Origin of the sequence: Catenuloplanes niger (assembly GCF_031458255.1) — a bacterium.
Lineage (GTDB): Bacteria > Actinomycetota > Actinomycetes > Mycobacteriales > Micromonosporaceae > Catenuloplanes > Catenuloplanes niger.
In genome coordinates this window covers 2237663-2294874 of record NZ_JAVDYC010000001.1, presented here as the reverse complement: position 1 = coordinate 2294874, position 57212 = coordinate 2237663, and the positions used below count along the sequence as shown (strand labels likewise).

General features: G+C 73.3%; 47 protein-coding genes and 1 pseudogene (2 of these 48 running past the window's edge). 26 read left to right on the top strand and 22 right to left on the bottom strand.

Annotated elements, in window-relative coordinates:
- Positions 1-557 carry the 5' portion of a helix-turn-helix transcriptional regulator gene (locus tag J2S44_RS09885; protein WP_310411010.1) on the bottom strand. 406 nt of this gene lie to the left of the window's left edge, so the window shows 557 of its 963 coding nt (coding positions 1-557); it begins with the start codon at positions 555-557; the stop codon falls past the left edge of the window.
- Positions 558-664: 107 nt separating this feature from the next.
- Between J2S44_RS09885 and J2S44_RS09880 the strand changes: the two genes are divergently transcribed.
- Entirely contained in the window at positions 665-1066 is a 402-nt protein-coding gene (locus tag J2S44_RS09880) for a RidA family protein (RefSeq protein ID WP_310411008.1), read from the top strand.
- Positions 1067-1185: 119 nt separating this feature from the next.
- Here J2S44_RS09880 and J2S44_RS09875 read toward each other — a convergent pair whose 3' ends face one another.
- Together J2S44_RS09875 and J2S44_RS09870 are read right to left on the bottom strand one after the other, a co-directional pair.
- A complete protein-coding gene (locus J2S44_RS09875; RefSeq protein ID WP_310411005.1) occupies positions 1186-2217 on the bottom strand; it encodes an ROK family protein in 1032 nt (343 codons plus the stop codon).
- 108 nt (positions 2218-2325) lie between these two features.
- Complete coding sequence (locus J2S44_RS09870; RefSeq protein ID WP_310411000.1) at positions 2326-2553, bottom strand: TM2 domain-containing protein; 228 nt, start codon at positions 2551-2553, stop codon at positions 2326-2328.
- Positions 2554-2686: 133 nt separating this feature from the next.
- Here J2S44_RS09870 and J2S44_RS09865 point away from each other — a divergent pair, with 133 nt between their 5' ends.
- The 4 genes from J2S44_RS09865 (at position 2687) to J2S44_RS09850 (ending at position 8846) form a co-directional block, all read left to right on the top strand.
- Positions 2687-4270, top strand: coding sequence for a Ycf46 family AAA ATPase (locus J2S44_RS09865; protein ID WP_310410997.1), 1584 nt, complete (start codon positions 2687-2689; stop codon positions 4268-4270).
- A 158-nt stretch (positions 4271-4428) separates the two neighbouring features.
- A complete protein-coding gene (locus J2S44_RS09860; protein WP_310410994.1) occupies positions 4429-4779 on the top strand; it encodes a ComEA family DNA-binding protein in 351 nt (116 codons plus the stop codon).
- 147 nt (positions 4780-4926) lie between these two features.
- Positions 4927-5301, top strand: a complete 375-nt coding sequence (locus tag J2S44_RS09855) for a hypothetical protein (protein ID WP_310410991.1) — start codon at positions 4927-4929, stop codon at positions 5299-5301.
- Complete coding sequence (locus tag J2S44_RS09850; RefSeq protein WP_310410988.1) at positions 5298-8846, top strand: AAA domain-containing protein; 3549 nt, start codon at positions 5298-5300, stop codon at positions 8844-8846. Before J2S44_RS09855 ends, J2S44_RS09850 begins: the two co-directional genes overlap by 4 nt.
- Positions 8847-8913: 67 nt before the next feature.
- Here the strand turns inward: J2S44_RS09850 and glnA are convergent, their stop codons facing one another.
- Complete coding sequence (gene glnA, locus J2S44_RS09845; protein ID WP_310410987.1) at positions 8914-10338, bottom strand: type I glutamate--ammonia ligase; 1425 nt, start codon at positions 10336-10338, stop codon at positions 8914-8916.
- 229 nt (positions 10339-10567) lie between these two features.
- Between glnA and J2S44_RS09840 the strand changes: the two genes are divergently transcribed.
- Positions 10568-10969: an RDD family protein gene (locus J2S44_RS09840; RefSeq protein WP_310429564.1), complete on the top strand. Its 402-nt coding sequence runs from the start codon at positions 10568-10570 to the stop codon at positions 10967-10969.
- Between the two features lie 126 nt (positions 10970-11095).
- Here J2S44_RS09840 and J2S44_RS09835 read toward each other — a convergent pair whose 3' ends face one another.
- A complete protein-coding gene (locus J2S44_RS09835; protein ID WP_310410984.1) occupies positions 11096-11785 on the bottom strand; it encodes a TetR/AcrR family transcriptional regulator in 690 nt (229 codons plus the stop codon).
- Between the two features lie 109 nt (positions 11786-11894).
- Here J2S44_RS09835 and J2S44_RS09830 point away from each other — a divergent pair, with 109 nt between their 5' ends.
- Entirely contained in the window at positions 11895-13220 is a 1326-nt protein-coding gene (locus J2S44_RS09830) for a DMT family transporter (protein WP_310410981.1), read from the top strand.
- 606 nt (positions 13221-13826) lie between these two features.
- On the opposite strand, the gene J2S44_RS09825 is transcribed toward J2S44_RS09830, so the two are convergent.
- The 3 genes and pseudogenes from J2S44_RS09825 to J2S44_RS09815 form a co-directional block, all read right to left on the bottom strand.
- On the bottom strand, positions 13827-14390 hold the full coding sequence (locus J2S44_RS09825) for an ATP-dependent Clp protease proteolytic subunit (protein WP_310429562.1): 564 nt from the start codon (positions 14388-14390) through the stop codon (positions 13827-13829).
- Positions 14391-14676: 286 nt separating this feature from the next.
- Positions 14677-14910 (bottom strand): annotated as a pseudogene (locus J2S44_RS09820) (helix-turn-helix domain-containing protein); the annotation flags it as partial.
- A gap of 35 nt (positions 14911-14945) precedes the next feature.
- Positions 14946-15638, bottom strand: a complete 693-nt coding sequence (locus J2S44_RS09815; RefSeq protein ID WP_310410978.1) for a DUF4191 domain-containing protein — start codon at positions 15636-15638, stop codon at positions 14946-14948.
- A gap of 220 nt (positions 15639-15858) precedes the next feature.
- On the opposite strand from J2S44_RS09815, the gene J2S44_RS09810 reads away from it, so the two are divergent.
- From J2S44_RS09810 to J2S44_RS09800, 3 genes are all read left to right on the top strand, one after another.
- Positions 15859-16014 carry a hypothetical protein gene (locus tag J2S44_RS09810; protein WP_310410977.1) on the top strand — a complete coding sequence of 52 codons (156 nt, stop codon included), beginning with the start codon at positions 15859-15861 and terminating at the stop codon, positions 16012-16014.
- Between the two features lie 118 nt (positions 16015-16132).
- Positions 16133-19552, top strand: coding sequence for a helix-turn-helix transcriptional regulator (locus tag J2S44_RS09805; protein WP_310410974.1), 3420 nt, complete (start codon positions 16133-16135; stop codon positions 19550-19552).
- 250 nt (positions 19553-19802) lie between these two features.
- Positions 19803-20588: a DnaJ domain-containing protein gene (locus tag J2S44_RS09800; protein ID WP_310410971.1), complete on the top strand. Its 786-nt coding sequence runs from the start codon at positions 19803-19805 to the stop codon at positions 20586-20588.
- Positions 20589-20705: 117 nt separating this feature from the next.
- Here the strand turns inward: J2S44_RS09800 and lipA are convergent, their stop codons facing one another.
- On the bottom strand, positions 20706-21692 hold the full coding sequence (gene lipA / locus J2S44_RS09795; protein ID WP_310410968.1) for a lipoyl synthase: 987 nt from the start codon (positions 21690-21692) through the stop codon (positions 20706-20708).
- Positions 21693-22219: 527 nt separating this feature from the next.
- Between lipA and aspS the strand changes: the two genes are divergently transcribed.
- The 4 genes from aspS to J2S44_RS09775 all read left to right on the top strand — a co-directional run bounded on the left by aspS (position 22220) and on the right by J2S44_RS09775 (position 25997).
- Positions 22220-23488, top strand: a complete 1269-nt coding sequence (aspS, locus tag J2S44_RS09790) for an aspartate--tRNA(Asn) ligase (RefSeq protein ID WP_310410966.1) — start codon at positions 22220-22222, stop codon at positions 23486-23488.
- A 124-nt stretch (positions 23489-23612) separates the two neighbouring features.
- Positions 23613-24584: an ATP-binding protein gene (locus J2S44_RS09785; protein ID WP_310410963.1), complete on the top strand. Its 972-nt coding sequence runs from the start codon at positions 23613-23615 to the stop codon at positions 24582-24584.
- 49 nt (positions 24585-24633) lie between these two features.
- On the top strand, positions 24634-25029 hold the full coding sequence (locus J2S44_RS09780) for an SCO5389 family protein (RefSeq protein WP_310410960.1): 396 nt from the start codon (positions 24634-24636) through the stop codon (positions 25027-25029).
- Entirely contained in the window at positions 25029-25997 is a 969-nt protein-coding gene (locus J2S44_RS09775; protein WP_310410957.1) for an LLM class flavin-dependent oxidoreductase, read from the top strand. The genes J2S44_RS09780 and J2S44_RS09775 overlap by 1 nt, the downstream gene beginning before the upstream one ends.
- Here J2S44_RS09775 and J2S44_RS09770 read toward each other — a convergent pair.
- The 3 genes from J2S44_RS09770 to lpdA form a co-directional block, all read right to left on the bottom strand.
- Positions 25981-26874, bottom strand: a complete 894-nt coding sequence (locus J2S44_RS09770) for a TIGR01777 family oxidoreductase (RefSeq protein ID WP_310410954.1) — start codon at positions 26872-26874, stop codon at positions 25981-25983. The two genes, J2S44_RS09775 and J2S44_RS09770, sit on opposite strands and share 17 nt — an antisense overlap.
- A 72-nt stretch (positions 26875-26946) precedes the next feature.
- Positions 26947-28800 carry a 2-oxoglutarate dehydrogenase, E2 component, dihydrolipoamide succinyltransferase gene (gene sucB, locus J2S44_RS09765; protein WP_310410951.1) on the bottom strand — a complete coding sequence of 618 codons (1854 nt, stop codon included), beginning with the start codon at positions 28798-28800 and terminating at the stop codon, positions 26947-26949.
- Between the two features lie 44 nt (positions 28801-28844).
- A complete protein-coding gene (lpdA, locus tag J2S44_RS09760; RefSeq protein ID WP_310410949.1) occupies positions 28845-30272 on the bottom strand; it encodes a dihydrolipoyl dehydrogenase in 1428 nt (475 codons plus the stop codon).
- A gap of 131 nt (positions 30273-30403) precedes the next feature.
- Here lpdA and J2S44_RS09755 point away from each other — a divergent pair, with 131 nt between their 5' ends.
- Positions 30404-30727 carry a hypothetical protein gene (locus tag J2S44_RS09755; RefSeq protein ID WP_310410945.1) on the top strand — a complete coding sequence of 108 codons (324 nt, stop codon included), beginning with the start codon at positions 30404-30406 and terminating at the stop codon, positions 30725-30727.
- Between the two features lie 60 nt (positions 30728-30787).
- On the opposite strand, the gene J2S44_RS09750 is transcribed toward J2S44_RS09755, so the two are convergent.
- Complete coding sequence (locus tag J2S44_RS09750; RefSeq protein WP_374727827.1) at positions 30788-32368, bottom strand: leucyl aminopeptidase; 1581 nt, start codon at positions 32366-32368, stop codon at positions 30788-30790.
- Between the two features lie 106 nt (positions 32369-32474).
- Between J2S44_RS09750 and gcvT the strand changes: the two genes are divergently transcribed.
- A complete protein-coding gene (gene gcvT, locus J2S44_RS09745; protein ID WP_374727826.1) occupies positions 32475-33563 on the top strand; it encodes a glycine cleavage system aminomethyltransferase GcvT in 1089 nt (362 codons plus the stop codon).
- A gap of 354 nt (positions 33564-33917) precedes the next feature.
- On the opposite strand, the gene J2S44_RS09740 is transcribed toward gcvT, so the two are convergent.
- Positions 33918-34673, bottom strand: coding sequence for an adenosylcobinamide-GDP ribazoletransferase (locus tag J2S44_RS09740; protein WP_310429560.1), 756 nt, complete (start codon positions 34671-34673; stop codon positions 33918-33920).
- A gap of 238 nt (positions 34674-34911) precedes the next feature.
- Positions 34912-37491: a bifunctional adenosylcobinamide kinase/adenosylcobinamide-phosphate guanylyltransferase gene (locus J2S44_RS09735; protein WP_374727825.1), complete on the bottom strand. Its 2580-nt coding sequence runs from the start codon at positions 37489-37491 to the stop codon at positions 34912-34914.
- 128 nt (positions 37492-37619) lie between these two features.
- Between J2S44_RS09735 and J2S44_RS09730 the strand changes: the two genes are divergently transcribed.
- Complete coding sequence (locus J2S44_RS09730) at positions 37620-37817, top strand: hypothetical protein (RefSeq protein WP_310410936.1); 198 nt, start codon at positions 37620-37622, stop codon at positions 37815-37817.
- Positions 37818-37846: 29 nt separating this feature from the next.
- Complete coding sequence (locus J2S44_RS09725) at positions 37847-38617, top strand: site-2 protease family protein (protein ID WP_310429558.1); 771 nt, start codon at positions 37847-37849, stop codon at positions 38615-38617.
- 61 nt (positions 38618-38678) lie between these two features.
- Here the strand turns inward: J2S44_RS09725 and J2S44_RS09720 are convergent, their stop codons facing one another.
- Together J2S44_RS09720 and J2S44_RS09715 are read right to left on the bottom strand one after the other, a co-directional pair.
- Positions 38679-39674, bottom strand: coding sequence for an aldo/keto reductase family protein (locus J2S44_RS09720; RefSeq protein ID WP_310410932.1), 996 nt, complete (start codon positions 39672-39674; stop codon positions 38679-38681).
- 103 nt (positions 39675-39777) lie between these two features.
- Complete coding sequence (locus J2S44_RS09715) at positions 39778-44967, bottom strand: WG repeat-containing protein (RefSeq protein WP_310410927.1); 5190 nt, start codon at positions 44965-44967, stop codon at positions 39778-39780.
- Positions 44968-44976: 9 nt separating this feature from the next.
- On the opposite strand from J2S44_RS09715, the gene J2S44_RS09710 reads away from it, so the two are divergent.
- From J2S44_RS09710 to J2S44_RS09695, 4 genes are all read left to right on the top strand, one after another.
- Entirely contained in the window at positions 44977-46599 is a 1623-nt protein-coding gene (locus J2S44_RS09710; protein ID WP_310410924.1) for a hypothetical protein, read from the top strand.
- A 288-nt stretch (positions 46600-46887) separates the two neighbouring features.
- Positions 46888-47676, top strand: a complete 789-nt coding sequence (locus J2S44_RS09705; protein WP_310410922.1) for an ABC transporter permease — start codon at positions 46888-46890, stop codon at positions 47674-47676.
- Positions 47669-48481: an ABC transporter permease gene (locus J2S44_RS09700; RefSeq protein WP_310410919.1), complete on the top strand. Its 813-nt coding sequence runs from the start codon at positions 47669-47671 to the stop codon at positions 48479-48481. The genes J2S44_RS09705 and J2S44_RS09700 overlap by 8 nt, the downstream gene beginning before the upstream one ends.
- Positions 48478-49434 (top strand): ABC transporter ATP-binding protein, encoded by a 957-nt coding sequence (locus J2S44_RS09695; protein WP_310410915.1) that lies wholly within the window; start codon positions 48478-48480, stop codon positions 49432-49434. The genes J2S44_RS09700 and J2S44_RS09695 overlap by 4 nt, the downstream gene beginning before the upstream one ends.
- Positions 49435-49779: 345 nt before the next feature.
- Here the strand turns inward: J2S44_RS09695 and J2S44_RS09690 are convergent, their stop codons facing one another.
- Positions 49780-50088: an AzlD domain-containing protein gene (locus J2S44_RS09690; RefSeq protein WP_310410911.1), complete on the bottom strand. Its 309-nt coding sequence runs from the start codon at positions 50086-50088 to the stop codon at positions 49780-49782.
- A complete protein-coding gene (locus tag J2S44_RS09685; RefSeq protein ID WP_310410908.1) occupies positions 50082-50924 on the bottom strand; it encodes an AzlC family ABC transporter permease in 843 nt (280 codons plus the stop codon). Before J2S44_RS09685 ends, J2S44_RS09690 begins: the two co-directional genes overlap by 7 nt.
- 53 nt (positions 50925-50977) lie before the next feature.
- On the opposite strand from J2S44_RS09685, the gene J2S44_RS09680 reads away from it, so the two are divergent.
- Positions 50978-51538, top strand: coding sequence for a helix-turn-helix domain-containing protein (locus J2S44_RS09680; RefSeq protein ID WP_310410904.1), 561 nt, complete (start codon positions 50978-50980; stop codon positions 51536-51538).
- On the opposite strand, the gene J2S44_RS09675 is transcribed toward J2S44_RS09680, so the two are convergent.
- From J2S44_RS09675 to nadA, 3 genes are all read right to left on the bottom strand, one after another.
- Positions 51539-52150 (bottom strand): DUF3043 domain-containing protein, encoded by a 612-nt coding sequence (locus J2S44_RS09675; protein ID WP_310410901.1) that lies wholly within the window; start codon positions 52148-52150, stop codon positions 51539-51541.
- Positions 52151-52271: 121 nt separating this feature from the next.
- Positions 52272-53627 (bottom strand): UDP-N-acetylglucosamine 1-carboxyvinyltransferase, encoded by a 1356-nt coding sequence (gene murA / locus J2S44_RS09670; RefSeq protein ID WP_310410898.1) that lies wholly within the window; start codon positions 53625-53627, stop codon positions 52272-52274.
- A 202-nt stretch (positions 53628-53829) separates the two neighbouring features.
- Entirely contained in the window at positions 53830-54999 is a 1170-nt protein-coding gene (gene nadA, locus J2S44_RS09665) for a quinolinate synthase NadA (protein WP_310410896.1), read from the bottom strand.
- Positions 55000-55093: 94 nt separating this feature from the next.
- On the opposite strand from nadA, the gene J2S44_RS09660 reads away from it, so the two are divergent.
- The 3 genes from J2S44_RS09660 to J2S44_RS09650 all read left to right on the top strand — a co-directional run.
- A complete protein-coding gene (locus tag J2S44_RS09660) occupies positions 55094-56212 on the top strand; it encodes a glycerate kinase family protein (protein WP_310410892.1) in 1119 nt (372 codons plus the stop codon).
- 228 nt (positions 56213-56440) lie between these two features.
- On the top strand, positions 56441-56752 hold the full coding sequence (locus tag J2S44_RS09655) for a HesB/IscA family protein (protein ID WP_310429556.1): 312 nt from the start codon (positions 56441-56443) through the stop codon (positions 56750-56752).
- Between the two features lie 254 nt (positions 56753-57006).
- A protein-coding gene (locus J2S44_RS09650) for a carbohydrate kinase family protein (RefSeq protein WP_310410890.1) crosses the window boundary here: on the top strand, positions 57007-57212 show its 5' end (the start). 772 nt of this gene lie beyond the right edge of the window; only the first 206 of its 978 coding nucleotides appear in the window; it begins with the start codon at positions 57007-57009; its stop codon lies beyond the right edge, outside the window.

Here is a 57212-nt window from a genome sequence, read left to right as displayed (position 1 = left end):
TCCCGCACGGTGACCAGGCCGACGGGGTCCACGGTGCGCCATCGGGGCGGCTCGCCGGTCGCCGCGTACAGCAGCCGCAACCGGCGCCCGGCCAGCACCGCGCGCCGGACCTCGGCCATCGTCGTGTCCGGCACGTCCTCGGTGACGGGGCGGCGGGAGAGCAGGTCGACCTCCGGTTCGACCAGGAAGCGCCGGGCGGCCTCGTCGGCGGTGGCCAGGTGGCCGTCGGGCAGCGCGTCGACGACCTTGCGGACGGCCGAGGCGAGTGCCGGGCCGAGGCCGAACGCCCGCTCACGGCGGCTCGATCCGGCGGCCAGCAGCGCGAGTGTCTCGTCGTGGTTCAGCCCGGTCAGTTCGGTACGGAAGCCGGGCAGCAGCGCGTACCCGCCGTACCGGCCGCGTTCGGCGTAGACCGGGACGCCGGCGGTGGAGAGCGCTTCGATGTCGCGCAGCACGGTGCGGGTGGACACCTCCAGCTCGCGGGCCAGCGCGTCGGCGGTCATCCGCCCGTGTCGGCGCAGCAGCAGGACCAGCGAGACCAGTCGATCGGCGCGCATCCGGCGACTCTACCGAGATATGTGACAGAGGATGGCGTGATTTACCGGCAGGCTGCATTCCGGACGGCGGCGGCAGAGGCCGCGCCGACGGGACGGACGGAGTCGATGTGGCAGTGGAACGCGTGGCGGTCAACCCGGTGACGTGGTCGGCGGAGCTGGGGTTCAACCAGGGCGAGATGGTCACCGGGCAGACCCGGACGCTGTACTGCTCCGGGCAGACCGCGATGGACGCCGACGGCCGGCCGCGGCACGACGGTGACATGGCGGCGCAGCTCGCGCTCAGCCTGGACAATCTGGAGGCGGTACTGGTCGGGGCCGGCATGTCGCTGGCGAACCTGGTCCGGCTCACCGTCTACACCACGGACGTCGATCTGCTGTTCCCGCACTACGGCGTGCTGGCGGCACGGCTGGCCGCCGCCGGGGTGGCACCGGCCACCACGATGCTCGGCGTGACCCGGCTGGCGATCCCGGGGCAGCTGGTCGAACTGGAGGGCACCGCCGTCGCCTGAGCGGCCCGCGGTTTTTCGGAACCAGCATCGGAACCGGCAGGGAGGAGCGCCGGCGACGACCGGTGCCCGCGGGAGCATGCGGGCCGCACCACGCCGGGAGCGGGAAAATCCGGAATGGTTTATTCGCCCGGCAGGTGGCGTTCCAGCGCCGCGATCGCGGCGCCCCGGGCCCCGGCCATGTCCAGGTCCGGGACCAACGCGAACGTCGCCACGGCGGCCTGTTCCGCGCGCAGCAGCGTGTGCTCGCGGACGGTCTTGATGAACCACTCGCGGAAGTGCGGCTGGGTCTCGACGACGCCGCCGCCGACGAAGTAGGCGTGCGGGTCGGTGAAGTTGGCGGCGACCGTGAAGAGGCGGCCGATCGCGGCGGCCTGCTGGGCGAAGACGCGCAACGCCATCTCGTCGCCGGCCTCGGCCATGCCGCGCAACTTCTTCGCGGCGGCCAGGACGGACGGTTCGGCGTGCAGCGGGTGGTCGGGGTAGCGGGACAGCCAGTAGGGAAGGAGGTTCTGGGCGATGCCGGTGAGCGACGCGATGCTCTCCGAGTCGCCGGTGAAGCCGCAGTTGCAGAGCGGGAGCGGCTGGTCGTCCTCGATCAGGCCGTGCAGCGGGATGGTGACGTGGCCGAGCTCGCCGGCCATGCCCGCGGCACCCTTGACGACCTGCCCGTTCTCGACCACGCCGCCGCCGAGGCCGGTGCCGACGATCGCGGCGATGGACGAGGTGTCCGCGGCGGCGCCGCCGAAGTAGACGTGGTGGGCGTAGAGCGCGGCCGCGTTGCCGTCGTTGTGGTAGACGACCGGCAAACCGAGCCGGGCCTCGAGCGCGCCGCGGATGTCGAAGCCGTGCCAGGCGGGCTCGGAGAAGTTCGTCGAGCCCTTCTGCGAGATCACGCCGTCCGCGGTGGCGGGGCCGGGCGTGTCCAGCCCGACCGCGACGACCGCCTCGCGCGGTACGCCGGTGACGGCCAGGATGTTGTCGAGCGCGTCGGCGAGCGCGGTGACGGCCGGCTCCGGGCCTTCCTTGACCCGGCTGGGGATCTCCACCATCCGGTCGACCAGGAACTCACCGGCCGCGGTCAGGATGGTCGCGTTGTTCGCGGTGCCGCCGTTGTCGAGCCCGACGACCACCGGTCCGTTCACCAACACCATCGTCGCCTCCGCCACGCGCCGGAACCCTGACCCGCATCGTACCGACGATCTTCGGTGGCGGAGACGGATCGGCCCCCGGGGAAAACCCCGGGGGCCGATCACGACGGCTCAGCGGGCGAGCGGGAGACCCTGCTTGTCGGAGAACTTGCCGACGATGATCATGATCAGGTCGATCAGGGTCCAGATGCCGAAGCCGCCGAGGGTGATCAGCATCAGGATGCCGGTGCCGATCTTGCCGACGTAGAAGCGGTGAACGCCCAGCGTGCCGAGGAAGAGGCAGAGCAGGATGGCGACGACCCAGGACTTCTGACCGGCGGCGACGGGGGTGGTGGACATGATTCTGGTATCTCCTAGCTGAAAGTTCCCTGGAAAATCGATGCACAATAACGGGACACGGTGCTGATCGGCAACAGGCTTTCGGTTGATTGCTAACCTTCTGCCGGTCCGATGTCCGCGGGGAGGTAAATCGATGGCATCCGTCGGATTTCGGGGTGACCTCTCGCAGGCATTCCGCGCCAGAATCCCGATTCTGTACGTCGAGTCCTACGAGGAGCATCGCGCGCTCGCCGAAATCGCCGCGGTCGCCCGGGACCCGGAACTGGTCCGTACCCCGCGTGCGCTGCTCACCTGGTCGCCGACGAGCGGACTGATCCAGCCGGACGGCAGCGCCCGGCGCGGCGCGGTCGACCCGGAGGACGCGCTCGTCGCCGCGCTGCGCACCGAGGAGCCGAGCGTCTTCGTCTTCTGCGACCTGCACGGCACGCTCGGCCCCGCGGTCGTCCGGCTGCTCCGCGACGTCGCGGTCGCGTTCCGGGCCGGCCCGGTCCCGCGCACGCTGATCATCCTCGCGCCCGCCCTGCACATCCCGCACGACCTGGAGCGGGAGGTCTCCATCCTGGACTTCCCGCTCCCGGCCGAGACCGAGATCCGGGCGCTGCTGGACCGCATGATCGACGACAACGTGGCGACCGGCCGGATCACGGTCACGCTCACCCCCGGCGACCGGGAGCGCTTCGCGAAGGCCGCGCTCGGGCTGACGCTGCACGAGGCGGAGAACGCGTTCGCCCGCGCCATGGTCGACGACGCGGTGCTGACCCCGGCCGACCTCGCGGTCGTCCACGAGGAGAAGCGCCAGGCGGTACGCAAGTCCGGCCTGCTGGAGTTCGTCGAGCCGCACACCGGCCTGGCCGACGTCGGCGGCCTGGAGAACCTGAAGCGCTGGCTGCTGCGCCGCGACGGCACCTGGCTCGACGAGGCCGCCGCCTGGGGCCTGCCCGCCCCGCGCGGCGTGCTGATCACCGGCGTGCCCGGCTGCGGCAAGTCGCTCACCGCGAAGGCGGTCGCGGCCGGCTGGGGCCTGCCGTTGCTCCGGCTCGACATGGGCCGCGTGTTCAGCGGGCTGGTCGGCTCGTCCGAGCAGAACATGCGCACCGCGATCCGCGCGGCCGAGGCCACGTCGCCCTGCGTGCTCTGGGTCGACGAGATCGAGAAAGGGCTCGCGGCGTCGGGCGCCGGCGCCGGCGACAACACCGGCACCGGCGCCCGGGTCTTCGGCACGTTCCTCACCTGGCTGCAGGAGAAGACCCGCCCGGTCTTCGTCATGGCCACCGCGAACGACATCGCCCGCCTCCCCGCCGAACTGCTCCGCAAGGGACGCTTCGACGAGATCTTCTTCGTCGACCTGCCCACCGGCCCGGAACGCACCGCGATCTGGACCGTCCACCTCACCCGCCGCCTCAGCCGTCCCGCCGTCGCCGGCCGGCTCGACCTCACGCCGTCGCTGCTGACCGAGCTCACCAAGCTCACCGACGGCTTCTCCGGCGCCGAGATCGAACAGGCCGTGGTCTCCGCGCTCTACGACGCGTTCGCGCAGCGCCGCCCGCTGGAGCGCGAGGACCTGGTGCGCGCCGTCACCAACACGGTGCCACTCAGCGTGACGCAGGCGGAACGGATAACCGCGATCCGCTCCTGGGCCGCCGACCGCGCGGTCGCCGCGACCGCGCCGGAGGACTGGGACATGGGCACCGGCAACGGCCGCGCCGTAGAGTTCTGATCTCTGGCCGGTCTGCGTCTCGGAGGGTCGTCGCGGTGAGTTGGTGGCAGCGTTTTACCGGTTCCGAAGCCCCACCGCCCCGTCACGACGAGTCACCGTCGTTCTGGCCGATGGCCGCGCCACGACCGGACCGCCCGGCCCCGCCCACACCCTCGGCCATGCCCGCGCTGCCGGCCGCGTCCTCGCCCGCCGCCGACGACCAGCTGGTGCTGCCGCCGATGCCGCCCGGCACCCGGCCGCCCACGTTCGTCGACCGGGTGGACGTCAACGCGGCGACCGCGGACGAGCTGACCGTCCTGCCCGGCCTCACCCCGGCCGGCGTCGCGCGCGCCGTCGACCTGCGCGAACTCGGCGGCCCGTTCACCGGCGTGGACGAGTTCTTCACCGCCGCCGGCGTCGACCCGGCCGACCAGCCCCGCCTGCTGAACCTGCTCGCCTGCCACCCACCGCACCGGCCGTACGACCGCAGTGCGCCGTACGTCCCGGCGACCCGCATCCTGGACGTCTGACTCCCGGCGTGGTCGGCCCGCGGGCCGACGAAAGAGTAATTCGGTCAATCGTCCATGCCGGTCGGAAAATTGACATGGACATTCTTCGCGCACTGACAATCCGTAGCCTGTCAGATGCATTTCGGCGTATGTCTATGGGAGGCATGGGTGTCGGAGGTTGTCGTTGACGTCAGCTTCACCGCTCTACCGGAAGATGATGACTTCGTCCTCGACCAACTGACGGACGAGCTCGCCGAGGACCTGAGCGGCATCGGCGAGGCGAGCCGGCTCGAGGCGCCGGTGGATCCGCAGAACAAGGGCGTCGGCGAGCTGGTGCTGTCCACCGTGGCCGCGGTGGCCGGGACGGACCCGGGCTACGCTCAGGCGCTGGTCGATCTCATCCTCGGTTTTCTCAACCGCAACCAGGGCCGCAGGGCGCATCTGAAGGTCGGCGACGTTGAGCTGACCATCGATCAGCCGACCAAGGCGGAGACCTCGGAGCTGATCGACATCGTCCGGGGCGCGATCGAGCGTTCCCGTTGACCGGCCGGTTCGCGTTGGTGCTCGGTACCGCGAGCTACCGCACCGACTCGGCACTCACCGCACTGCCCGGTGTCCGGCACGATGTCGCGCAGATGAAGGCCGTGCTGGACACGGACGGCGGCTTCGACAGCGTCGAGGCCCACGTGGACCTGCCCGCCACGCACATGAAGGAGATCGTCGAGCGGTTCTACGGCGCCCGGCGTACCGGCGATCTCGCGTTGTTCTACTACTCCGGGCACGGCGTCATGCATCCGGACAACCAGTCCCTGTTCCTCGCGGCCGTCGACACCGATACGGACGTCCTGCACCACTCCGCGCTGGATGTCGACGGTTTCCTCCGGCACATGATCAACACCGGCAAGGCCAGCCAGAAGGCGGTGTTCCTGGACTGCTGCTTCTCCGGTGCGTTCTCCGCGCGGCACCGTTTCACCGGGGCCGTACGGCAGGAGCCGCGTCGTCTGAAGCGTGAGCGCGGCACGTTCATGCTGCAGTCGAGCGACCACCGGAAGGCATCCAAGGCCCAGGGGCCCGACAAGCCGTCGGTCTTCACCGAGGTCCTGCTCGACGGCCTTCGCGGCGCCGCCCAGGGGACCGCCGACGACGGCTGGATCACCGCGTACGACCTGGCCCGCTACGCCATGTCCGAGATGTCACGGCGCCGTCAGGACAAGCCGGTCGAGTCCAGCGAGGGTGTCACCGAACCGATCAGGCTGGTGGCCGGGCCGGTCGGCGCCCCGGAGCGGCAGGCACCGGACTCCCCGGCCGGCGAGCCGGACGACGCGCCGTTCGACACCGACCGCTGGCGGCGGTTGCTCACCTACTACGCCGACTGCCTGCAGCGGTCGGCCGTCCTGCAGTACTTCGTGAATCCGGCGGACAGCAACTCGTACCTGCCGGCTCCGGCGGGCCGGGAGGCCGTCTTCTCGGCTACCGCCCCGATCCGCCTTCGCGACTCCGGCCGGCAGCTGGCGACGTTCGCCGAGAACGAGGGGCGTTCCCTGCGGTACGGCTACCCGGTGGTCGCCATGCGGCAGAAGGGCCAGCAGAACACCTCGCTGGCACCGCTTCTGGTCTGCGACCTGACCGTCGGCGAGGACGGGCTGGCGCATCCGGCGCCACCGCAGCCCAGCCCCGCGTTGATCGACTGCTTCCAGCTGGCACCCGTCGAGGCGGACGAGCTTCGGCAGGCGGTGGCCGAGCTGCTCGTACCCGGGGACCACGCGTCGCTCGCCGAGACCGTCCGCCGGGTAGCCGCCACCTTCGGACTGAAGCCGGTCACGGATCTCGACCCGGAGACCGTGGCCGGTACGGTGCGTCCGGGCCCGCTCAACCGGGTGCAGAACGCCGGAATGCTGTTCGCCACCGGCAGCGCGCAGTCACCGGAGGCCCGGCTGGTCGACGACCTGCGCGACATCGTCAAGAACGCGGGGAAGATCGAGTCGACCGCGCTGGGCGCACTGTCCGCACCGGTCGCAGACACGGCGGACGGCGACGTGCTGACGGTGGCGCTGAGCCCGGTCAACGAGACGCAGGAAGAGATCATCCGAGCGGCGATGAGCCGGCGGCTGACCGTCGCCCAGGGGCCGCCGGGTACCGGTAAGAGCCAGCTGGTCACCGCGCTGCTGGCCACCGCCACGACGGCCGGGCAGAGCGTGCTGATCGGCTCGACCAACAACCGGGCCGTCGACGAGGTCGTCGACCGGGTGACCGGCATGGTCGGCCCGGGACTGGTGCTGCGTACCGGGAACAAGGAGTACCTGCAACGGGAGCCGGAGTTCCTGACCGACGTGATGCGGGCCTGGCAGTCGCCGGTGCCGGACGCGCACGGTCCGTCGCAGGAGCTCCGGCTCGCCGCTACGGAGATGCGGCGGCTTCGCGACGACCTCGATCGGCACCGCCTGCTCGAACGGGATCTCGCGGACCTCGCCCTGGAGCGTGACGGGGCACTGGCGGACCTGGACGACGCCGCTCTGGCGACGCTCGGCGACCTCGTCGACCGCGCGTTGGGCAGCCGGTGGTTCGGCTGGTGGTACCGCCGCCGGTTGCGGTCCCGCGGAGTGCTCGACCGGGACGCGATCGCCGTGCTGGGCGAGCAGACGGCCGTCGAGCGGTCGTGGCGGGCACGACGTCGCGACCACGAGTCCATGCCGTCCACGGCGGAGGAGGCGTGGGCGCGGCTGCGGACGCTGCGCGACGACCTGCGGCCGAAACACAGCGATCAGCTGCTGCGCGCGCAGATCACGGCCCGGGTCACCGGCGGTGTCACCCTGCTGCGGAACCGGGCCGACGAGATGGCCAAGCCCGCGCCGAGGAGCTGGAGCTACATGCCCGAGCTTCTCCGCGTACTCCCCGGGTGGGCTGTCACCGCCATGTCGGCCCGCCGGTTGAAGCCGAGCGCCGGGCTGTTCGACCTGGTGATCATCGACGAGGCGGCGCAGTGCACGATTCCGGCGATCCTGCCGATGCTCTACCGTGCGAAACGCGCCCTGATCATCGGCGACCCCCGGCAGCTGTCGCCGGTCGCCGGACTCGAGCCCCGGGAGGACCGGCAGGAGCAGGCTCGGGCGGGCCTCGGACATCAGTGGCTGACCGACCGCCGCCTCACCTATGCCGAGCACACGGCGTACGAGGCGTTTGCCACCGCGGCCGGGAGCGCGAGCCTGCTCGACGAGCACTACCGCTGCCATCCGGAGATCATCGAGGCACCGAACCGGGTCGTCTACCAGAACCGGCTCACCGTCCTCACCGACCCGGCCCGGCTGACGGCCCCGGCCGACCCCGCCATCCGGTGGACCCACGTGCCCGGCCGGTTCTCCCGCGGCGACACCGGCGGATCCGGTCGCAACGACGCCGAGGTCCACGCGGTCGTCGCCGAGGTGCCGCAGCTGCGCAAGGACTATCCCAGCGCATCGATCGGCATCGTCACGCCGCTCGCCGCCCAGCAACGGCTCCTGGACCGGGCGCTGCGCGACGCCGGCATCGGTGGTGACTGGCTGTGCGCCACCATCCACAAGTTCCAGGGCAGCGAGAAGGACATCATGGTGGTCTCGCCGGTCGGGGCACAAGGCATCAACGACCGTACCCGTGGCTGGCTGGTCGACCAGACGAATCTGTGGAACGTCGCGATCACCCGCGCCCGCTCGCAGCTGATCGTCGTCGGTGACCGGTCGTGGTGGTCCGGGCAGCGAGGCCTGATCGCCGCGCTCGCCGGACCGCCGTCGCCGGTGTCCGCCGCCGGGCTCGACACCGGGCCGCGCCCGGTGGACCGCCTGGTACCGGTGCTCCGGTCCGCCGGGCTGACGGTCGAGTGGGGCACGCCGCTGCCCGGATACCCGGTCGACCTGACGCTGACCGGCAACAGCGATCTGGCAGTGGTGATCGACGACCCCGAGGGGGACCCGGACGGCCGCGCGCTGCGCCGTACCCTGGCCCGCCTCGACGTCATCGCCGGCACCGCGGAGGTGCGGCGCGTGCCGGCCTGGCGCTGCATCGCCGAACCGGATCAGGTCACGGCCGAGCTGCGGGAGGCCGTGCAGCGCGGCTGAACGGACGAAGGCCGGTCCCCGAGCGGGGACCGGCCTTCACCGTGTCGGCTGTTCAGGCGTGCCTGGATCAGCAGTCGTAGTACATCGCGAACTCGTGCGGGGTCGGGCGCAGGCGGACCGCGTCGACCTCGTTGGAGCGCTTGTAGTCGATCCAGGTCTCGATCAGGTCCTCGGTGAAGACGCCGCCCGCGGTGAGGTACTCGTGGTCGGACTCGAGGCGGTCGAGCACGGCGTCGAGGGAGCCCGGCACCTGCTTGACGTTCGCGACCTCCTCCGGCGGCAGGTCGTAGAGGTCCTTGTCGATCGGGGCCGGCGGCTCGATCTTGTTCTTGATGCCGTCCAGGCCGGCCAGCATCATGGCGGAGAACGCCAGGTACGGGTTGCTCGACGGGTCCGGCACGCGGAACTCGACGCGCTTGGCCTTCGGGTTGGTGCCGGTGACCGGGATGCGGGTGCAGGCGGACCGGTTACGCGCCGAGTAGACCAGGTTGACCGGCGCCTCGAAGCCCGGCACCAGGCGACGGTACGAGTTGACCGTCGGGTTGGTGAACGCGAGCAGCGACGGCGCGTGGGTCAGCAGACCGCCGATGTACCACCGGGCGGTGTCGGACAGGCCGCCGTAGCCGGTCTCGTCGTAGAACAGCGGCTCGCCGTTCGCCCACAGCGACTGGTGGGTGTGCATGCCCGAGCCGTTGTCGCCGAACAGCGGCTTCGGCATGAACGTGGCCGTCTTGCCCTCGGCCCACGCGGTGTTCTTGACGATGTACTTGAACAGCTGGACCTGGTCACCGGAGTGCAGCAGCGTCGAGAACTTGTAGTTGATCTCGGCCTGGCCGGCGGTGCCGACCTCGTGGTGCGCCCGCTCGATGGTGAAGCCCGAGCTGATCAGGTTGGTGACCATCTTGTCGCGCAGGTCGGCGTAGTGGTCGACCGGCGGGACGGGGAAGTAGCCGCCCTTGTACGCGGTCTTGTAACCGCGGTTGCCGCCCGGCTCCTCCTTGCCGGAGTTCCACCAGCCCTCGATCGAGTCGATGTGGTAGAACGCCTCGTTCGCCTGGGTGCTGTGGCGGATCGAGTCGAAGATGTAGAACTCCGCCTCGGCGCCGAAGTAGGCGGTGTCCGCGATGCCGGAGGAGGCGAGGTAGGCCTCGGCCTTCTTGGCGACGTTGCGCGGGTCACGCGAGTACGGCTCGCGCGTGAACGGGTCGTGGATGAAGAAGTTCAGCGCGACCGTCTTGGCGATCCGGAACGGATCGATGAAGGCGGAGGCGACGTCCGGCAGCAGCAGCATGTCGGACTCGTGGATGGCCTGGAACCCGCGGATCGAGGACCCGTCGAAGGCGAGGCCGTCGGCGAAGACGGAGTCGTCGAAGGACTCAACCGGCACCGTGAAGTGCTGCATCACGCCCGGCAGGTCGCAGAAACGAATATCGACGAACTTTACGTCCTCATCCTTGAGGTATCGCAGGAGCTCCTCGGAATTGGCGAACACACGTCCTCCTGGCACGTCCACTTTTGGCTAGGCTGGTCGCGACCGTATGGCTACCGGGTTGCCCGAGCATGTCTCGATTGTTTCTGCCATGTTACGACCGGGTGCTGCGGGATTATGGCCCGAACAGGTGCGCGGTCGCGGCCTGAACGGACCATACAGGTCACCCGCCGCCCGGTGTCGCGGCTCCCGAATACTGACGGTTAACCTCGGTTCCGTGGCCGCGAACCCTGTGAATAAGCAACGAAAGTCGAATGATCCGCCGAACGGGGAAATCGAACTTCCGACGCTCGGCCGTCGATTCGGTGCCCTCGCCATCGACTGGGCGCTCTGTCTTCTCGTCGCGAATCTCTACGGCGAACCCACCCGCGACGGATGGTCCCCGGTCGTCGCACTGATCTTCATCTACACGGTCTTCGCCGGCTTCTTCGCCCAGACGCCCGGCATGGCCCTCACCCGCATCGCGGTGGTCGACGTCGATCGCGGCGGCCCGATCGGCCCGCTCCGCGGCCTGCTCCGTGGCCTGCTGATCTGCCTGGTCCTCCCGATGCTCGTGCTCGACGGCCGCCGTCGCGGCCTGCACGACCGCCTGGCCCGTTCGATCGTCCTGCCCGCACCGAAGAAAAACCCGTAAAAGCGGATATTCCCGCTTCCGGCGTGGCCGGGTTCCGAGTGCTCCCGCGGGCACCGGTCGTCGCTGGCGCTCCTCCCTGCCGGTCCCGCCGTGGCCCCGAAAACCCGCCGGAGCGCGCCCGCCGCGTCAGTTCTCCCCGTCCCGCCGGCCGGTGGTGGAGCCGGTCCGCTCTCCGGCGAGGGGGCCGGCCCGCTCTCCGGTGGGGGAGTCGGCCCGTTCCCCGGTGGTGGGCAGGACGGACCTGGCCAGGTGGTCGAGCGCGTTCGTGATCTGATCCGGCCGCAGCCCGCGCTCGCGCTGGAACTGGTACAACTCCGGCGCGAGCGGGGCCAGTAGCACGTCGACCAGCGGTTCCGGGTCCGGCACGGCGGCCGCCTCCAGCAGCACCCGCACGTGCCGGCGCCAGAAGTCGTACGCGCCGGTGCCGAACCGGGCCGCGCCGGTCTCGCCGCCCAGCGCCAGCGGCAGGTGTTCCTCCAGCAGCCCGACCATCGCCGCGTAGAACGCGGACAGCCGCTCCCGTGGCGGCGCGCCCGGGCCGAGCGGGGCCGCGCCGCGGATGAGCCGTTCCTGCAGGTCGCGCTCGTGCTCGTCGAGCAGGGCCATCGCCACCGCGCCCGGATCCCGGTACCGCCGGTAGAGCGTCGCCCGCCCGATGCCGGCCGCGGCCGCGATCTCCTCCATCGTGACGCTCCGCGGGTCCCGCGCCCGGAACAGGCGCTGCGCCGCCGCCAGCACCCGCCGCCGGTTGCGCGCCGCGTCGGCCCGCTCGCGCGGCGGCCGGACCGCGCCGGTCACGGGGGCGTCGTCCGTCATGCGGGCACCCTATCGTCCCGGTCTCAAGTGAGCCGCCGTCTCACTTCTGCTCGAGATGTGTCTATGCTAAGTGAGATTTATGTCCACTTAACCCGTCACGAGGTGCTCCATGCACTACCTGCTCCTGCTCTCGGCACTGGCCGCCGGATGCCTGCTCGCGGTGCAGGCATCCGTCAACCTGCAGCTCAACAAGGCGGTCGGCACGCCGTACGGCGCGTCGACCGTGCAACTCGGCGTGGCGACCACCCTGCTGCTGGCTGCCGCGGCCGCCACCGGTGCGCTCGGCGCGCTCGGCGGTGTGCCCGGCGTCCCGTGGTGGTTCCTGCTCGGCGGGCTCGCCAGCCCGCTCTACATCACGAGCGGCATCCTGCTCTTCCCCCGGCTCGGCGCACTGCTGACGGTGGGCCTCTTCGTGACCGGCCAGATGTTCGCCTCACTCGCCCTGGACCTCCTCGGCCTGCTCGGCGTGCACCAGCGCCCCCTGTCGACCGCCATCCTGCTCGGCGCCGCCGCCGTCCTGGCCGGCATCACCACCATCGCCCGCGCCCCACACCCCACCCCGCCACCGCCACTCACCGCGCCGCCCACCCCCGCCCGCCTCACCGGTCCCGCCGCCGGTCCCGCCGGTTCGCTCGCGCCCGCCGGTTCTGCCGCGCCGACCGGTTCTGCCGCGCCGGCCGGTTCTGCCGCGCCGGCCGGTTCTGCCGCGCCGGCCGGTTCTGTCGCGCCGGCCGGTTCTGCCGCGCCCGCCGGTTCGGTGGCGCCGGCCGGTCCTGGGGGGTCGATCGGTGCTGCCGGTTCGGTGGCGGCCGTCGGTACCGCCGGTTCCGCGGTGCCAGCCGTGCCGGCCCACGCGGGTGCGCCCGCCGGTTCCCGGGTGCCCGCCGTGTCCGGCCGGTTCGGGGGGTTCGGCGGAGTGGGCGCGGTGCGGGCCGTGCCGGGTTCGGCCGGTCGTGTGGCTCCCGCGCGGGTGGCGGTCGCGCGGAGTGGTTGGCTGCTGCTCGGCGTGGTCGCCGGCGCGGTGCTGCCCGTCCAGGGTGCGATCAACGCCAGGCTCCGCGGCGAGCTGCACGAGCCGCTCGCGGTCGGGCTGGTCAGCTTCGCCGTCGCCACGCTGACCATCGCGGTCGTGCTGTCGGCGCTGGTGGCGACCGGCCGCACGCCACGGCCGCACCTCGGCGGACTGCGCACCGTACCGTGGTGGGGCTGGCTCGGCGGGGCGTGCGCCGCCGTCTATGTGATCGCCACGTTCATGCTGCTGCCGCAGATCGGCGCCGCGACCACGATCGCGCTGACCGTCACCGGCCAGCAGCTGGCCTCCGCGTTCATCGACCACACCGGAGCGTTCCGGATGGCCCGCCGCCCCCTGACCACGGCCCGGCTCTCCGGCGTGGCCCTGCTCATTCTGGGCTCCCTGCTCGTGCACCTCGGCTAGCGCGGGTCCCGGCAGATCTCCACCGGCCCGCGGCGTGGCCCAGGCGTCACCGGCGCCACGCCGCGCAAGCCCACATGCGACATCGATGTGCGGACCTCCGCCCGCACACCCCGCGCCCACCGGAATCACCTCGGCTCGACGAGACCTACCGAACACACCCACGAGCCGGCGCCGACGTGCGTCCGGAGACGCCGACCGCCTCAGCGGCGTCTCGGCACGCCTGGCTGGGAGGTTTGCCCGCCGCGGATGTCCCGGCGCCCGCTGGTCTGCCCGCCGCGGATGTCCCGGCGCCCGCTGGTCTGCCCGCCGTAGACGTCCCGGCGCCGGTCAGCCCACCGGCCCGCTGGGCTGGCCGGCCCAGCCCGCCAGCCAGCCAGCTCGCCAGCCCGCCCGCCAGCCCGCCAGTCAGCCCGTCCGCCAACCCGACCGCCGAGCCGTCCGCCGTCTTGGGCGGCATGCGGCCGGCGGAAGACGCGCGCCCCGGCATCCCAGGCTGACGCGCGGTCCGGCATCCCAGGCTCCCGGCCCCGGTGCGCCGGGGGAGGGGTCGGCGGCCGGTCACGCTGCCGGCGATCGTCCGGTGGTGGGGTGACCGGCCGCCGGATGTCAGTGTGCGGCGGCGGTGAGTTCGTCGGCGGTGGTGACGACGTGGTCGACCATGCCGTACTCGAGGGCCTGCTCGGCCGTGAACCAGCGGTCGCGGTCCCAGTCCTGGGCGATCTGCTCCGGTGTCTGGCCGGTGTGCTTCGCGGTCAGTTCCAACTGGGTGCGGCGCACGTGCAGCATGCTCTGTGCCTGGATGGCGATGTCCGCGCTGGTGCCGCCGATCCCGCCGGACACCTGGTGCATCATGATCCGCGCGTGTGGCAGCGCGTAGCGCTTGCCGGCCGTACCCGCGCAGAGCAGGAACTGGCCCATCGACGCGGTCATGCCGAGCGCGACCGTGGCCACGTCGTTGCGGATGAAGCGCATGGTGTCGTAGACGGCCATGCCGGCGCTGACCGAGCCGCCGGGGGAGTTGATGTAGAGCATGATGTCGCGCTCCGGGTCGTCCGCGGAGAGCAGCAGCATCTGGGCGCAGATCGTGTTCGCGATCGCGTCGTCGACCTCGCGGCCGAGGAAGATGATCCGCTCGCGCAGGAGGCGCTCGAAGACCTGGCCCTCGAACATGCTGGGTCCCGGGGTCTCGGCGCCCTTGGAGACCGGCTGGGGGTGGACGGAGTGCATGGCACGCTCCCGAAAGTCCGGGGGTGGGACGGGCCCACCCGGTCGCTTTCGTTCAGCGTGCGGCGCTCACCGCCGTACCCTCGAATGTTTCTCCTGAGCGGAGAATCGCTTCCAGCGCAACGGTGACGCGCAACCGCCCGGCGTTGCCGCCGCAGAGCCGCGCGGCACTGCGCGGCGCGCCGGCGGACCCGCGGGCCGAGGCCGTCGCGCGGGGCACGGTGCGGCGTGGGTCGGTGCGGGCCAGTTCGCGGCGGGCCTCGTCGAGCAGGTCGCCGAGGCCGATGCCGAGCGCGCGGCAGATCGCGGCCAGGATCTCCGACGACGCCTCCTTGCGGCCGCGCTCGATCTCGGACAGGTACGGCAGTGAGACGTCGGCGTCGCGGGCCACGTCCTGCAGGGTCCGGCCCTGGGCGAGCCGGAGCCGGCGCAGGACCGACCCGATGATGCGGCGCAACAGCGGCACGGCGGACCTCCCCGTTTCTGCAGCGAGTGCGGTGGTCAGCGACCGCGTGACTGGCGGAACTGGCCCTTGCTGGGGCGCATGTTCTTCGGGATCGCGCCCTTCGGCATCTGCGGGCGGGCGAACAGCGCCGCGAGCCGCTTGTCGAGCGCGTTGACCTCCGCGCCGGAGATGTCGCGCGGCAGGCGCAGCAGCGTCATCCGCAGCTTGCGGATGGAGAGCTCGCCCTCGCCGGTGCCGATGACGTAGTCGTGCAGCGGCGCGTTGCCGATCACCTTCGACAGGCGCCGCTTCTCCGCGCCGAGCAGGCCGCGGACCTTGGCCGGGTCACCCTCGCCGACCAGGATCACGCCGGGCCGGCCGATCACGATGTGCACCATGTCGAAGCTGGTGGTGGAGCTGGCCGCCGGGCGCACCCGCCAGTCGCCGCGCATCTGCTCCAGGATCGACGCCGCGGCGCCGGGCTGGCCCTCGGCCGCGGTCATCATCGCGCTGTTCGACCGGATGCTCAGCACGACCAGCGCCGCCAGCGGTGCGAGCAGGAACAGCAGGATGATCGTGAGGACGTTCCAGCCGAGCAGGATCGCCAGCACGGCGAGCGCGATCGGGATCACCAGCGCGGCCGCGAGCAGTGGCGCGAACCACCTGTCGTGCTTCGCGGTGAACTGGAACACCATCCCGATCTGCTTCAGCCGTTGGCCGACCGAGACCTTCTCCTGGGGCTTTGCCATGGGTCGAGTCTACGGTGCGGCGGCAGCGCCTCGCGCGCCCGTCCGGGCCCGGTCTTCGTAAGTACCTTACGCGGAATGCGGCCCTTACCGAGCTCGGCTAAGACATGCCTAAGGCGCCGATATCGCCCACGAATGCGGCGGACGCCCCATGCGCCGGGCCCACCTTCCCGAGAAACGTAGGAGTCGGCAACCGGACGACCCACGACGGAAGGCGAACGCCATGCTTCCCCACTCCGACCTGATCCTGGCCCTGCACCGCTCCCGCGAGGCCGACCTGATCCGGGCCGCACGCGCGGACTCGGTCGCCACCCGGATACGCCGCCAGGCCGCACGATGGCATCCACGTCGCTCGGGACCTGCCCCGATGCGGGGCTGAGCGGGCGTATCGGATGATGGAGCACCCCGGAACCGCTGAGGGGTCGGCACGGGGGAACGCGGGCCGGGCGCCGGAGACGGCCGCCCGGCCCGCGCTGTCGCTCGTCCCATCGACGATCATGTCGTACCCCCGTGGCATGCTCGACCCCGTGTCCAGCTACCGCCCAGGCCGCCCGCCCCCGGCCCGAGTGCACACCGCCACCCGCGGCACGGCGAGCGCGCTCGTCGGCCGGGACGGCGAGCTGGCCGCGCTGCGGGAGGCGCTGAAGCGCGCCCGTGGCGGCGAGACCGCGGTGATGCTGATCGGCGGCGAGGCCGGCGTCGGCAAGACCCGGCTGTGCGAGGAGTTCGGCGCCCACGCGGCCGGCGAGGGCGTGCAACTGCTCACCGGCCAGTGCCTGGAGCTGGGCGAGGAGGGCCTGCCGTTCGCGCCGTTCGCGTCCGCGCTGCGCGAGGTGCTGCGCCGTGGCGGCGCGCCGCTGTTCGCCGGGCACGAGCGCGAGTTCGGGGTGCTGCTGCCCGAGCTGGGCCAGCCCGGCGCGGCCGAGGCCAGCCGCGGTTACCTCTTCGACCTGGTCGCCGGCCTGTTCGCGCGGATGGCGGCGGAGCGCCCGCTGGTGCTGCTGATCGAGGACCTGCACTGGGCCGACCGGTCCACCCGCGACCTGATCGCGTTCCTGATCCGGTCCGCGCGTGCGGCCCGGGTGCTGCTCATCTGCACGTACCGGTCGGACGAGTTGCACCGCGGCCACCCGCTCCGGCCGTACCTGGCCGAGCTCGACCGGGTGCGCGGTGTCGAGCGCCGCGAGCTCGACCGGCTCGACCGGGACGGCACCGCGCGCGTGCTCGCCCACCTGTTCGGCGCCGAGCCGACGGCCCGCGCGGTCGACGACATCCACGGCCGCGCGCAGGGCAACCCGTTCTTCATCGAGGAACTGGCCGCGACCGGCGACCCGGCCGGCTGCGCCGTCATCCCGGAGACGCTGCGCGACCTGCTGCTGGCCCGCGTCGACCGGCTGCCCGAGGCGGCGCAGCGGCTGCTGCGCATCGCGTCCGTCGGCGGCAACCAGGTCGGCCACGATCTGCTCGTCGAGGCGGCGGCGCTGCCCACCGAGGCGCTGGAGTCCGCGCTGCGGGCCGCGATCGCGGCCCAGCTGATGGTCGCGGACCCGGACGGTGGCTACGAGTTCCGGCACGCGTTGGTCCGCGAGGCCGTCCACGACGACCTGCTGCCCGGTGAGCGCGCCCGCCTGCACGCGCGCTACGCCGCGATCATCGAGGCGGACGCGTCGCTGGTCGGCTCGTCCCGCGCGCCCGCGGAGATCGCCCACCACTGGTTCGTCGCGCACGATCATCCACGCGCGCTGGTCACGGCGTACGCGGCGGCGGGCGCCGCCTGCGCGCGGTACGCCTACGCGGAGCAGAGCCGGCTGCTGGAACGCATGCTCGACCTCTGGGAGCAGGTGCCGGACGCGGCCGCCCGACTCGGCATGACCCACCTCGACCTGCTGGAGGAGGCGCTCGGCGCGGTCATCGCGGCCGGCGACTACCACCGCGGGGTCAGCCTGACCCGGGCCGCGCTGGCCGAGGCCGACGACCGTGCCGAGCCGCTGCGGGTGGCCCGCCTGCTGGAGCGCCGCGGTCACCTGCTGCGCACGCTCGGCAAGGGAGACGGCGGCACGGAGCTGGACCGGGCGCTCGAGCTGGCGATGCGCTGCCCACCGTCGGCCGCCCGGGTGCACCTGCTGGCCGACATCTCCGGCCACCTCACGAAGATCAGACGCGATCGGGGGTACGCGACGGCCGCGCTGGTCCGGGCCGCCGCGGCGGACACGTCCGACCCGGCGGCCCAGGTCGCCGCCACGCTGGCCCTCGCGCGCATCGCCTGCCGCAGCGACGCGGTCGGCGCCGGCATCGCGGAGCAGCGCCGGGCGATCACGCTTGCCCGCGCGGCCGGCGACCTGCCCGGCCTGGTCAAGGCGATACTCAACCACTCCGACGCGCTGTTCGAGATCGGCGTCTGGGCGGCCAGCGTGCGCGCGGCGGAGGAAGGCATGGCCGAGGCGAAGCGGGCCGGCATCAGCCGCTCCGTCGGCCTCTACCTGATCTCGAACACGGCGGAGGCGCTGATCGCGCTCGGCCGCTGGGACGAGGCGGACGCGCGCTGTGCCGACACCGCCCGCCTGGACCCGGTCGGCAACCTGGGCGCGCACTGGTCCACGCTGCGCGCGCAGCTCTGGCTGGCCCGCGGCCTCCCCGGCGCGGACGAGGCGGTGGCCCGGGCGCTCGGCTTCCTCGGCCGCCCCTACCTGGAGGACCAGCTGCGACTGCCGCTGCTGGAGCTGTCGATCACGGCACCGCGGGTGCGCGGCGACGCCGGTGCCGCGCTGGACGCCGCCCGCCGGGCCGCGGCCGACCCACGCCTCGGCGACTACCCGCGCTACGACTGGCCGCTGGCCGCCGCGATCGCCGCGGTCGCGCGCGACGCCGCCGACACCGGCCTGGCCGCCCGGCTCGCGTCCGCGACCGCGGCCTGGCCGGCCGACTACCCGCCCCAGCGGGCCTACGCGGCCGAACTACGCGCGCTGCTCACCGGCCTGGCACCACACACGTCCCGGCCGCCGGCCGGGTCCGGGACCCCCTCCCCGTTCGGCCCCGGCGGCCTCCCGCCGCACGGCTTCACCGGCGTGTCCGCCGGCCCACGAGCAACCCCGGGCACCGGCTCGTCCGCGGGTACCGGCTCGGCCGGGTCTGCGGGCACCGGCCCGGCCGCGTCCGCGGGCACTGGCCCGTCCGCGGGCACCGGCCCGGCCGGGTCCGCGGGCACCGGCTCGGCCACGTCCGCGGGTACTGGTCCGGCCGCGCTCGCGGGCACCGGCTCGGCTGGGTCCGCGGGTGCCGGGTCGGCCGCGCTCGCGGGCACCGGCCCGGTAGCGTCCGCGGGTGCCGGCCCGGCCTCGGCGGTTTCGCCGGGCCCGGATCTCGCCTGCCCGGGACGTGACGTCGCCGGAGGGACGGCCGAACCCGCCGAGGCGGGTGGTGGCGAGCCCGCGGAGGCGCTGGCCGCGTGGCGGGCCGCGGTGCTGGCGTGGCGGCGGGACGGGCGGCCCTACAACCTGGCGTGTGCGCTGGTGAACCTGGCCGAGGCCGCGGCGGCGGCCGGCGAGCGGGAGGCCGCGGGCGCGGCGCTGGAGGAGGCCACGGCGCTGGCCGGCGCGCTCGGCGCGGCACCGCTGTCCGCCGCGGCCGGCACGCTCGCACGCCGGCTCGGGCTGCGCGGCACGGTCGCCGCCCTGGCGACCGCGACCGCCGCCCCGGGCGTGGGATCGCTGACCGATCGGGAGCGCGAGGTGCTGCGCCTGGTCGCGGAGGGGATGAGCAACGCGCGGATCGCGGCCGAGCTCTACATCTCGCCGAAGACGGCGAGCGTGCACGTCTCCCGCATCATCGCGAAGCTCGAGGTGGCGAACCGGGTGGAGGCCGCCGCGGTCGCCCACCGCCTGGGCCTGCTGGGCGCACCGCCGGCCGCCGCCGGTTAGGACGTGACCGGCCGGATCCCGTCGAACCGAGGTCACGTGGGCCGGGCGGCGACCGGGACGACGTCCCGGTTCGCGTAGCGGCGGGCGCGGGCGCGATGCGACGGGAAACCGACCGCGTGGATGAACGGCGATCTAGGATCGCCTTGGGTAACGTTCGCGTTACCCACTCCTTCGGCCGGAAGGAGTGGTTCACGCCGCGTGGAGGGGCTTTGTCTGCTTCCTGTACGCCAGCAGCCCCGCCGGACCCGCCATGAGCCGCGACTTTCGTGAGCTGGGCGGCCGTGACGCGTACGCGTTGCTCGGCCTGGACGAGGGCGCGGACGCGCAACAGATCAAGCGTGCCTGGCGGGCCATGTCCCGGCGGCATCACGCGGACGTGGGCGGCAGCGACAACGTGCAGTCCCTGCTGAACGTCGCCTACGACACGCTCTCCGATCCGGCGCTGCGCGGGGAGTACGACCGGTACCGGCGCACCGTCCTGCTGGTCGGCGCGTCACCGGCGCCCGAGCCGCCCGACGCCGGCCCGCCACCGGCGCACCGGCAACCGCCCTCCGCGCACCGGCAACCGTCCTCCGCGCACCGGCAACCGTCCTCCGCGCAGCGCCCGCCGAAGGCGTGGCGGTCGCCGCCCGTGCAGGAGCCGGACGACGAGCCGGACGAGTGGGATCGCTCGGACCCCGCCGACCGGACGTCACCGCACGGGCAGCACCGTTTCGAGTCGGAACCGGAGGCGCCGCGGCACGAGGCGGCGTCCGGCACGTGGTCGGCGCCGCGTCAGGCCGACCCGCGCCGCGACTTCGTCTCCACCGCGCGCCCGGTCGGCTACGACAACCTGGCGATCGTCTCGCTGGTGCTGGCCATCGTGTTCGCGCCGGCCGCGTTGGTCACCGCGCCGATCGCGCTGTTCCGGATGCGCCGCACCGGCGCGCAGGGCCGCGGCCTGGCGATCACCGCACTGATCCTGGTCGGTGTCCTCGCGATCGCGCTGACCAGCGGATACGTCATAGGCACCCGCAGTCCGGTGGTCGCACACTGACGCGGCGCCGAGGCGTCCCGACAACCGGCGGCACCACCCGAACCGCGCCCGGGAGCAGCGCTACGACCGGGCGAACGCGAGCCGCCGTGGGCCGGTGACATGCCCCGGCCGGGACGGTCAGGCGACGGCGGCGGAGCGGGCGTCGAGCGCCTGCTTGTAGAGCCGGCCGGCCCGGTACGACGAGCGCACCAGCGGCCCGCTCATCACGCCGGCGAACCCGATCCGCTCGGCCTCGGCCTGCAGCTCGATGAACTCCTCCGGCTTGACCCAGCGCTCGACCGGGTGGTGCCGCGGCGTCGGCCGCAGGTACTGCGTGATGGTGATCAGCTCGCAGCCGGCCTCGTGCAGGTCGCGCAGCGCCTGGCTGACCTCCTCGCGCTCCTCGCCCAGCCCCAGGATCAGGTTGGACTTGGTGACCAGACCGGCCGCGCGGGCCTGCGTGATCACGTCGAGCGAGCGCTCGTAGCGGAACGCCGGCCGGATGCGCTTGAAGATGCGCGGCACGGTCTCCACGTTGTGCGCGAGCACCTCGGGCCGGGAGTCGAAGACCTCGGCGAGCTGCTCCGGGTTCGCGTTGAAGTCGGGGATCAGCAGCTCGACGCCGCAGCCCGGCTGGAGCTTGTGGATCTGGCGGACCGTCTCGGCGTAGAGCCAGGCGCCGCCGTCCGGCAGGTCGTCGCGGGCCACGCCGGTGACGGTCGCGTACCGCAGGCCCATGGTGGCGACGGACTCACCGACCCGGCGCGGCTCGTCCGCGTCGAACTCGGCGGGCTTGCCGGTGTCGATCTGGCAGAAGTCGCACCGCCGGGTGCACTGGTCGCCACCGATGAGGAACGTGGCCTCCCGGTCCTCCCAGCACTCGTAGATGTTGGGACAGCCGGCCTCCTGGCACACGGTGTGCAGGCCCTCGCGCGAGACGAGGCCACGCAGCTCCGTGTACTCAGGGCCCATCTTGGCCTTGACCTTGATCCACGGTGGTTTGCGTTCGATCGGCGTGCTCGCGTTGCGCGCTTCGATGCGCAACATCCGCCGGCCCTCGGGGGCGGGGTGGCTGCTGCTGGGAATCGCGGTCGCCGTCGGCGGCACGGAGCGCTCGATCGTCACGAAAGTCAGCCTACGCCGGGCATTGGGCCCTCACAGGTCCACCGCGACGTGGCTCACGCCCGATAGCGTGTGACGGCGCTCACCACAAACGGCAAACAACCGGTTACCCAATGGCAATCTTCGCTTCCGCGGCTCAGGGCCGAAAAATAGCGCACAGAAAACCATAAAAGCGCACAGAAAAAATCAGCTGTCGGCACGGTACGGCCGGCGCTACCGTCACCGGCAACGGCGCTGACGGAGACGAGTGGCGCGCCGGGCCGCACGTGCCGAGAGAGCCGCCGGAAGCTGGGAAGGCGGTCGTGCGCCGGGGCGTGAAGACCCTCCACGAGCCGCGGGAAGAACCGCCTCCGGGCGCAGTAGAACCCGCCGGCCGGCCCCCGTCACCGGGCCCGAACGAGGCGCGATCCCGTCCAGGGACCGCGTGAAGGTGTGGTGGCACCGCGAGGACCCGCTCGCCCGCACCTGCCCCGTGGCGACCGCCGCGGGGTGCCGGGATCGCGTTGCGAAGCGATCGAGGAGGTGCCCAGGTGCAACGCATCCTTACCGAACGGCTGGCCACGCAGGCCGGCGCGACCGTCACGATCCAGGGCTGGGTCCACCGGCGGCGACTGTTCAAATCCGTGGCGTTCCTGGTGGTACGGGACGCGTCCGGCCTGGCCCAGGTGGTGGTCACCGAGCCGTCGGACCGGGCGCGGCTGGAACGGCTGACCGAGGGGACCGCGGTGGAGGTGACCGGCCGGGTGGCCGCGAACCCGGTCGCCCCCGGTGGCGCGGAGCTGGTCGAGCCGCTCCTCCGGACCCTCAGCCCGCTCGCCGTACCCACGGACTTCGCTCTTCATCGCCCCGAGCTCGACGCGACGTTGCCGACGCTGCTGGACCGGGCGGCACTGTCGCTGCGGCATCCGCGCCGCGCGGCGGCGCTGCGGGTGAGCGCGGCGGCGGTCGCCGGGTTCCGTGCCGCGCTGGACGCGGAGCGGTTCGTCGAGGTGCACACGCCGAAGATCGTGGTGTCGTCGACGGAGTCCGGGGCGACCGTGTTCGGCATCGACTACTTCGGGCGCCGGGCCTATCTGGCGCAGTCGCCGCAGTTCTACAAGCAGATGATGGTCGGCGTGTTCGAGCGGGTCTACGAGGTCGGGCCGGTGTTCCGGGCCGAGCCGCACGACACCGCGCGGCACCTGGCGCAGTACACGTCGCTCGACGCGGAGCTGGGCTTCGTCCGCGACCACCGGGACGTGATGGCGGTGCTCCGCGGCGCGCTGCACGCCATGATCGAGACGGTACGGGCGCGGGTCGCCGTGCCGGGGCTGCCCGCGGTGCCGGCGGAGATCCCGGCCGTGGCGTTCCCGGAGGCGCTGCGGATCGCCGGCGCGCACCCGGACGAGCCGGACCTGGCGCCGGCGCACGAGCGGGCGCTGGGGGAGTGGGCGCGGTCGGCGCACGGGTCGGAGTTCGTGTTCGTGACCGGCTATCCGATGGCGAAGCGCCCGTTCTACACCGCGCCGGACCCGTCCGCGCCGGGCTACTCGAACGGCTTCGACCTGCTGTTCCGTGGCGTGGAGCTGGTCACCGGCGGGCAGCGGCTGCACGCGTACGACGACTACGTGGCCGCGCTGGCCGCGCGCGGCGAGTCGCCGGCACCGTACGCGTCCTACCTGGAGGCGTTCCGGTACGGCATGCCGCCGCACGGCGGGTTCGCGATCGGGCTGGAGCGGTTCGTGTCGCGGCTGACCGGCGCCGCGAACGTGCGCGAGGTCAGCGCGTTCCCGCGGGACCGGCACCGCCTGACGCCGTGAGGCCATGGCCCGCGTCCGAGGGGGCGCGGGCCACGGTCGGGTGACCGCCCGCTTGACGTAGCTATTGAAAATGACTACCAATTTAGGAGGTACATCGTGCACAACGTCGTGTAGGGGAAATTTCGTGAAAGTTGCTTTTGTCGGTAAGGGCGGCAGCGGTAAGACCACGCTCGCCGGGCTCTTCGCGCGCCACCTGGCCGCCGCCGGCGCCCCGGTGCTCGCGCTGGACGCCGACATCAACCAGCACCTGGCCGCGGCCCTCGGCGCCACGGACGACGAGGCGGTGCTGCTGCCCGCGCTCGGCGACCACCTCGGCGAGATCAAGGAGTACCTGCGCGGCGACAACCCGCGCATCGCGGACGCGGCCTCCATGGTCAAGACCACGCCGCCCGGCCGTGGCTCCCGGCTGATCGGCGTCGACCGGCCGAACCCGCTCTATGACGCGCTGGTCCGCGACGTCAACGGCGTGCGGCTCGCGGTGACCGGCCCGTTCGCGTCCGAGGACCTGGGCGTGGCCTGCTACCACTCCAAGGTCGGCGCGGTGGAGCTGCTGCTCAACCACCTGGCGGACGGTCCCGGCGAGTACGCGGTGGTGGACATGACCGCGGGCGCGGACTCGTTCGCGTCCGGCCTGTTCACCCGCTTCGACCTGACGTTCCTGGTCTGCGAGCCGACCGTACGCAGCGTGGGCGTCTACCGGCAGTACACCGGCTACGCCCGGGACTTCGGCGTGCGGGTGAAGGTGATCGGCAACAAGGTCGACGACGAGTCCGACGTGGAGTTCCTGCGCGCCGAGGTCGGCGACGACCTGGCCGGCTGGATCGGCCGGTCCGCGTTCGTGAAGGCGGCGGAGCGCGGTCGGTTCCAGCCGATCGACGCGCTCGAGCCGGCGAACCGCGCGGTGCTGGCCGACATGCGGGCCCGGGTGGACGCGTGCGGCAAGGACTGGGCGACCTACGCGCGGCAGGCCGCGGAGTTCCACCGGCGCAACGCCGCGGCGTGGGCCAGCGACCGGGTGGGCGCGGATCTCACGGAGCAGATCGATCCGGATTTCATTATCAATCCCGCAGGCATCGACGTAGCTCTCCGGAGTTAATAGACTCCCGTGGGTAATTGATCCACGGGCAACACGTGAGGAGAACCGTATGTCCCTCGACGTACCCACCGCCCTGCTCGACCGGGTCGAGCGTGGCGAGGTCGTCAACGACGCCGAGTTCGTCGACGTCGTGCGCCAGTCCCTGCCGTACGCCTGGATGATCGTCTCCGAGGTGGCGTCCCGCTCCGCCGCGGGCGACGGCGAGTTCGAGGACCACGCGGTGCCGCCGCCCAGCGAGCAGGAGCGCGGCCAGCTGCTGCGCGCGCTCGCCAGCGACGCCATCCGCGGTGGGCTGGAGCGTCACTTCGGCGTGAAGCTCGCGTTCCAGAACTGCCACCGGGTCGCCGCGTTCAAGCTCTCGGCGGTCGGCGGCGAGACGTACCAGCGGTTCATCTCGCCGACCGCGCAGATCGCCAACCAGAGCCCCGAGCTGCGCGACTGCTGATGGTTCCACCCGATGCCGGGTCGCCGGTCCGCCGGCGGCTCGGCCTCTTCCTGCTCGGCGCGCACGGGCCCGCCTCGATCCCACCGCTGGCGCGCGCGGCCGAGGACGCCGGGCTGGACGACGTGTGGCTGGCCGAGCACCACTTCACCGCGTACGGCACGCTGCCGTCCGCGACCGTGGCGGCCGGGCACGCGCTCGGCGTCACCCGCCGGATCGAGATCGGCACGGCCGCGTGCGTGCTGCCGGCCCGCCACCCGGTGGCACTGGGCGAGGAGGCGGCGCTGCTGCACGAGCTCTCCGGCGGGCGGTTCCGGCTCGGCGTGGCGCGCGGCGGCCCGTGGGTGGACCTGGAGGTGTTCGGCACCGGGCTGCCCCGGCGCGACCACGGCTTCCCGGAGTCGCTGGACCTGCTCCGCTCGTGGCTCTCCGGCGCGTACCGGGTCGGCTCCGATTCCGGTCTCTTCCGCTTCCGCGAGGTTACGGTGTCGCCGCGGGCGGCCATGCCGGTCTGGGTCGCGGCCACCTCGCCGGCCACCGTGGAGGTCGCGGCGCGACGCGGACTGTCGCTGCTGCTCGGCATGCACGCGGACGTCGCCGAGAAGCGGGACATGCTGGCGCACTGGGACGCGGTGGCGGTCGCGCACGGCCACGATCCCGCGCGCGCCGACCATGCCTCGGTCCACCTGGCTCCCGGGCCGGCGCCGCTGCTGGAGTCGCTGCTGGAGCGCACCCGCGACTACGTCCGCATCGACGGTTCGCCGCCGGCGCATCGTGACCTGGGTGCCTACGCGGCCCGGCTGCGCCGGATCCACGAGACCGTCGAGGACCTTCCGGGGGTACGCCGCACGCTGCTCTTCGTCGAGGCGGCCGGCCCGCTCGACGCGGTCCGCGACCTGATCTCCGGCCTCCGGCGCCCGGTGCCGGAACCGGCCGTGCGGGCGGTGCCGGCGCCTACAGCGCCGCTCTGATCGCGGCCGGCAGCGTCGGGTGGAGCCACGGATAGCCGGCCCGGTTCAGCACGCCCGGCAGCGACCGGGTGCCGGTCAGGATCTCCGTGGAGAACTCGCCCAGCACGGTCTGGATGACGAACCCCGGCACCGGCACGATCGCCGGCCGGTGCAGCGCCGCGGCCAGCTCCTTGGTGAACTCCGCGTTCGTGGCCGGGGCCGGCGCGTTCATGTTGACCGGCCCGGCGATGTCGTCGCGTTCCAGCAGGAACACGGTCGCGCCCACCCAGTCGGCCAGCGACATCCACGGGATGTACTGCCGGCCGCTGCCGATCCGCCCGCCGAGCCCGGCCTTGAACAGCAGCACCAGCGGCTGCAGCAGGCCGCCGCGCTTGTCCAGCGGCAGCCCGGAGCGCAGGTAGACCACCCGGACGCCGGCGTCCTCGGCCGGCCGGGCCGCGGCCTCCCAGACCCGGCACAGATCCGACAGGAAACCGTCACCGGGCGGCGCGTCCTCCTCGACCGGGGTGTCGCCGGTGTCGCCGTACCAGCCCTTCGCGGAGCCGTTCAGGAGGACCTTCGGCCGCTCGTCCGCCGGCAGCGAGGCGATCGCGCGGGCCAACGTGGCGGTGGTGTCCACCCGGCTGCTGCGCAGCTTGCGCTTGTAGGAGTTGGTCCAGCGCTGACCGCCGATGCTGGCACCGGCCAGGTTGATCACGGCGTCCACGCCGCGCAGCGCGGCCGGGTCGAGGTGGCCGGACGAGGGCTTCCACGGGATCTGGTCGCCGTTCTCCGGTGTGCGCCGGACCAGCTGCCGCAGATCGTGCCCGTCGGCCCGCAGGCGCTCGCGCAGTGCCGTACCCAAGAAGCCTGACGCCCCCGCCAGCAGAATCCTCATGGGTACATCTTTCCCGGAAAAGATCGAGGGCGAACCCCGGCGCGGCCGGGATTCGCCCTCAGAAGCGATCTTTTACAGGCCGAGTTCGCCCTCGAAGTGGCCGGCCTCCAGCCGCTCCTTCATGGTGGTGAGGAAGCGGGCCGCGTCCGCGCCGTCCACGATCCGGTGGTCGTAGGAGAGCGCCAGGTACATCATGGAGCGCGGCACGATGATCTCGCCCAGCTCCGGGTCGTCCACGACCACGGCGCGCTTGACGATCGCGCCGGTGCCGAGGATGCCGACCTGCGGCTGGTTGATGATCGGCGTGTCGAAGAGCGCGCCCCGGCTGCCCGTGTTGGTCAGCGTGAACGTGCCGCCCGAGATCTCGTCCGGACCGATCTTGTTGTTGCGGGTGCGCTCGGCCACGTCCGCGATGCGCTTGGCCAGGCCACCCAGGTTCAGGTCGCCCGCGTCCTTGATCACCGGGACGATCAGGCCCTTCGGCGTGTCCACCGCGATCGCCAGGTGCTCGGCGTCGAAGTAGGTGACCGTGCCGGCCTCCTGGTCGATCCGCGAGTTCACGACCGGGTGCTGCTGCAGCGCCTCGACCGTGGCCAGCGCCAGGAACGGCATGAACGACAGCTTCACGCCGTGCCGCTGCTGGAACGCGTCCTTCACCTGGGCCCGCAGCTTCGCGACCTTGGTCATGTCGACCTCGACCACGGTGGTGAGCTGCGCCGAGATCTGCAGCGACTCGACCATGCGCTTCGCGATCGTCGCGCGGGTCCGGGTCATCTTCTCGGTGCGGCCACGCAGCGGGCTCGGCGCCGGCTTGGCCTTGCTCTGCGCGGCCGGGGCCGGGGCCGCGGCCGGTGCGGCGGCGGGGGCCGGCTTGGCGGCGGCCGCCTTCGCCTTCTCCGCGGCGTCGAGCACGTCCTGCTTGCGGATGCGGCCACCGACGCCGGTGCCGGTCAGCGAGCCGAGGTCGACGTCGTGCTCCGCGGCCAGCTTGCGGACCAGCGGCGTCACGTACGCGGCCTCGTTCTCGACCGGCGCGCCGTTGGACTCGGCGGTCGCCACGGTGGCGGGCTTGTCGGCCGGCACCGGCTTCGGCGCCTCGGCCGGCGTGGCGGTCTCCGCCTTCGGGGCCTCCGCCTTGGGCGCCTCGGCCTGCTTCGGTGCGGACGCGGGGGCCTCGGCGGCCGGGGACGGCGTCGCGTAGGACTCGGCGGCCGGCGCGGCCGGGCCGGGCTCCGGGGCCTTCTCCGCCTTCGGCGCGGCACCACCGGCGGCGCCGATCACGGCCAGCGCCGCACCGACCTCCGCGGTGTCGTCCTGCTGGACCTTGATCTCCAGCAGCGTGCCGGCGGCCGGCGACGGGATCTCGGTGTCGACCTTGTCGGTGGAGACCTCGAGCAGCGGCTCGTCGACCTCGACCGTGTCGCCGACCTCCTTGAGCCAGCGGGTGACCGTACCCTCGGTGACGCTCTCGCCCAGCGCGGGCATCGTCACGACCGTGCCCTCGGCGTCGCCCGAGCCGGAGCTCGCACCGGAGCCGGAGTCCGAGCCGGAGGCCGACGACGGCGCCGGGGTCTCCAGGTTCTCCGGGGTGTCCGCCGAGGTGGACTGCTCGGTGCGCGCCTCGACGGCCGCGTCGTCCACGTCCTGCTGCCCGGCGTCCGGGGCCGGTGCGGCGGCGGGGGCGTCACCCTCGCCACCGATGACCGCCAGCTCACTGCCGACCTCGGCGGTCTCGTCCTCGTTCACCAGGATGCTGGTCAGCACGCCGGACGCGGGGGACGGGATCTCGGTGTCGACCTTGTCGGTGGAGACCTCGAGCAGCGGCTCGTCCGCCTCGACCGTGTCGCCGACCTGCTTCAGCCAGCGCGTGACGGTGCCCTCGGTGACGCTCTCGCCGAGCCGGGGCATGGTGACCGATACCGGCATGTCTCAAGACTCCTTAACAAGCAACCGCAACGGTATGTTCACAATCAGGCGTGTGCGTGCAGCGGCTTGCCCGCCAGGGCCAGGTGTGCCTCGCCCAGCGCCTCGTTCTGGGTGGGGTGGGCGTGGACGAGCTGAGCCACCTCGCCCGGGAACGCCTCCCAGTTGTAGATCAGCTGCGCCTCACCGATCAGCTCACCGACGCGCGCACCGACCATGTGGACGCCGACGACCGGGCCGTCCTCCACGCCGACCAGCTTGATGAAGCCGGTGGTCTTGAGGATCTGGCTCTTGCCGTTGCCGCCCAGGTTGTAGTTGTAGGTCTTCACCTTGTCGCCGTACTGCTCGCGGGCCTTCGCCTCGGTCAGGCCGACGGACGCGATCTCCGGGTTGGAGTAGGTGACGCGCGGGATGCCGAGCTCGTCGATGACGGCCGGGTTCTGGCCCGCGATCTCCTCGGCGACGAAGATGCCCTGCTGGAAGCCGCGGTGCGCGAGCTGCAGGCCGGGCACGATGTCGCCGACGGCGAACACGTTCGGCACGTTGGTGCGCAGGCGCTCGTCGGTGAGGACGAAGCCGCGCTCCATCTTGATGCCCTGCTCCTCGTAGCCCAGGCCCTGGGTGCGCGGGCCGCGGCCGACGGCGACCAGCAGCAGCTCGGCCTCGACGACCTCGCCGCCCTGGATGGTGGCGCGCACGCCGTTCTCGGTCTTCTCGACCTTCTCGAACGGCTTGCCGACCTTGAAGTTGATCTTCCGCTTGCGGAACGCGCGCTCGACCGCCTTGGAGACCTCCGCGTCCTCCGCGGCGACCAGGCGGGGCAGCGCCTCGATGATGGTGACGTCCGCGCCGAACGAGCTCCACACGCTGGCGAACTCGACGCCGATCACGCCGCCACCGAGCACGATCACCGACTTGGGCACGCGGTCCAGCTTCAGCGCGTGCTCGCTGGTGATGATCTTCTCGCCGTCCACGTCCAGACCCGGCAGGCTGCGGGAGAACGACCCGGAGGCCAGCACGACGTTGCGGCCGACGTAGCGGTTGCCGTTCACCTCGACCGTGTTCGGCGCGACGAGCTTGCCCTCGCCCTCGATCACGGTGATCGACTTGTTGCCGTTCAGCATGCCGGACAGGCCCTTGTACAGACGGGAGATGACACCGTCCTTGTACGAGTTGACGCCGGCCATGTCGATGCCGTGGAACTCGGCCTTCACGCCGAACTGCGCGGACTCGCGCGTCTCGTCCGCGACCTCGGCCGCGTGCAGCAGCGCCTTCGTCGGGATGCAGCCGACGTGCAGGCAGGTGCCGCCCAGCTTGTCCTTCTCCACCAGGGCCACGGTCAGGCCCAGCTGGACCGCGCGGAGCGCCGTGGCGTAGCCACCACTGCCGGCGCCGAGAATGACGATGTCGAAGGTTTCGCCGTTCGGCTGGCTCACAGTCAACTCCCAAGTCGCGTCGCTGCATACGACGGTCACACTGTCGTAACGTGCATGGTGCCGTGCCCATCCTGTCACTTGTGGAAGGGGCCCGCGTAGGGAGGTGCCCAGGAACACGTCCCGTAGCAGTACCCTTGCCGTGACGGTCGCGGATATGGGGGACGAACACGGTGGCCTGGTTCAGGCGGCAGAAGAAGGCGAGTGGAGGCTCGGTCGCCCGCGCGGCGCACAACGAGGCCCTGGAACACCTCACGGCTTTCGTTACCTCGCGAACCGGTGTCGAGGTCTTCATCGAGCCGAAGACGACCGTGACCGAGACCACGGTCATCCTGATAGCCCACGACGGCGAGTGGACCCGCCGGCGCGTCGACTCGCCGGAAGGCGCACGCCGGTTCGCGCACAAGATGGCGATCCCGGTGTACGACATTCAGCTGGTCGGCTATCCGCAGCGCATGCGCGATTTCAACGAGCGCCGCAAGCGCGCGTCCTCGTAACGAAATCTACCGCCGATCCGGGCGCCCCGTGCGGGGGACGCCCGGATTCGCGTCGGCGGGTCAGCCGTTCGCGACCACGTCGTCGATCAGCGCGACCAGCGTGCGCACCGGCACGCCGGTGCCACCCTTGGTCCAGTAACCGGTCGCCTCGCCGGTGTGGAAGCTCGGGCCCGCGATGTCGATGTGCGCCCAGGCCACGTCCTCGGTGACGAACTCGCGCAGGAACACGCCGCCCTGCAGCATGTGCCCGGCCCGGTCCATCCCCGCGTTGACCTGCGAGATGTCCGCGACGTCGGAGTCCATGCCCTTGCGCACGTCGTCCGGCAGCGGCATCGGCCAGGCCGGCTCGCCGACCAGCTCGCCCGCGGTCCTGACCCGCTCCAGCAGCTCCGGCGTGCCCATCACGCCCGCGATCCGCTTGCCCAGCGCGATCACCTGGCCACCGGTCAGCGTGGACGTCTCGAACAGGTAGTCGGTGCCGTCCGCGCAGGCCCGCGCCATCGCGTCGCCGAGCACCATGCGGCCCTCGGCGTCCGTGTTCAGCACCTCGACGCGCTTGCCGTTGAACATGGTGATCACGTCGCCCGGCCGGTACGCGGACCCGGACGGCATGTTCTCCGCGATCGCCAGGTAGCCGGTCACCGGCACGCCCGGCTTCAGCGCCGCCACCGCCAGCAGCGTGGCGGCGACCGCGGCCGCGCCGGCCATGTCGGACTTCATCTCCCACATGCCCGCGGCCGGCTTGATCGAGACGCCGCCGGTGTCGAACGTGATGCCCTTGCCGACCAGCGCCACCCGCTTCGCGCCGTCGACCGGGTTCTCCGGCGTGTAGCTCAGCTTCACCAGGCGGGGCGGGGCCTCCGAGCCCTGGCCGACCGCGATGATGCCGCCGTACCCGCCCTCGGCCAGCGCGTTCTCGTCGAGCACCTCGACCTCGAGCCCGGCCTCCCGGCCCGCGGCCGCGACCTGCTCGGCGAACTGCGGCGGCCGCAGCTCGTTCGGCGCGGTGTTCACCCAGTCGCGGGTGCGCACCACCGAGGCCGCCACCGCGGACGCCCGCGCCAGAGCCGCGACCAGACCGGCGTCGGCCGCGTCGGCCACCACGACCTGCACGGTCCCGACCGGCTCCCGGCGGCCCGGCTGCGGCTTCGTCTTGTAGCCGGCGAACCGGTACGACCCGAGGACCGCGCCCTCGGCCACCGCGCTCAGCGCGGCCGGACCGTCCGCGTCGTCCGGCAGCGGCAGCGCCAGCGCCACCGTGCCGGCACCGGCCAGCGCGCGGACCGCGGTGCCGGCCGCGCGGCGCAGCACCTCCGGCTCCGGCGCGGCACCGGCCGGCTCCGGGCCCAGGCCGACGGCCGCGACGACCGGCGCGGTCACCGTGCCCAGCGTTGCGATCTTGGTCACCTCGCCGGCGGCGCCGCTGGCACCGAGCAGCCGCAGCGTCTCCGCCAGCCGGCCGTCGAACGCGGCCGTGACGCTCTCCGCGCCACTGGCGATCAGCAGACCGGACGGCTCGTCGTCGCGGCTGTGCACGCCGATCACGACGGCATCGACGGCAAGCTCGGCGGGGTCGCTGTCCACCAGGTGCAAGGAGGGATTGGGCTGAGTCACTCGGCTACTCCGACTTGTGGGCCGCATGCTGGTGCGCATCCGGCGGTGTGGTCGTCTGCGAGGTGTACCCGCTGGACAACATCATGTCCCGCCGATGCTAACCAGCGGGCCGGTTGGCGGTAAGTTGCCACCCATGAAGAGATCTCCCCTGCACGACCGGCACGTCTCCCGGGGTGCGAAGTTCGCGCCGTTCGGAGGCTGGGAGATGCCTCTGGAGTACGCGGACGGTGGCGTCATCGCCGAGCACACCGCGGTCCGCGAGAACGTTGGCGTCTTCGACGTGTCCCACCTCGGCAAGGCCCGCGTCACCGGGCCCGGCGCCGCCGCGTTCGTCAACGCGTGCCTGAGCAACGACCTGGGCCGGATCGGCCCCGGCCGCGCGCAGTACACGCTGTGCTGCGACGACGCGACCGGCGGCGTGGTCGACGACATCATCGCCTACCTGCACGGCGACGAGCACGTCTTCCTGATCCCGAACGCGGCCAACACCACCGAGGTCGTGCGCCGGCTCACCGAGGCGGCACCGGCCGGCGTCACCGTGACCAACGAGCACGACGCGTACGCGGTGCTCGCGGTCCAGGGCCCGGCGTCGCCCGCGCTGCTGGCCAAGCTCGGCCTGGACACCGGCCACCAGTACATGAGCTTCGCCACCGCCACGCTGGCCGGCGCGGACGTCATCGTCTGCCGCACCGGCTACACCGGCGAGATCGGCTACGAGCTGGTCGTCCCGTCCGCGTCCGCGACCGCGGTCTGGGACGCGCTCTTCGACGCCGACCCCACGCTCAAGCCGTGCGGTCTCGGCGCCCGCGACACGCTCCGCACGGAGATGGGCTACCCGCTGCACGGCCAGGACCTCTCCATGGAGATCACCCCGGTCCAGGCCCGCTCCGGCTGGGCCGTCGGCTGGACCAAGCCCGCGTTCTGGGGCCGCGACGTGCTGCTCGCCGAGAAGGAGGCCGGCCCGCGCCGCGTCCTGGTCGGCCTGGAGGCGCAGGGCCGCGGCATCCCGCGCGCCCACATGCAGGTCTACGCGGGCGACGCGCTGGTCGGCGAGGTCACCAGCGGCACGTTCTCCCCGACCCGCAAGGTCGGCATCGCGCTCGCGCTCCTCGACACGGTCCCCGGCACCTCGCTCGGCGACACCGTCCACGTCGACATCCGCGGCCGCCGCACCCCGATGACCATCGTCAAGCCGCCGTTCGTCACCACCTCGGTGCGCTGACCCACGGTGCCGGCCCGCGACTCGGCGTGGGCCGGCACCACCGGATCGATACCGATGTTCCCGCTTCCGGCGTGGCCGCTCCGGGCGTGCTCCCGCGGGCAAACCTCCGGCTCCCCTCCGACTCCGCTGGCGCTCCGCTGCGGTCCGCCGGCCGGAGCCGGTCCCGCGGCACTCCCGGAAACCCCGCGCCGCAGCCGACCACCACTCCGGTCCGCCGGGCGCCCCCGGCTCCGCCGCGCTCCCGGGAACCCGTGCCGTCCCTGACCGTCGCCGTGCTCGGCCCGGCGGGCCCGGTTCCGCCGTGCTTTCCGCAACCCGTGCCGTTCCCGACCGCCGCCGCGGTCGGCCGGCGGGTCAGCGGAGCGCGAGCGTGATCAGGGCGACGGTGGTGGCGAGCTCGAGGGACGCGCCGAGGACGTCGCCGGTGATGCCGCCGAACCGGCGCCGGCACTGGCGGACCAGGAGCAGCGTGGCGGCCAGGGCCAGGAACACCGACAGCGGGCCCTGCCAGGGACGGGCGGGGACCGCGGCGAGCGAGATCGCCGCGGTGGCGGCGGTGGTGGCGGCCAGCACCGGCGCCGGGACCGTGTCGGCGACCAGCGCGCCGAGGCCGGTGGGCCGGGCGGCGGGCAGGCCGCGGCGGCAGGCCCAGGAGATCGCCAGGCGGCCGGTGACCCAGGCGGTGATCACGGTGGCGGCCACGGCCGTGGGCGCGGCGCCGTGCAGCGAGGTCAGCGCCGCGGTCTGCACGAGCAGCGTGAGGACCAGCGCGGCGACGCCGAACGGGCCGATGTCCGGCTTCTTCATCACGGCCAGCCCGGCCTCGCCCGCGCGGTAGGAGCCGAGCGCGTCGACGGTGTCGGCCAGGCCGTCCAGGTGCAGCGCGCGGGTCAGCAGCGTGCCGGCGCCGAGCGTGACGGCCGCGGCCAGCAGCGCGGGCGCGCCGGCGGCGCCGAGCAGGATCAGCGCGGCCGCGAGCAGCGCGCCGAGCGGGACGCCGATCAGGGGCGCGGCCGACATGGCGACGGCGGCGGTGCGGCGGTCGACGATCCCCACCCGCGCCGGTACGACCGTGAGCGTGGTCGACGCCAGCCGCAGACCGTCCAGCAGCACCGTCCACCGCCCGGCCGGCTCCACCGTGGCCGGCTCCACCGTGGCCGGCTCCACCGTGGCCGGCTCCACCGTGGCCGGCTCCACCGTGGCCGGCTCCACCGTGGCCGGCTCTGCCGTGGCCGGTGCGCCGGTGGTGGAGCGGTCCGCGGGCGGGGTGCCGGGTGCGCCGGGCCCGCCGCCGGAGTGATCCGGGGCGGGCCCGGGCGGCGGGCCGGTGTCCGAGGTGGGCAACGGGTCAGCGGGTGGCCGGGGCGTCCGGGTCGTCGGACCGACGCGGGTTGCCGAATCCGGGCAGCCAGGAGTTGGAGTCCTCGTTCTCCTCGGCGCGGGCGGGCCCGCTCCCGGTGGGGATGACGGTGGTGGCCTCCGGGTCGTCCGTGGCCGGCACCCGGAGCCCCGTGTCCGGCGCGCCGGCCGGCGGCACCACGGAGAGGACGGCGGTGCGCTCGGCCTCGTCCTCCGCGTCGTCCGGCGCCGGAGCGGCCGTCGATGCCGGATACGCGCCGGTGCCCGCGTCGCCGCCCGCCGAGCCCGCGTCCCCGGAGCCGGGAAGCCGGATGACGGCCGTCGCGTCCGCGTCCGACCCCCCGGCGCCGCCGATGACGGTGGTGGTGTCGGCGTCCGAGCCGCCGGTGCGGCCGATGACGGTGGTCGTGTCGGCGTCCGGGCCGCCGGTGCCGGTGCCGGTGATGACGGTCGTCGTGTCGCGCGAGCCGGCGTACGTGTCACCGGCGCCGATGCCGTCGGCCCGGTCACCGGCCGGCTCGCCGGCCACCACACCGACCGCGCTGGCGAGCGCCACGGCCGAGTCGTCGCCGGTGTCGGTGCCGCCGCCGGCGGAGTCGTCACTGGTGGAGACGGCCGTGGTGGTGGACGCGGAGACCGCGGCCTCGGCCAGCAGCCCGGCGGCACCGGCCGACGCGGCACCGGCGGCGTCCGCGGCGTCCAGGCCGTCCGCCGGCCAGGACGTCCCGGTGGCGGGGCCCGTCGCGTCCGGGGTGGACGACGGGTCGGTGCGCGGCGGGATGGACGCGGCGAGCGCGATCGCGGAGCGCAGCAGCGGCAGCGCGGCCAGCGCGGTCGTGCCCTCGCCCAGGCCGAGGCGCATGTTCAGGACCGGGGTCAGGCCGAGGACGTCCGCGCCGAGCTTCACGGCCGGGTCGCCGCCGTGGTCGGGGAGCAGGCACCAGTGCCGGGCCTGGCCGGCCAGGTCGCGGCTGACCAGGGCGGCGGCCACGCCGATCGGTCCGTCGAGGAGCACCGGGGTGCGGCGGGCGGTCGCACCGAGCAGGATGCCGGTCACCACCGCGACGTCGCCGCCGCCGACCTCGGCCAGGATGTCCTTGGCCTCGCGGGAGCCCTTGCGTACCCGCTGCATGGCGTCCCGGACCGCGGCGCACCGGGCCATCCACGCGTTGTCGTCGAAGTCGCCCTCGGGCGTGCGCACCGGCGGCAGCACGGCGGACGGCTCGGCGCCGGCGGTCGCGGCCAGCACCGCGGCCGCGGCGGCCGGGGCGCCGTCCCCGCCCGCGGCGATGACGAGCAGGTCGGCGCCGTTCTCCGCGGCCTCCTCGGCGAGCCGCCAGCCGAGCCGGAGCGCGTCGTCGACCTCGTCGAGCGTGAGCGCGGGACCGTCCTCGACGGCCGCGGCGGCCGGCGCGTCCACGATCTGGAGCGTGGCGCCGGCGGCCGCGGTGAGCTGGGCGAGCGCGCCGACGCCGAGGCGGGCCTGCGCGGTGCGCCGGCCGGACTCGCCGGCCGGCGTGCCCGCGGACGCGCCACCGGCGTGGTCGCCCTGGACCAGCAGCACCCGGACGGACTGCCAGGGGCGGGGCGTGTCGGTGCCCTGGGTGGCGGCGGCGAACCGGACCACGCCGGCCAGCTCGCCGAGGCCGGTGCCGGCGATGTCCAGCGTGGCCAGCCGGTCGAGCGCGGCCGGGCCGGTCTCCTCGTCGGGCAGCGGCAGCTCCATGTTGGGCTGGATGACCAGCCCGGTGCGCACCATCGGCAGCGCCTGCGTCGGCCCGCGCAGCGCGTCCGCGGCCGGAGCGGCCGACGCCGGAGCGGCCGACGCCGGAGCGGCCGACGCCGGAGCGGCCGACGCCGGAGCGGCCGCGGCCGGGGAGGCCGGCGCCGGAGCGGCCGCGGCGGGTGCCGGCGGCGCGGCGACCGGCGTGATCACCTCGGGCAGCACGATCGGCGCCGGCACGTCCGCCAGCACCTGCACCGGCGCGGCGGCCGGTGCCGAGGACGGCGCCAGCGCCGGCGGGGCCTCCTTCAGCCACGTCGGCTGACCGGCCACCACCAGGACCACCGCGTCCACCGCGGCGGCCACGGCCTGGTTCACGGTGCCGAGCGCGTCCGCGAACGCGCGCCCCAGCGTGGTGGCCGGCACCAGCGACAGCCCGACCTCGGGGCTGACCAGCACCAGTCGCGCGGCGCATCCCCGTACCGCCGCGGCGAGTTCTTGAATGGTCTTGCCGTCGTCCGACGGCTGGTACGCCGGGTCGAGCAGCACGCCGACCCAGCCGCCCAGGTCGTCGACGAGCAGCGTCTCGTCCGGCTTCGCCTCGGTCAGCGTGGCGATCAGCCGTCCCGGGTCCGCGGCCGTCTCCTCCGTCTCCCAGGTCTCGGGCCGGCGGTCGCGGTGCGCGGCGATGCGCTCCTGCCACTCCGGGTCTTCTTCGGAGGGGGACGCGGACGTGGCGAGGTAGCGCAAGCTGGTCGCGCCGGACACGAGCGACTCGGCGAACTCCGACTTGCCGGATCGGATGCCGCCGAGCACGAGAAGGGTGTTCCACCCGTCAACGGACATAGCCCGTACCTTAGAGCGATCCGCTGTGCGCGGTCAGCCGGGCCAGCCGACTAGGCTTAGCGGGACAGGCCGTCGATCCGGTCAGGGGTGGCCGGTGCGGTGGCCGGGGCCGTAGAGGGGAGACACGCATGCCGTGGAACTGGCGCTACGAGGACTCGGACGGCAAGCCGGTGGAGGGCCCTTCGGAGGCGTTCCCCAGCCAGGCCGACGCGGAGTCGTGGATCGGGCAGACCTGGCGTGAGCTGCAGGGCACCGGCGTCGCTTCGGTCGTGCTGGTCGAGGACGACCGGGTGGAATACACGATGAGTCTGGCGCCGCGGGAGTGAGCGACCGGATCGGTGGCGGCAACCTCGTCATGGGGGTGCCGAAGGAGGCGTTCCGGCCCAGCCCGATCTTCCTCGGGCTGGTCGCGCTGTTCGTGACGGCCGGCGCGATGGCGTGGACCGGCTTCGGCAACGTCGCGTTCGACGTGTTCCTGCTGGTGGTCACCGGCTGGCTGATCTCGCTGTGCCTGCACGAGTACGCGCACGCGCTGGTCGCGTTCCGGTCCGGCGACGTCGACGCGGCACACCGCGGCTACCTGACGCTGAACCCGTTGAAGTACAGCCACCCGCTGCTGTCGATCGTGCTGCCGGTGATCGTGGTGGTGCTCGGCGGCATCGGCCTGCCCGGCGGCGCGGTCTGGGTCAACCACGGCGCGCTGCGCAGCCGGCTCCGGTCGTCGCTGGTCAGCCTGGCCGGCCCGGCGACGAACCTGGTCCTCGCGATCGTGCTGGCGCTGCCGTTCGTGTTCGGCGTGACCGGCGAGACGCACACCGAGTTCTGGGCGGGCCTCGCGCTGCTCGGGTTCCTGCAGCTCACCGCGGCCGTGCTGAACCTGATCCCGGTGCCGGGCCTGGACGGCGGCAACATCGCCCGGCCCTGGCTGCCGTTCTCGTGGAAGCGCACCTGGGACGTGATCGCCCCGTTCGGCTTCATCATGCTGTTCGCGCTGCTGTGGAACCCGACGATCGGCGGCGCGTTCTTCGACGTCGTCTTCACGCTCGGCGACCTGATCGGCATGCCGTCCTACCTCTACGGTGACGGCTTCGCGCTGCTGCGCTTCTGGAACTACCCGGCGAACTGATCCAGAACCACCGAGAAGCCGCGCGGGTACGCCGTACCCGCGCGGCTTCTGGGTCGGCTCGCTAGGGCCGGTTCGCCGGCGACTGCGTCTTCGCCGGGTCGCGCTCCGGCAGGTCGCCGAGCGCCTCGTCGATCTGCTTGAGCAGGTCGTCCTCCAGCCGCACCCCGGCCGCCCTCGCGTTGTCGTGCACCTGCTCCGGCCGGGTCGCGCCGATGATCGCGCTCGCCACGTTCCGGTTCTGCAGCACCCACGCCAGCGCGAGCTGCGCCATGCTCAGCCCGGCCGACTCGGCCAGCGGCTTCAGGCGCTGCACGGCGGTGAGCGTCTCGTCGTTCATGAACCGGGCGATCGTCTTCGCGCCGGACTCGTCCGTGGCCCGGGAACCGGCCGGCGGCGCCTGACCCGGCAGGTACTTGCCGGTCAGCGCACCCTGCGCGATCGGTGAGAAGACGATCTGACTGATCCCCAGCTCCTGCGACGCCGGCACCACCTGCGCCTCGATGACCCGGTGCAGCGCCGAGTACTGCGGCTGGTTCGAGACCAGGCCGACGCGCAGCTCCTTGGCGAGCGAGTGCCCGGCGCGCAGCTGGTCCGCAGTCCACTCGGAGACGCCGATGTAGTGCGCCTTGCCGGAGTGCACCACGTCCGCGAACGCGGACATCGTCTCCTCCAGCGGCGTGTGGAAGTCGTACCGGTGGGCCTGCAGGACGTCCACGTGGTCGGTCTGCAACCGGCGCAGCGAGGCGTCGATCGACTCACGGATGTGCTTGCGGGAGAGACCGCTCTCGTTCGGGCCCGGACCGGTGCGCCAGAAGACCTTGGTGAGGATCTCCACGCTCTCCCGGCGCTCACCCCTCAGCGCGCGGCCGAGCACCTCCTCGGCACGGCCGCCCGCGTAGGCGTCCGCGGTGTCGAACGTGCTGATCCCCACCTCCAGCGCGGCGCGCACACAGGCGACCGCCGCGTCCTCCTCCACCTGGGAGCCGTGGGTGATCCAGTTGCCGTAGGAGATCTCACTGACCAGCAGGCCGGAACGGCCGAGGTGACGATATTCCATGGGCCGACCCTATCCAGTTTCCCGAGCTTCCCTTGTGCTTCGGGGCCTATGGTGAGGGGAGCCGGCCCGGTTTGCCGTCCGCTTCTCCGGGCCGGTCCTTCGTCTACAGAACCGGTTTCGTGTCCGCGAGCAGGCGATCGATCTCGTCCATCACGTCCGCCCGGGACGCGTGCACCGGGTCGATCAGCGGCTCGCCGCGGCGGTCCACCGCACCCCACCGGCCGGTGCCCGCACCGGCGCCGATCAGGAACGCCACCGGGTGGATCACCATCGCCGGGTAGGTGGGCGCCACCACCACGGTGCCGGACCGGTCCACCACGCCCTTGCGGCCGTTCAGGTCCACGATCGCCAGGCCCTCGTCGGTGAAGCCGTCCACGTACCGGCCGTCCGTCAGCGCGGTCGCGAACCCGCTGTACTGCGTCGGCACCACCACGGTCCCGGACGTGTCCACCGCGCCCCAGCCGCTCTTCCGCCGGACCGCCGCGATGCCCCGCCGGAACGGGCGCACGTCCTCGTACGGCTGGCCGATCACGACCTTGTTGGTCTTGTCGATCGCGACCCAGCCACCGTTGCCGTCCCGGGACACCCAGGCCAGCCCGTCCGAGAACGAGCCCACGCCGTAGTAACCCGCGTCCGCCGGGATCAGCAGCTCACCCGACTCGTCGATCAGCTCCCAGTGCTGCGCCTCCGGCCGCCGCACCCACGCGACGCCGTCCCGGAACGGCTGCACGTCCGCGTAGGACGCCGCGATCACCGGCTCGTCGTCGGAGTCCGCGAAACCCCAGCGCTGCACCCGCTCGGAGAACATCGGCTGCGGCGACCGGTGCACCTGCCGGATCTCGTCCTCACTCCGCGGGTACGGACCCCAGCCGTTCGCCGCCACCTTCGCGAACACGGCGTCCAGCGCCAGCTCGGTACGCGAGATCAGCTCCGGGTCCTCGACCTTGCGCAGCTCCAGCGCGCGCTCGAAGTGGTGCAGCGCCTCCATGAACCGGCCCTGGTCGTACGCGGACCGCCCGGCGTGCTCGTGCATCGTGGCGCGCAGCCGGTCCGGCAGCTCCGACGAGTTCGCCTCCGCGAACAACCGGTCCGCCTCGATGAAGTCGCCGCGCCACTGCAGCACGTGCGCCAGCCGCGCCTGCGCGATCGCGATCCGCCGGAAGTGACCGGTCAGCTCCGCGTGCTCCAGGCCCATCCGGCCGTCGTGCAGCGCCGGGCCGAGATCACCGAGGATCCGGGACACGACCGCGCGCAGGCTCAGCAGCCGGGCCCGGGTGGCGTTGTCGGTGGCGCCGGCCAGCTTCTCGGTCAGCCGCTCGCGTACCTGCCGCAGCTCGTCCGGGTCGTCGACCAGCTCGCGCAGCGTCTCGTGGTGGAACCGCCAGTGGTAGGTCGCCAGCACCTGCTCCGGATCGGCCGGCCGCTGCGGCTCCTCCTCGACCGGCGCGGCCGCCTCCGGCTCGCCGTCCGGTGGCACGTCGTCCGGGCCGGTGGTCTCGTCCGGGCTGACGATCGGCGTGATCATCGTGGGCGCGCGCAGCGCGGTGGCCGCGCCGGCGGCCGGCCCGGCCGGTGCCGGCAGCACCGTGTCCGGACTGGCCGTGACGGTCGGCTCCACACCCTCGGCGGGCATGTCGTCGCCGTCCGGCTGCACCGCGTCCACCGCCGGTGCGGCGTCTTCCGTCGTCGTGGCCGCCTCCGTCGGGGCCGCGGTCGGTGTGGTCGCGGTCGGGGTGGCTTCCGCCGGGGTGGCTTCCGGCGGCGTTGTGGCCTCCGGCGGCGCGGTTGCCGGCGGAGTGGGCTCCGGCGCGGACGTCCGCGCCTCGTCCGCCGTCTTCTCGTCCGGCCGCGGGTCCGCGGCCTTCGGCTCGGCCGGCTTGGCGGACGAACCGAACCAGCCGGAATCCGGGCGCGCCGGCGCGTCCGGCTTCCCCGCCGGCTCCTCGGCCGCCGCCGGCACCGATCGTGTCTCGACACCGCTCGCCTTGAGCAGCTCACCGAGCGAAGGACGCGCATCAGCCGGTACGGCGGGCGCCTCGACCCCCTCGCGCACCTCACCCGGCCGCGACTGCTCGCCTACCGGTTGCGCCGCCGACGTCTGCGCTGCTGGTGGCTGTGCTGCGGACGTCTGCGCGGCCGGCGTCTGCGTTGCCGGTAGCTGCGCGTCTCGCGGCCGCTCCCGTTGCGTCGGCTGCTGCGGGCGGAGGTCGTAGGGCGACGGGTCGACCGGCGGCGGCTGCACAGACCCACCCGGCCGCCGGTAACCGGCGTCCGCGGAACCCGCCTCCTGCGGTCCACCCTGCCCGGACACGGCACCGGCCGGCCCACCACGGGTGTCCTGGAAGGTCCGGTCGCCCTGATAGGGCGCCGCGCTGACCGGCCGGTCCGGCACGTTGGTCGCGGCGCTGACCGGCTGGTCCTGCGTGTCAGGCGCGGCGCTGACCGGCTGGTCCTGCGTGTACGGCGCCGCGCTGACCGGCTGGTCCCGGGTGTAGGGCGCGGCGCTGACCGGGCGCGTGTCCGGCCCGTTCTGCGGTTGCTGCCGGTCCCGTGCCGCCGGCTGTTCCGGCCGCGGTCCGCGCTCGTCCTGCCCCTGACCGGGCATGACCGGCACGACCGGGCGCACCTGCGGGAACGCCCCGCTGGTCCGCGGCCCGGCCGGCTCCGCCGGCACGCCACCGTGCCGGCCCTCGGTCGCGGCACCGCGCGAATCGACGGGTGCGCCGGTGCGTGGGTCGATACCGCGTGGGTCGGCGGGTGCGCCGGTGCGTGGGTCGACGCCGCGTGGGTCGATACCGCGTGGATCGACGGGTGCGCCGGTGCGTGGGTCGACGCCGCGCGGATCGGCGGGTGCACCGGTGTGCGGGTCGACCGGCATACCGCTGACCGGCACGCCGCTGACCGGCTGGACCTGCTCGCGGCTCGTCCCCGGTCGCGCCTGACCGTAGGGTGTTCCGCTGACCGGCCGGCTCGCCTCCGGTGCCCACTCCTGCCCGTAGGGCACGCCGCTGACCGGCCGCTGCGCCCCGGTCCCCGCGTCCGGCCGCGGCCGTTCCTGCGGAGCCCGCCCGCCCGGCGGCGTCGCTCCCGGCGCCCACTCCTGCCCACGAGGCGGCCCGGCGGCCGGCCGCTGCGGTTCCGGCGCCGGCCCCGGGCGTGCCGGACCGTAGGGCGCACCGCTGGTCGGTGCGGACGCCCCCGGCGCCCACTCCTGTCCGTACGGCACGTCGCTGGCCGGCCGCCCACCGCCGGCGGGCGCGTTGCCGGCCGACCACCCCTGGTCCGGCGCACCGCTGGTCGGCCGCGCCCGGTCGAAGCCGCCGTCGATCGGCTGGGTCCGGTCCGCCGGGATGCCGCTGACCGGCTGGTCCCGGTCGTAGGGCGCCCCGCTGATCGGCTGCGCCGGGCCGAAGCCGTCGTCGTCCGGCCGCTTCCGGCCGGGTCCGCCGTTGATCGGCTGCGTGCGCTCGAACGACGCGTCGCTGACCGGCTGCGTCCGGTCGTAGGGCGTGCCGCTGGCCGGGCGCGCCGGGCCGATTCCGTCGTCCGGACGGGTGCGGCCGGGTCCGCCGTTGATCGGCTGGGTCCGGTCGAACGACGCGCCGCTGATCGGCTGGGTCCGGTCGAACGGGGCCGCGCTGACCGGCCGCGACGGGTCGGGGCCGCCGCCGAGGCGGCGGGACTGCTCGGACGGGTCGCCGAGCTGCCGCGTCGGGTCCGTGGGGTCCGCCCACGCCGGATCCAGCGGTCCCGGACGCACCGGCGCGCCGGGCCCGCGCGGAGCCGAGGCGGCGGGACTGACCGGACGATCCTGCGGCCCCCACGGGCCGCCAGGCGGCGTCTGGCCCGGCCGTGGTGGTCCGGACGGCGGCGGCACCGAACCGCCGCCCCGGACCGGCTCAGCCCGTCCGGGCGTGTCCGGGCGCGCCACGCCGGGGCGCACGTGTCCGCCGGAGCTTCCTGGGCCGTCCGCGTATCCCGGGCGCGGCGGTGCCGCCGGTCCGACCGCCGACGCGGCGGGTGCCACCGGCTGACCGGTCGGCCGTCCCCGGTCGCCGTCCCAGCCGGGACGCTGCCCCGGACCGGGCATGTCCGGTCGCCGGCCGCCGGACCGCTCCGGGTCGTCGAAGCCGGTCGCGGTCTCGGCCGCCACGGGCGCGAGGCGTCCCGGGTCGGCGCCGCGGCGTGCGGGCTCGCCCGGGATCCGGGGGTCCGTGGGGGCGACATCGGCGGCGGCCGGATCCCAGGCCGCCGCGGCCGGCTCCCGCTCGCGCCGCGGTTCGTCACGGCGTTCCGTCTCACGGCGGATCGGCACCACCGGCGCCATCGGCTGGTCATCGCGGCCGGGCTCACCCCGCCGTGCGGCTTCGTCACCGTGCACCGGTTCCCGGGTGCGCCCGGGCTCGTCGCCGCGCACCGGTTCCCGGCCACGCTCCGGCCCGTCGCCGCGGACGGGTTCGCGCGTGCGGTCGCCCGCCCACGCGGGCTCGTCCTGGCGGGACGGTTCCGTCCCACGGCCGGGCTCACCCCGGCGCGCGGCCTCGTCGCCGCTGGCGGGTTCACGCGTGCGGTCGTCGGTCCACGCCGGTTCGGTGCCACGGCCGGGCCCCACCCGGCGTGCGGCCTCGTCGCCGCGGGTGCGCTCGTCCGCCCACGCCGGTTCGGTGCCACGGCCGGGCTCGCCCAGGCGTGCGGCCTCGTCGCGGCGAGCGGGTTCGCTGCCACGGTCGTCCGCCCGCGCCGGTTCGGTGCCACGGCCGGGCTCCATCCGGCGTGCGGCCTCGTCGCCGCGGGCGGGTTCGCGGCCACGGTCGTCGGCCCAGGCGGGCTCGTCCTGGCGGGACGGGTCGGGGCGCGGCACACCGCGCTGGCCCGGCTTGATCCAGGTGCGCTCGCCGCGGCGCGACGGGTCGCCGCCGGCGGCCGGGTCGACCGGCGGGGCGGGCTGATCCGGCCGCCGAGGTTCGCCGGGGCGGCTGTTCCGCACGTCGTCGGGCTGCGCGGGCCGGGTCGGGTCGGCGTCGTGCATCGGGGGACGTCCCGGCTGGTCCGGGCGGTCGCCGGGCCGGGCCGGAACGCGGCCGGGCACGTCACGCTCGTCGTAGCCGGCGTCCGCGGGCAGCGGCTCGCTCCAGTCCTGCACCACCTCGCGCCGGCGCCACGGCTGGTCGCCGCGCGGCACGTCACGGCGACCGCTGCGGGCCTGCTGCCAGTCGGCCTCCTGGTCCCAGCCGGGCCGACGGCCACGGTCGGGCCCGCCGGCCTGGGCGGCCGGGCGCACGTCGCCGGGCACGTCGCCCGGGTGGCGGGCCGGGCGACGCGGCTCACGGCCGGGATCCCCGGTCCGCCAGTCCTGCCCCGTGGGCCGTCCACCGCCGTAGCGGCCACCGTCCCGGCCACGGCTGCCACTGTCACGCGGGTCGTCGACGTCGCCGTCGCGCGGCTCGGTGCCCCGGCGGACCCGGTCTCGCGGGTCCGCGTCCCGGGGATCGAAGTCGCGCGGGTCGCCCTCACGCGGGTCGAGGCCGCGCCCACCACGCTCGCGCGGGTCACGCTCGCGGGGGTCCAGGTCGCGCGGTCCGGTTCCGCGTCCGGTCCGCTCGCGCGGGTCGACGTCGCGCGGGTCCAGGTCGCGCGGTCCGGCTCCGCGCCCGGTCCGCTCGCGCGGATCGAGGCCGCGTGGATCCAGATCACGCGGGTCCAGATCACGTGGTCCGGCTCCGCGCCCGGCCCGCTCGCGCGGATCGAGAGCGCGCGGATCCAGGTCACGCGGGTCCAGGTCGCGGGGGTCCAGGTCACGCGGTCCGGCTCCGCGCCCAGGCCGCTCGCGCGGGTCGAGGCCGCGGGGGTCGAGGCCGCGCGGGTCCAGGTCGCGTGCGTCCAGGTCACGCGGGTCGAGGTCGCGCGGGTCCGTGCCGCGCCCTCGCGGACCGGCGTCCCGCACCCGCGGGTCGGCGTCCCGCGGGCCCGCCCCGCGCCCGGCCCGCTCGCGCGGGTCGGCGTCGCGCGGGTCGATGCCACGGTCGCGCGGGTCAGCACCCCGTCCACCACGGTCCCGTGGATCGAGGTCACCCGCTCCACGCGCCCGCGGGTCGGCGCCACGCCCACCCCACTCACGCGGATCGCCGCCGCGTCCCGCCCGCTCACGTGGGTCCGGACCGCGCGGGTCGGCCTCGCGCGGGTCGGCGCCACGTCCACCCCGCACCCGCGGGTCCGCACCGCGCGGACCGGCTCCGCGGCGCTCCCGCGGGTCGAGGTCGCGCGGATCCACCTCACGCGGGTCGACGTCACGTGGGTCCGTCACGCGGCCGCGTGCGTCACCGCCGCGTCGCCCGCGTGCGTCCGCCGTACGCGGATCGACGTCGTCCGGGTCCAGATCGAGGTCGAGATCCGGGTCGCGTCCGTTACGCCCGCGCGGCTCGTAGTCGAAGTCGGCCCGCTGCCCGCTCCGGGCCGGCCCACGCGGCGCACGCCCGTCGAACTCGCCGTCCCGCACCCGCCCGCGACCGCGCGGCTCGTCGTCCCACTCGTCCGCCGCACCACGCCCACGGTCGTCACCGGGCGCACGCCCACGGTCGTCACCGGGCCCGCGTCCCGGAGCTCCGTACACCCGGACGTCGTGCCCTCCGGCACGCCCACGCGCGGCCGGCCGGGCGTCGTCCCGGAAGTGGTCCTCCTCGTAGTCGAACCCGTCGTCTGGCCGGCGTCCCGGCGCCGGTGGCCGGGCGCGGCCCGAGGCCGGCCGGGAGGGGCGCCCGATGGCCGGTGGCGCCGGCGCGGCTCCGTCCGGGTCGGGCCGGACGGAGGAGCGGTAGACCGCGCTGCTGCGCGCCTGCACGGTCGGGCCGGGGTCGCCGGGATATGCCTGCCCCGGGACCTCCATCCACTCGTCGGTGGTCTCCACCGCCCACGCGGGCAGCTGTGAACCGCGTCGATCCCTACGTTCCGGCGCCACGGTTCACCCCATTTCGCTGTGCGCTCCCGCCGTGGGTCCGGCGGCGGCGGACTGTGACGCGTGCCAGCGGAAACGCTGACGGGCGTCGCATGTTCACGCCGGCTCACCTCATGGGAAAACTATCGCTGGGCAGCCGTGTTCCCCGGGTAAAGTCACCCGGCCCGGCGCAGCAGAGTCCGCGGAAAGGAGGGTAACGGCGTGGCCTTGTCCGACGCCACCGTGCGCACCATGCCGCAACAAAAACTCGTCGGACAAATCATGACATTTTGGGTTATAGCGGTTTCAGGTTTTCGGCGATACGCCACGTACCGGCAGGCGACCGTCGCCGGAGCGTTCACGAACACGGTCTTCGGCTTCCTCCGTTGCTACCTCTTCCTCGCGGTCGCCGGCGGCGCGGTCACCGGTGGTTACGCGCCGGAGCAACTCGCCACGTTCGTCTGGTTCGGTCAGGGGCTGCTCGCGGTCGTGCTGCTCTGGGGCGCGCCCGAGCTGGCCGACCGGATCCGGACCGGTGAGGTGGTCAGCGATCTGCTCCGCCCGGTCGACCCGGTGCACAGCATGCTCGCGGCCGACCTGGGCCGCGCCTGGCACGCGGTGCTGACCCGCTGCCTCCCGCCCGTACTCGCCGGGGCCCTGTTCTTCGATCTCTATCTGCCGGTCCGGTGGCACACGCCACCGCTGTTCGTGATCTCCGTCCTGTTCGCCGTGGTGATCACGTTCTGCTGCCGGTTCCTGGTCAACAGCACCGCCTACTGGCTGCTGGACGTGCGCGGGGCGGTCTCGCTGTGGACGCTCGGCTCCGGCGTGGTGGCCGGCCTGTACTTCCCGCTGCGCTTCCTGCCCGAACCGGCGCTGCTCACGCTCTGGCTGCTCACGCCGCTGCCCAGCCTGTTCCAGGCACCGCTGGACGTGCTGGTCGAGCGCGACCCGACGCCGGTCCAGCTCGGCATCGTCGGCCTCCAGGCGGTGTGGGCCGTGATCATGCTGCTGCTCTGCCGGCTGGTGCAGCGCCGGGCCGAGCGCCGGCTGGTGATCCAGGGTGGGTGAGCTGCGCGCCCGGCTCGGCGGCCACCTGCACCTGCTGCGGGCGCAGATCCGCTCGCAGGCGTCGTACCGGGCGTCGTTCACGATCGACCTGGTCACCAACGTGGGCGCGACCGCGCTGGACGTGACCACGGTGCTGGTGCTGTTCGGCGTGTCGACCGTGATCGGCGGGTTCCGGCTGCCGGAGTCGCTGGTCATGGTCGGCCTCGCGCTGCTCGCGTTCAACCTGGCGGATCTCACGGTCGGCAACGTCGAGCGGATCCGGCTGTACGTGCGCACCGGCCTGATGGACGCGGTGCTGGTCCGCCCGCTCGGGCCGCTCGGTCAGCTGCTCGCGATGGACCTGCCGCTGCGCAAGCTGTCCCGGGTCGCGCTCGCCGCCGTGGTGCTGGTGGTCGCGCTGGTCCGGGCGGACATCGACTGGACGCCGGCCCGGCTGCTCCTGGCGATCGCCACGCCGCTGGCCGGCACGGTCTTCTTCGCCTCGATCTTCGTCGGCACCGCGTCCGTGGCGTTCTGGTGGATCGAGTCCGGCGAGTTCGGCAGCGCATTCACCTACGGCGGGCGCGACTTCACCAGCTACCCGATCACGGTCTACGACGGCTGGTTCCGTGCCACCTTCGCGTACGGTCTCGGCTTCGGGTTCGTCGCCTACCAACCGGCGCTGGCGCTGCTCGGCCGCGCCGACCCGCTCGGCCTGCCTGCCTGGGCCGGCTGGACCGCCCCGCTGGTGTGCGTCCCGGCCGCGCTCGCCGCCGGCCTGATCTGGCGCACCGGCATCCGCCACTACCGGAGCACCGGATCATGAATGTCATCGAGGCACGCGACCTCAGCAAGACCTTCACCGTCTCGGTCCGGACGGGCCGGTTCCGCCGGGAGCGCCGGGAGACCGCCGCGGTGGACGGCGTCGACCTGAGCGTGGCGCGCGGCGAGATGGTCGGCTACATCGGGCCGAACGGCGCCGGCAAGTCCACCACGCTCAAGATGATGACCGGCGTGCTGATGCCGTCCGGCGGCTCGGTCACGGTCTGCGGCCTGGTCCCGGTCACCCAGCGGATCCGGCTCGCGCTGCGCATCGGCGTGGTCTTCGGTCAGCGGTCCCAACTGTGGTGGGACCTGCCGCTGCGCGAGTCGTTCGCGCTGCTCCGGCACATCTACCGGGTGCCGCCCGCGGACCACGCCGCCCGCCTGGCCCGCTGCCGCGGCATGCTGGAGCTCGACGAGTTCCTGGACACGCCGGTCCGCCAGCTCTCGCTCGGCCAGCGCATGCGAGGCGAGCTCACCGCCGCGCTGCTGCACGGGCCCGAGGTGCTGTTCCTGGACGAGCCCACGATCGGCCTGGACGTGGTCAGCAAGCAGGCGGTCCGCGCGTTCCTCACCGAGCTGGGCGCCCGCGGCGACACCACCGTCATGCTCACCACGCACGACCTGGCCGACATCGAACGCCTCTGCCGCCGCCTCGTCGTCATCGACCACGGCCACGTCGTCCACGACGGCACGCTCGACGCGCTGCACGCCCGCTTCGACTCCCGCCGCCGCGTCGTCGTCGACCTCGACGAGCCCCCGGCCACCCCGCTCACCGTCTCCGGCGCCGACCTGGACGGCACCGACCTCGACGGCCGCCGCCTCACCTATCGCCTGACCACCGCCACCGCCGGCGAACTCGTCATCCAGGTCGCCCGGGCCGCCGCGATCCGCGACATCTCCGTCCTCGAACCCGAGATCGAGGACGTGATCGCCCGCCTCTACAAGAGCCGGTGAGATAAGAGCCGGTAAGAGCCGATTTTCCCGCTTCCGGCCTGGGCGCGCCGGGCATGCTCCCGCGGGCCAACCGCGCCGTCGGCCTCAACTGCGCTGGCGCTCCGTTCGCCCGCCGCGACGGAGCCGGTCCCGGCCACCACGACCCCGGCCACCCGGCTCCCGCGCGCCGGTCGCCGGCACGCCCGATTCACGACCGAGGCACCCGCCACGTCCTTCTGCCGACGCGGCAGCCCCGACCGCTCAGCCGGCCCTTCTCAGGGCACGCCGGGCGGGACGACGTGTGGCACGCCGGGCGGGACGACGTGCGGGACATGAGCTTGGCCGCGCTCGGGCGGGTGGTGCGGCTCAGGGCACGCCGAGCAGGCGGAGCAGCGCGGTCGTCACCGCGGCGGCGACCACGACCAGCACGAACGGCGCGCCGCGCCAGGCGAGGAACACGCCGGCGAGCACGCCGGCCGGGCGGGCCACGCCGGCCAGCGCGCCGCCCTCGGTCAGCGCGGCCGTGGCGGCGAGCGCGCCGAGCAGCGCGGCCGCGGCCAGCGGCAGGATCCGGCGGACGCTCTCCGGCATCTCCAGCCGGTCCCGCAGCACCACGCCGGCGACCCGGAACCCGTAGGTCCCGACCGCCAGCCCGACGATCACCGCGATCAACATGCCGCCTCCTCCGCCCGTCCGGCGCGTCCCCCGGTCTCCGACCGCTCTTCGATCCCGGCTCCGGCTCCGGCTCCGGCTCCGGGACCGGCTCCGACGCTGGGACCGGCTCCGGCACCGGGACCGGCTCCGGCATCGGGACCGGGACCGGGACCGGGACCGCCATCGGGGCCGGGCGGTGGCCGCCGGTGGGGGAGCGCCAGGGCCAGCAGGCCGGCCAGGGCCAGCAGGACCGGGAGGCCGGCCGGGAGGAAGGGTGTGGTGAGGACGGCCACGGCGGCGCCGGTGAGCGTGACCTCGCGGGTGGCCCGGTCCCGCAGGGACGGCAGGATCAGCGCGATCAGCCCGGCCGGGAACGCCGCGTCCAGCCCCAGCACGGCCGGGTCGCCGACCGCGGTGCCCAGCGCGATGCCGGCCAGCGTGCCGAGGTTCCAGCAGACGAAGAGCATCGCGCCGGTGGCCCAGAACGCGTGCCGGCGGTCCCGGGGATCGGTGCGGGCCAGTGCGAACGCCACCGACTCGTCGATCAGGAGATGGCTGCCGAGCAGGCGCTGCCACCACCGGGTGCCGATCGCGTCCGCGACCGCGAGGCCGAACGGCAGGTGGCGGGCGTTGATCAGCAGGCCGCCGAACAGTGCGGCCAGCGGATTTCCGGCGGCGAGCAGCCCTACCGCCATGAACTGCGCGCCGCCCGCGAAGATGAAGACCGACATGACGACCACCGACCACGGCGGGAGGCCGCCCCCGGTCGCGATCGCGCCGAACGAGACCGCCACCGCACCGGACGCGATCGCGATCGCGCCCGCGTCCCGGAGAATCGTTCGATTTACTGAACGCATGCCATGAAATATCGAACGTACCGCCCGGTATGTCAAACCGAACGAAGGGTCCGATGAAACGAACGCCCGAGCCGCCGATCGCCACCATCGCCGCCGCCCTGAAACGGGAACGGGAACGCGCCGGCCTGTCGCTGGCCGAGCTGGCCCGCCGCGCCGGGGTGGCCAAGTCCACGCTCTCGCAGCTGGAGGCGGGCAGCGGAAATCCCAGCGTGGAGACGCTCTGGTCGCTCGGCAACGCGCTGGACGTACCGCTGAGCAGGCTGATCGAGCCGCCCGCGCCGAAGGTGCGGGTGATCCGCGCGGGGGAGAACCCGCGGGTGACCTCCGAGCAGGCGTTCTACACCGGTTCGCTGCTCACCGCCGGCGACGGCCGCGCGCGCCGGGACGTCTACATCATCGAGTCCGAGCCCGGCGCGGTACGGCGCGCGGAACCGCACCTGCCCGGCACGGTCGAGCACGCGATCGTGGCGTTCGGCCGGGTCCGGATCGGCCCGGCGGACGAGCCGGTGGAGCTGAACCCGGGCGACTACGTGTCCTACCCGGGTGACGCGCCGCACGTCTACGAGGGCCTGGAGCCCGGCAGCTGGGCGGTTCTGATCATGGAGCACCCATGATCAGAACTTGTCGCCGACCCCGATCGCCGGCAGCGGCACCCGCATGCGGCGGAAGCTGAGCGAGCGGGAGATGCCGTAGAAGTACAGCGAGCCCATCCGCTCCGTGGTCTTCGGGAAGCGCTCCCGGACGAGCTTCTTGATCCGGCGGCTGATCAGGAAGCTGTCCGCGATCACGGCGAGCGCGAGCGCCAGCCAGAGGATGTTCGCGATCGCCTGCACCCGGGTGTCCGGCACGCTGGCGCCGATCAGCACCACGAACGCGCCACCCAGGAAGAACGATCCGACGGTACGCCGGGAGTCGATGATGTTGCGGACCAGTTGACGCTCCGGGCCGCGGTCGCGCGGGCCGCCCTCGCGGCGGAACCGCTCGGACTCGCGCTGCCGCGCCAGCCGGCGCTGCTCCTTCGCCTCCTGCTTGGTCAGCGGCGTCTTGCTGACCGGGGCGGCGCCGCCGGGGCGGCGCTGGGTGCTCGGCCGCTTCGGCGTGGGGACCCCCAGCTCACGCTTGCTCGGGGTGTGACCCCGGGTGGCGGTGGTCACCACCTCGGACGTCTCGACCTCGGAGACCTGGTCCTCGACGAGATCGGCGGACTTGCGACGAAACAGCGGCACGTCGCAAGGGTAGCCAAACGATGAGCCGCACCGAAACCGGCCACCGTCCGCAAGACACTCACCCGAACGTCCGAGGGGGCCGGAACCCTCAGGTCCCGGCCCCCTCGGACGATTCTGACGATCAGACCCGCTCGACGTTCGCGCCGAGCTCGGCCAGCTTGGTCTCGAAGTTCTCGTAACCGCGCTTGATCAGGTTCACGCCGTACACCCGGGAGGTGCCCTCGGCCGCCAGCGCCGCGATCAGGTGGCTGAACCCGGCCCGCAGGTCCGGGATGACCAGCTCGGCCGCGTGCAGCTTGGACGGGCCGGCGATGACCGCGGAGTGGTGGAAGTTACGCCGGCCGAAGCGGCACGGCGTACCACCGAGGCAGTCGCGGTAGGTCTGGATCGTCGCGCCCATGCTGTTGAGCGCCTCCGTGTAGCCGAGCCGCTGCTCGTACACGGTCTCGTGGACGATCGAGATGCCGCGCGCCTGGGTGAGCGCGACCACCAGCGGCTGCTGCCAGTCGGTGGCGAAGCCCGGGTGCACGTCCGTCTCCAGCGCGACCGCGGTCAGCTCGGTGCCGGGGTGCCAGAACCGGATGCCGCCCTCGCGGCCCGGCCGGGTCTCGTTCGGCGGGAGCGTGTCGGTGACCTCGAACTGGCCGCCGATCGACCGGAACACGTTGAGGAACGTGCCCATGTCGGCCTGCTGCGCGCCGAGCACCGTGATGTCGCCGCGGGTGGCCAGCGCGGCCGCGGCCCAGGACGCGGCCTCGATCCGGTCCGGGATCGGCCGGTGCGAGTAGCCGCCGAGCCGCTTCACGCCCTTGATCTCGATGACCCGGTCGGTGTGCACCGTGATGATCGCGCCCATCTTCTGCAGCACGCAGATGAGGTCCATGATCTCCGGCTCGACCGCGGCGTTGCGCAGCTCGGTGACGCCCTCGGCCAGCACCGCGGTGAGCAGCACCTGCTCGGTCGCGCCGACGCTCGGGTACGGCAGCTCGAACTTGGTGCCGTGCAGCCCGTTCGGCGCGGTGAGGTGCATGCCCTCGGGCGCCTTGTCCACGATCGCGCCGAACTGCCGCAGCGCCTGGATGTGGAAGTCGATCGGGCGCGGGCCGATGTGGCAGCCGCCCAGGTCGGGGATGAACGCGTGGCCCAGGCGGTGCAGCAGCGGGCCGCAGAACAGGATCGGGATCCGGCTGGACCCGGCGTGCACGTTGATCTCGTCGGTCGAGGCGGACTCGACGTTCGACGGGTCGAAGATCAGCTCGCCGTCGGACTCGCCCTTGCTGACCCGGACTCCGTGCAGCTCGAGCAGGCCGGTGACGACCTCCACGTCGCGGATGGCGGGGACGTCGTAGAGCGTGCTCGGGCTGTCGCCCAGGAGTGACGCCACCATCGCCTTGGAGACGAGGTTCTTGGCGCCGCGGACTCGGACCCGGCCGTTCAGCGGTGTGCCACCGTGCACAGCCAGCACGTCGTCGGTCAACGCAACCTCCAGCGCTTGCGTAAGGGGGATGGGCGCCGGTTTCTCGTTCGCACTAACAACGAGCGGGGGGCTGGCGCTTGTCGCCGGGGAAGCATAGCGCTCGGTTACCAAGACAAGAACCCACACACCGCCCGCCTTGGCGCGAAACCGGGACGAGCGGTGGTGGTTCTGTCGGGGATCTTACGGATGCCTCGGGCGACCGTTATGGCAGCGCAAGCATCTGATCGAGCGCGGATCGTGCATATGCCGAAGTGTCCGGATCGACCGTAATCTGGTTCGGTGTCCGGCCGGCGACAAGTTCTTCCAGGGCCCAGACCAGATGCGGCAGATCGATGCGATTCATAGTCGAGCAGTAACAGACAGTACGGTCGAGGAACATGATCTGCTTGTCCGGGTGCGCGTTCGCGAGCCGGCGCACGAGGTTGAGCTCGGTGCCGATCGCCCACGCGGACCCGGCCGGGGCGGCCTCGACGGTCTTGATGATGTACTCCGTCGAGCCCACGTAGTCGGCCGCCGTCACGACCTCGTGCCGGCATTCCGGGTGCACCAGCACGTTTACCCCGGGGACCCGCTCGCGAACCTCCTCCACCACGGGCAGCGTGAACCGCCCGTGCACGGAGCAGTGGCCGCGCCAGAGGATCATCTTGGCGTTCCGGAGCTGCTCCGGGGCCAGGCCGCCGTGCGGCTTGTGCGGGTCGTAGAGCACGCAGTCGTCCAGCGAGTAGCCCATCTCCAGCACCGCCGTGTTCCGGCCGAGGTGCTGGTCGGGCAGGAAGAACACCTTGGATCCCTGCTCGAACGCCCAGTCCAGCGCGCGCTTGGCGTTGGACGAGGTGCACACCACACCCTTGTTGCGCCCGACGAAGCCCTTGATGTCGGCGGACGAGTTCATGTAGGTGACCGGCACCACGTCGCCCGCGATGCCCAGGTCCTCGAACAGGTCCCACGCGGTCTCGACCTGCGACAGCACGGCCATGTCCGCCATCGAACAGCCGGCCGCGAGGTCCGGCAGGATGACCTTCTGCGCGTCGGTGGTCAGGATGTCCGCGCTCTCGGCCATGAAGTGCACGCCGCAGAACACGATGAACTCCGCGTCCGGCCGGGCCGCGGCCTCGCGGGCGAGCTTGAACGAGTCGCCGGTCACATCGGCGAACTGGATCACCTCGTCGCGCTGGTAGTGGTGCCCGAGGACGAAGACGCGGTCGCCGAGCGCGAGTTTGGCGGCCATCGCGCGGGCGACCAGGTCGGGGTCGCTCGGCGACGGAAGGTCTCCGGGACAGTCGACGCCGGCCTCGGAGGCCGGGTCGGTGCCCCTGCCCAGCAGAAGCAGGGCGGTTGCGGTGTTGGACGGCTCTACCCAGGTCGATGTCACAGCAAGATTGTCTCACAGTGAGACCGGCCCGAAGATGTGATCCATGCATCCCTGAGAATGGTCCGGACAGGGGAATAGCGGGAGGTACACAGCGGTGCGAATCCTGATTTGTCCGGACAAGTTCGCCGGGAGTATCGACGCGGTGCCCGCGGCGGCGGCCGTCGCGGCCGGCTGGCGAGCCGCCAACGACGCGGACGAGCTGGTCGAGCGCCCGCTCTCGGACGGTGGCCCCGGCTTCGTCGACGTGCTCACGCCGGCCCTGAACGGCCGCCGCGTGATTGTCGACACGGTCGACCCGCTCGGCCGCCCGGCAAAAGCCACAATCCTCATCAACGGCCCCATCGGGTACGTGGAGAGCGCCCACGCGTGCGGCCTGCACCTGCTGGCCCCGGCCGACCGGGACCCGAAGCGCACCACCTCGTACGGACTGGGCCTGCTCATCCTCGCGGCGATCGAGCACGGCGCCACCCGCGTCGTGATCGGCCTCGGCGGCTCCGCCGTCAACGACGCCGGCGCCGGCATGCTCGCCGCACTGGACGCGGCCCCGCTGGACGCGGCCGGATATGCGCTCCCGTACGGCGGCGCCGCGCTCACCGCGGCCGAGAGCCTCACCGGCCCGCCCCGGATCCGCGGCGCCGAACTGATCGGGGCCACCGACGTCGACAACCCGCTCACCGGCCTGCACGGCGCGTCCGCGGTCTACGGCCCGCAGAAGGGCGCGACCCGCGAGGACGTGTTCCTGCTCGACCGGGCGCTGGAACGGTTCGGCGAACTGCTCCAGCACCTGCCCACCGCACCGCCCCGGCTGGCCGCGCAACCCGGCGCGGGCGCGGCCGGCGGGATCGGCGCCGCGATCCTCGCGCTCGGCGGCCGGTGCGAGTCCGGCATCGAGCTGGTGACACGTCTCACCGGGCTGACCGAGGCACTGGACGCGGCCGACCTGGTGATCACCGGCGAGGGCTCGTTCGACCACCAGTCGCTGCGCGGCAAGGTGGTCGCGGGCGTGGCCGCCGGCGCCCGCGACCGGGGCCTGCCGTGCGTGGTGCTGGCCGGCCGGGTCAGCACCGGACGCCGGGAGGCCGCCGCGGCCGGGGTCACCGAGACGTACTCGCTGATGGACTACTTCGACGGTGACGAGGAGGCGGCCATGACCCGGCCGGCGGACGGGCTGACCGCGCTCGCCCGGCGGGTGGCCGGCCAGTACAGCCGGTGAGACCAACGGCGCACGGGCCGCTGACCGGGAGAAGTTTTAGACTGGGTGGGAATGCAGGGTCAGCGGACATGCGTTGGCCACAGTCGGAATAAAATCCGCACAGCGCAGGGAGACTTCCAAGTGACCACTTCAGCGCAGGGCGCCACCGAGTTCGTCGACGAGGGCTACGAGTCCGACACCGAGTCGGCCCCGGCCAAGACCCCGGTCAAGACCCCGACCACCGTTCTCCTGACGGACGTGGCAGCCGTGAAGGTGAAGAACCTGCTCGAGCAGGAGGGCCGCGACGACCTCCGGCTGCGCGTAGCGGTGCAGCCCGGTGGCTGCTCCGGCCTCCGCTACCAGCTGTTCTTCGACGAGCGCTCGCTCGACGGCGACATCGTCGACGACTTCGGCGGTGTCGAGGTCGTGGTGGACCGGATGAGCGCGCCCTACCTGACCGGCGCGACCATCGACTTCGCGGACCGCATCGACGCCCAGGGCTTCACCATCGACAACCCGAACGCGGGCGGCAGCTGCGCCTGCGGCGACTCGTTCCACTGAGTTTCTGGTCGTCTCACTGAAATTCTGGTCGGCGCTTCGCCCCTCGGGCCGGCGCGCCTCACGGGGTGGCTGGGCTGGGGGTGGCAGCAAGATCTAAGAGCGGCGGGGGTACGCGTTGGCGTACCCCCGCCGCTTTTGTGCGTTTGGGGGTGGGGCGTTACCGTCAGGTGAAGCCGACCTGACGGGAGAGCTTCCAGCCGCCGGACTGCCGGTAGGCTGTTCGGGCTTATGCCGCCGACCACCTGAGGGCCGACATGAAGATCGCCGTTACCGGCTCGATCGCCACCGACCATCTGATGCACTTCCCGGGACGGTTCGCCGAACAGCTCCTGGCCGACCAGCTGCACAAGGTGTCCCTGTCGTTCCTGGTCGACGACCTCGTGGTGCGCCGCGGCGGCGTGGCCGCCAACATCGCGTTCGGCATGGGCCAGCTGGGCCTGCGGCCGATCCTGGTCGGCGC

What these genes read in the sequence shown, in the direction of transcription:
- J2S44_RS09875 (WP_310411005.1), bottom strand. Translation starts at nt 2,217, where the DNA reads ATGGTGTTGGTGAACGGACCGGTGGTCGTCGGGCTCGACAACGGCGGC.
- J2S44_RS09870 (WP_310411000.1), bottom strand. Translation starts at nt 2,553, where the DNA reads ATGTCCACCACCCCCGTCGCCGCCGGTCAGAAGTCCTGGGTCGTCGCC.
- J2S44_RS09865 (WP_310410997.1), top strand. Translation starts at nt 2,687, where the DNA reads ATGGCATCCGTCGGATTTCGGGGTGACCTCTCGCAGGCATTCCGCGCC.
- J2S44_RS09860 (WP_310410994.1), top strand. Translation starts at nt 4,429, where the DNA reads ATGCCCGCGCTGCCGGCCGCGTCCTCGCCCGCCGCCGACGACCAGCTG.
- J2S44_RS09835 (WP_310410984.1), bottom strand. Translation starts at nt 11,785, where the DNA reads ATGACGGACGACGCCCCCGTGACCGGCGCGGTCCGGCCGCCGCGCGAG.
- J2S44_RS09830 (WP_310410981.1), top strand. Translation starts at nt 11,895, where the DNA reads ATGCACTACCTGCTCCTGCTCTCGGCACTGGCCGCCGGATGCCTGCTC.
- J2S44_RS09825 (WP_310429562.1), bottom strand. Translation starts at nt 14,390, where the DNA reads ATGTTCGAGGGCCAGGTCTTCGAGCGCCTCCTGCGCGAGCGGATCATC.
- J2S44_RS09815 (WP_310410978.1), bottom strand. Translation starts at nt 15,638, where the DNA reads ATGGCAAAGCCCCAGGAGAAGGTCTCGGTCGGCCAACGGCTGAAGCAG.
- J2S44_RS09810 (WP_310410977.1), top strand. Translation starts at nt 15,859, where the DNA reads ATGCTTCCCCACTCCGACCTGATCCTGGCCCTGCACCGCTCCCGCGAG.
- J2S44_RS09805 (WP_310410974.1), top strand. Translation starts at nt 16,133, where the DNA reads ATGTCGTACCCCCGTGGCATGCTCGACCCCGTGTCCAGCTACCGCCCA.
- J2S44_RS09800 (WP_310410971.1), top strand. Translation starts at nt 19,803, where the DNA reads ATGAGCCGCGACTTTCGTGAGCTGGGCGGCCGTGACGCGTACGCGTTG.
- J2S44_RS09780 (WP_310410960.1), top strand. Translation starts at nt 24,634, where the DNA reads ATGTCCCTCGACGTACCCACCGCCCTGCTCGACCGGGTCGAGCGTGGC.
- J2S44_RS09775 (WP_310410957.1), top strand. Translation starts at nt 25,029, where the DNA reads ATGGTTCCACCCGATGCCGGGTCGCCGGTCCGCCGGCGGCTCGGCCTC.
- J2S44_RS09770 (WP_310410954.1), bottom strand. Translation starts at nt 26,874, where the DNA reads ATGAGGATTCTGCTGGCGGGGGCGTCAGGCTTCTTGGGTACGGCACTG.
- sucB (WP_310410951.1), bottom strand. Translation starts at nt 28,800, where the DNA reads ATGCCGGTATCGGTCACCATGCCCCGGCTCGGCGAGAGCGTCACCGAG.
- J2S44_RS09750 (WP_374727827.1), bottom strand. Translation starts at nt 32,368, where the DNA reads ATGCGGCCCACAAGTCGGAGTAGCCGAGTGACTCAGCCCAATCCCTCC.
- gcvT (WP_374727826.1), top strand. Translation starts at nt 32,475, where the DNA reads ATGAAGAGATCTCCCCTGCACGACCGGCACGTCTCCCGGGGTGCGAAG.
- J2S44_RS09735 (WP_374727825.1), bottom strand. Translation starts at nt 37,491, where the DNA reads ATGTCCGTTGACGGGTGGAACACCCTTCTCGTGCTCGGCGGCATCCGA.
- J2S44_RS09730 (WP_310410936.1), top strand. Translation starts at nt 37,620, where the DNA reads ATGCCGTGGAACTGGCGCTACGAGGACTCGGACGGCAAGCCGGTGGAG.
- J2S44_RS09725 (WP_310429558.1), top strand. Translation starts at nt 37,847, where the DNA reads ATGGGGGTGCCGAAGGAGGCGTTCCGGCCCAGCCCGATCTTCCTCGGG.
- J2S44_RS09720 (WP_310410932.1), bottom strand. Translation starts at nt 39,674, where the DNA reads ATGGAATATCGTCACCTCGGCCGTTCCGGCCTGCTGGTCAGTGAGATC.
- J2S44_RS09705 (WP_310410922.1), top strand. Translation starts at nt 46,888, where the DNA reads ATGACATTTTGGGTTATAGCGGTTTCAGGTTTTCGGCGATACGCCACG.
- J2S44_RS09695 (WP_310410915.1), top strand. Translation starts at nt 48,478, where the DNA reads ATGAATGTCATCGAGGCACGCGACCTCAGCAAGACCTTCACCGTCTCG.
- J2S44_RS09690 (WP_310410911.1), bottom strand. Translation starts at nt 50,088, where the DNA reads ATGTTGATCGCGGTGATCGTCGGGCTGGCGGTCGGGACCTACGGGTTC.
- J2S44_RS09685 (WP_310410908.1), bottom strand. Translation starts at nt 50,924, where the DNA reads ATGCGTTCAGTAAATCGAACGATTCTCCGGGACGCGGGCGCGATCGCG.
- J2S44_RS09680 (WP_310410904.1), top strand. Translation starts at nt 50,978, where the DNA reads ATGAAACGAACGCCCGAGCCGCCGATCGCCACCATCGCCGCCGCCCTG.